This window comes from Micromonospora sp. NPDC047134, assembly GCF_040643455.1.
Taxonomy (GTDB): domain Bacteria; phylum Actinomycetota; class Actinomycetes; order Mycobacteriales; family Micromonosporaceae; genus Micromonospora.
Window position 1 is genome coordinate 115344 of the sequence record NZ_JBEYUI010000010.1, and the last position, 55929, is coordinate 171272.

A 55929-nucleotide genomic window follows, 5' to 3' on the forward strand; every position below is an offset into this window, starting at 1 on the left:
GGATGCCCCAGGGCGATGGCCCCGCCACGCGGGTTCAGCCGCTCCGGGTCCGCCTCGGTCTCCGCCAACCAGGCCAGCGGCACCGGGGCGAAGGCCTCGTTCACCTCGTACACCCCGATCTCCTCGATGCCCAGCCCCGCGCGGCGCAGCGCCTTGGCGGTGGCCGGGATCGGGGCGGTGAGCATGGCCACCGGATCGTCGGCGGCTACCACGGCGGTGTGGATGCGGGCCAGGGGTCGCAGGCCGTGCCGGGAGGCCCACTCACTGGTGGTGACGGCCAGGGCGGCGGCACCGTCGGAGATCTGCGAGGCCGAACCGGCCGTGACCACCCCGTCCGGGCGGAAGGGGGTGGGCAGCTCACCCAGCTTCTCCAGGGAGGTGTCCCGGCGTACCCCCTCGTCCGCGGCGAAGGTGCCCCCGTCGGCCAGGGTGACCGGGGCGATCTCGTCGGTGAAGGCTCCCGCGTCCTGGGCGGCGGCCGCCTTCTCGTGACTGGCCAGGGCGAACTCGTCGAGCTGGGCGCGGGAGAGCCGCCAACGCCGGGCGATCAGCTCCGCGCCGACGCCCTGGTTGAACGGCAGCGGCGCATCCTCGGCCACCCCCTCGACGCCCCGGTAGCGGGCCAGGATCCGCTCGCTGAACGGCTGGGCACCGGCCACGCTGGCGCCCATCGGCACCCGGGTCATCGACTCCACCCCACCGGCCACGACCAGATCGGCCTGACCGGAGAGCACCGTGGCGGCGGCGAAGTGCAGAGCCTGCTGGCTGGAGCCACACTGGCGGTCAAGGGTGGTGCCGGGCACCGACTCGGGCCAACCAGCGGCCAGTACGGCGTTGCGCGCCACGTTCCAGGACTGCTCGCCCACCTGGCTGACACAGCCCCAGATCACGTCGTCGACCTGGGCCGGGTCGATTCCGGTCCGCTCGGCCAGGGCCTGCAGCACATGCGCGGACAGATCCACCGGGTGCACCGTGGACAGGCTGCCCTTGCGTCGCCCGACCGGGGTACGCACCGCACCGACGATAACCGCGTCACTCATGTCTACTCCCCGGTAACTGGCTGTTCCGATCCTACGCCCATCTGCCGGTCACCCGCCCGCACTGGCATGCTGGTCGGATGCCTTCCGAGACGACCACGAGGCAGTGGCGGATCCGCCCGGCCCTACCGAGGCTCAAGCTCCTCGGGGCGGCCGGGATGTTCGCCCTGGGGATCCTGCTGGCCGAGGGTGACCTGCTCCGGCCGGTGTTCGGCGCCCTGGGCGCCGCGCTTCTCGTCGGCTGGGCCATCCGGGACCTGATGGCACCGGTACGGCTGGCGGTGGACCCCGAGGGGATCACCGTGCCGGCGGGCTGGACCGGTCGACGCCACCTGCCCTGGTCGGCGGTGGCGAACATCCGGGTGCTGCACCGACCCGGCCGCGGCTTCGGCGGGCCGGCCCTGGAGATTGACACCAGCGACTCGCTGCACCTGTTCAGCCGGATGGATCTCGGCGTCGACCCGGAGGAGGTAGCCGAAGCCCTGGCCGCCGCCCGCCCGGAACCACCCGACCCCGACCGGTCCGGACCGACCCTCAGGTGAGCAGGGCCACCGTGCGGATCACGGCCGCGCCGAGCAGCAACACCATGATCGCTGTTCCGCCGACCGCCTGCACCAGGGTCCGATGCGACCTGGGCGCGTAGGCCAGCACCAGGGCCATCAGCCCGCCGAACACCAGACCGCCCAGGTGACCGGCGATCGAGATCTGCGGCACGGTGAAGGTGAAGATCAGGTTGATCACCAGGATCGGCAGGATCGCCGAGGTGTCCCGGCCCAGTCGCCGCATGATCACGAAGATCGCCGCGAAGAGGCCGAAGATGGCCGTGGAGGCACCGGCCGACATCTGGTTCGGCGGGCTGAACAGGTAGACCGCCACATTGCCGCCGAAGCCGGCGATGAAGTAGAGGGCGGCGAACCGCAGCGGGCCGAGCACGGCCTCCAGGGACCGGCCCAGCACCCACAGCGCCCACATGTTGAGCAGCAGGTGCAGCACCCCGTAGTGCAGGAACATCGCGGTGACCAGGCGGTACCACTGACCCTCGGCGACCCCGCCGATGCTGCCGTCGAGGAACATCGCCCGACCCAGCACGGCACCCCACTCGGTCAGCGGGGTGCTGCCGCCCATCAGACCGCCGAAGCCGTTGCCACCGGCGGCGGCGTCCCCGCCCCGGTCGGAGGCGATCGACACCAGCATGACCAGCACGTTCAGGGCGATCAGAACCTTGGTCACGTAGCCGTGCCGGCCGGCGGCACCGCCACCGAAGGCGGTACGCGCCGGCCGTACGCTACGACGTCCCTGCGCCACACACTCCGGGCACTGGAAGCCGACAGATGCCTCGTTCATGCAGTCCGGGCAGATCGACCGGTCGCACCGGGTGCATCTGACGTAGGTCTCCCGCCCGGGGTGGCGGTAACAGGCCGGGGTGGTCGGCGCGGACTCACTCACCGCAGGCCCCAGGTGCCCGAGCGCTCAGTCATGCGAGCAAAGGTACCTTGATCCGCCGCAGCGACCGGTCACGCCGTACCCGGCCGGATCCTCCGCGCCCGCCACACCCAGGCCCGGGCGGCGGACACGGCAGGACGAGGTACGGGTCAGGCGCCCTGACGCTCGATCTCCACCCGCTCGATCACGACGTCCTGCAACGGCCGGTCGCTCGGGCCGGTGGGGGTGTTGGCGATCGAGTCGACGACCTTCGCGGACTGCTCGTCGGCCACCTGACCGAAGATGGTGTGCCGGTTGTTCAGGTGCGGGGTCGGGGCGACCGTGATGAAGAACTGCGAGCCGTTGGTGCCCGGCCCGGCGTTCGCCATCGCCAGCAGGTACGGCCGGTCGAAGCGCAGCTCGGGGTGGAACTCGTCGGCGAAGTTGTAGCCCGGGCCGCCGCGACCGGTGCCGGTCGGGTCACCCATCTGGACCATGAACCCGCTGATCACCCGGTGCGAGATGGTGCCGTCGTAGTACGGACCGCTGCCCGGCTGGCCGGTCCGCGGGTCGGTGTACTCGCGCGTGCCCTCGGCCAGCTCGACGAAGTTGCGGACGGTCTTCGGCGCGTGGTGGGGGAAAAGCTCCAGCCGGATCGGGCCGGCGTTGGTGTGCAAGGTGGCGTAGACAGCCTCGGCCACGGGTACTCCTCACTCGTTGGTCAGTTCCTTGCGGATCCTCCCATGTGCCCGATCTGGACATGCGGAGGCATCCGAAGGTGGAGGATGACAGAGGACAACTCCCAGGAGGTGGGAACGTGTTTGGAATCGCGCGGCGCAAGACCCAGGGGCAACTGGCCAGGGCCGAGCTGAACCGCGGCGTTGGTCACCTGCGGCAGGCCGCCACGCATGCCGCCAAGGGCGCCGGCGCCACGGTCGGTCCACGGGTCCAGGCGGCCCGCAGTGCCGTCACGCCGACCACCGTCATGATCCGGGATCGCGCGTCCAGCGGCCTGGCGACGACGGCCGCGGCACTCGCGCCCCTGACCCTGGCGCTGCGGCAGGCACAGGCCGAGGCAGCCGGAAAGACCGCTGCCGGAAAGAAGGCCGTCGCCACCAAGCAGGCGGCGGCCACCAGGAAGGTCAAGGCGAAGAACATGAAGGCGAAGAAGAAGTCCCGGCGCGGCACCATGATCGGCCTGCTGGCCGCCGGCACGGTGGCCGGACTGGCCGGTGCGATGGCCCTGCGGCGTTACCGGGAACAGCAGGTGTGGTCCGAGTACGACCCGGGCGCGGCACTTGAGCCGATGCAGGACGAGGTGGAGACCATCGAGGTGCGTACGGCCGGACCGGCCGGCGCGGGCAAGGCTTCGACCGGGGCGGGCAGCTCTGCGGTGGCCGGCGGCGACAGCGCCTCCACCACCCCCAGGACGACCAGTCCCACCCCGATCACCCCGACCGACAAGGTCCCCTCGGTCGCCGAGGGCGCCCGCACCACCTCCGGCCGCCCCGCCGACGACCTGACCAAGGCCGTAACCAACGCCCCCTCCACCTCCAACCCCCGCCCCTAACACCCACCCACCCTGCCCCGCCGCCCCACCCCGCCCGCCCCACCCCGCCCGCCCCAGCCTCGGCGATCTTGCACTTTTGGTCCGTGCATAGCGGGCATATGCCGCGAATCAGCGACCGAAAGTGCAAGATCGCGGGGGCGATAAGGGGGTGGGGGCGGGAGGGGGAGGGGAAGGGAGGGGTTAGAGCCAGTCGTTGCGGCGGAACCAGCGGTAGAGGGCTAGGGAGATGGTGAGCATCAGGGCCAGGACCACGGGGTAGCCGTAGGCCACCTTGAGTTCGGGCATGAACTCGAAGTTCATGCCGTAGATGCCGGCGATGGCGGTCCAGACCGCGGCGATGGCGGCCCAGGCCGCGATCTTGCGCATGTCGTTGTTCTGATCGACCGTCACCTGGGCCAGTCGGGCCTGAAGGATCGAGTTCAACAGATCGTCGTACGCGTTGACCTGCTCGACCGTACGACTCAGGTGGTCCTGCACGTCGCGGAAGTAGCGACGTACCTCCTTGGGGACCTCGCGGTTCATCTGGGTGGTCACCGCCAGCAGCGGACGCTGCAACGGCATCACCGCCCGCTTGAACTCCACCAGTTCCCGTTTGAGCTGGTAGATCCGCTGGATCCGGCCGGTGGCCTGACGGTCGAAAACCTCGATCTCCAACACGTCCATGTCGTCCTCGAGCTGGTCGGCGACCTCCAGGTAGAGGTCGACCACCCGGTCGGTGATCGCGTACGCGACCGCCCAGGGGCCGTGCAGGAGCAACTCCTGGCGGTCCTCCAACTGCTCGCGCACCGGGGCCAGGCGGCAGGCGTCCCCGTGCCGGACACTGATCAGGAAGTGCGGACCGATGAAGAGCATCACCTGCCCGGTCTCCACGACCTCGGAGTTCTCCGTCAGCTCGGTGTGCTCGCAGTAGCGGGCCGTACGCAACACCAGGAAGCTGACCTCGCCGAAGCGCTCCAGCTTGGGCCGCTGCTGGGCCTTGACCGCGTCCTCCACGGCCAACTCGTGCAGCCCGTAGCTGTCCGCGATCTCGGTCATCTCGGCCAGGTCCGGCTCGTGCAGGCCCAGCCACACGAAGCCGTTCTCCGCGCTGCGCGCTTCCGCCAGGGCCGCCGCGAAGTTCCAGTCGCCGGGCTGCCGCCGACCGTCGAGGTAGAGGGCGCAGTCCACCACCGCGCTGCGCGGGGAATCGGTCGGGGCCTCGGCGGCCGATGTGCCGTCCGGGCTGAGTCGGCGGGTCATCGCCCGTACCGGTGACCAGTTGCGCGGCCGCAGCGCCCGGCCGGCGGCCACCGATGCGGGGGTGGCGGCGGCCCGGTCTCGCTTGATCCGATCGGTCATCGCACCCCCTCCGCACGCCCCTGTCGCGGCTTGCAGGGTACGCCGCAGTAACGATCATGACGGCCTCGACGGGGGTCGAGGGGGTGGCGCCGGGCGAGCCGGGCCACCAGGGGGTGAGGCGCGGCCCGGCCCGCCCGGCGCCGTGGGGGCGGGGGTGGTGCTGCCGCGTCACCCAGGGGCGTGTCGGCGGCCGATTCGCGCCGGGCATGGTCCGCGATGGTCCAGCCCGGGAGGCCGCAGTACGCAGGTGAGTGACGCTCGCAGCATTGTGGGCCGCCGGCCGCCCCAGCGGGAGAGCTGGAGCGGCCGGGCGGGGCCTATTGTCGGGAATCCGACAGAAAATCAGCCGCGGACGGCTGCCATCGCCTCGGCCAGCCGCCGTACGCCCTCGTCCACCTGATCGGCGGTCACCGCCGAGTAGGCCAGACGCAGCGCGTGCCTACCCCCGTCGATGACGAAGTCGCTGCCCTTCACCACGGCGACGCCACGCTCGGCGGCAGCCGGAGCCAGCTTGTCGACATCGACGTCCTCCGGAAGCTCGACCCAGAGGAAGTAGCCGCCGTCCGGCTCCACGAACCGGGCCTCCGGGATGTGCCGGCGCAGTGACTCCGCCAACACCCGCGACCGCTCGCCCAGGGCCGCCCGGACGGTGTCGATGGACCGCTCGATGTCACCGGAGACGCAGAACTGGTGCACGATCGCCTGGGCCACCATGCCCGGGGAGATGTAGAGGCTGGTCGCCTTGCCGGCGATGTCGGCGATCAGGTCCGCCGGGCCGATCAGGTAGCCCACCCGGACCCCCGGGCAGACCGTCTTGGTGAAGCTGGAGGCGTGCACCACGACCCCCCGGGTGTCCATCGACAGCATCGACGGCAGGGGCTCGCCACGGAACCGGATGTCGGCGTACGGGTCGTCCTCGAAGATCGTGAAGCCGTACTCCGCAGCCAGCTCCAGCAGCTCCCGGCGCTTGTCCAGGGAGAGGGTCACCCCGGCCGGGTTCTGGTAGTTCGGGATGACGTGGGCCAACCGGGGCCGTACCCCGGACTCCAGCAGCTTGCGCAGCTCGGCGGTGTCCAGGCCGTCCGGCTGGATGGTGACCCCGTGCAGTTCGCTGCCCATCCGCTTGAGGTTGAGCAGGGTGCGGTCGTAGGTCGGGCGCTCCACCACCACGGCGTCGCCGGGGCGTACCAGGTGGTCGAAGAGGAAGGCGTCGGCCTGGAGGGAACCGTTGGTGATCAACACCTGGTCGGCCTCGACCCCGTGCTTTTCGGCCACCCACTTGCGCAGCGGGAGGTAGCCCACGGAGGTGCCGTAGGCGGTCACCCCGGCGGGATCGGCATCGAAGGCACGGACGGCGGCGGCCTTGAGCCCTTCGACATCGACGATGTCCAGCGAAGGCGCGCCACGGGCGAAGGAGATCAGCTGCTCGGCGGTCATGGCTGTTCAGCGTACGTGCGGTGACCTGGGATGCGCCGACGGCACGGCGATGTCCGCATCCTGAGCCACCGGGTCGGGTGAGCCGGGGCACCGATCCCACCCTCCGGGTCGCGCCACCTGAGGCCGAGGGGTCGAGCAGGTCAGGCCGCCGCGCCCGGCCACGCCGCATCGACGAGCACCGGCTCCCTCGCCGGAATCGGGGGTACGGCGGTCAGCTGCGCCTGCCGGGACAGGCCCGCCACCTGTAGTCCCAAGGAGGTGATCAGATGTCCCCAGTCGAAGTAGGACCGCCAGGTCGTGATCCGGCCGCGCCGCGCCCGGACCATGTCCACGACCTCCCAGGAGACCGTGCGCCCGGTCGGGGCCACCGTGCCGAAGGGGGTGTGCAGCACTCCGGTGTGGGTGCCGGTCAGGCGCTGCTCCACGGCCGCCCCGCCGGCCGTGCGTACCGCCGAGAGGGGGTCGACCCGCAGGTCGGGAAAGGCACCCGTCCAGGTACGCAGCAGGGCCGGCAACTCCGGGGGGCGTACGGTCACCCCGGGCATGGAGTAACTGCCGTCGGCCGCGTACAGCTCGGGCAGGCGGGCCACGTCCCGCCGCAGGAGCATCGCGTACTGCTGCTCGATCAACCGGTCCGCGCCGCGCATCCTGGCCTCCCTACCGGCGCGCTCGACCACGCCGCAGGCATTCCATACCCTCGCCCGGCCCCGCCACACCGGTCCGGCGACCCGGCCCCGCAAAGCGGCAACAGCGGAATCGGTGTCGGGCGGCTAGTGTTTGCCCGTGTCTACCGAGCCGCTGCGCTGCGCCGGAGCGCTGATCGTCGACCCGGAGGGGCGCCTCTTCTTCCAGCGCCGCTCGCCGGACCGCCGCCTCTTCCCCGACTGCTGGGACATCGTCGGCGGCCACCTGGAACCCGGCGAGACCGTGGAACAGGCCCTGCGCCGGGAGGTCACCGAGGAGACCGGCTGGCAGGTGACGGAGATCCTCGGCCAGGTCGGCGAGTTCCGCTACGTCGGTGACGACGGGATCGACCGGATCGAGTCCGACTGGCTGGTACGGGTCGAGGGCGACCTGGCCGCACCGACCCTGGAGGCCGGCAAGCACACCGAGTTCCGCTGGCTCGGCCCCGACGAGGTCGACCTGCTGGACGAGCACCGTCACATCAACGAGGGCCTGATCCGACAGCTGGCCGAGCGGGCATTCGCCCTGTTGAGGTCCACGCCTTCGTGAACGACAGCGTCGGGCTGGCCGCACACCGGTTCGCCGCGCTGATCGCGCCCGTCATCGACCGGGTCTTCCTCGCCGCCATGCAGGCCGCCCTGCGGTACCACCGGGCGGACGCGCACGCCGCCGCCGGACACACCTCGGCCAGCATCGTCGAGCTGCCCGACGGGGCCCAACGGCGGGCCATCGAGCTGGAGACCGACCGGCGGGCCGCCGGGCCGTACGCCACGCTGACCCCGCCGCAGCGGCTGGAGTTCCTCGCCGACCTGGCGGCGCTACCCGGCTGAGCCGACGGCAGCCCGACCGGCGGCGCTATCCTCCTCCGGTGAGCGCCGCTAAGACAGATACAGAGACCGGCATGGTCGGGATGGTGCTGGCAGCCGGTGCCGGTCGCCGGCTCCGCCCGTACACCGACACCCTGCCGAAGGCTCTGGTGCCGGTGGACGGCGAGATCACCATCCTCGACATCGCGCTTGGCAACCTGGCCGAGGTGGGACTCACCGAGGTCGTGGTCGTGGTCGGCTACGCCGCGGAGGCCGTCCGGGAGCGTCAGGCCGATCTGGAGCGCCGGTACGGCGTCACGATCACCCTCGTGCACAACGACAAGGCCGAGGAGTGGAACAACGCGTACTCCCTCTGGCTGGCCCGGGACTGGTTCTCCCGGGGGGTGCTGCTGGTCAACGGCGACACGGTGCATCCGGTGAGTGTGGAGAAGACCCTGCTGGCCGAGCGGGGCCCCGGGATCCTGCTGGCGATCGACACCCTCAAGCCGCTGGCCGAGGAGGAGATGAAGACCACCTTCGACGCCGCCGGTCAGCTCACCCGGATCACCAAGCTGATGGAGCCGGCCGAGGCGTACGGCGAGTACATCGGCGCCACGCTGATCGAGCCGCAGGTGGCCGAGGCCCTGGCGGACGCCCTGGAGGCTACCTGGCGGCGCGACCCGAACCTGTACTACGAGGACGGGTACCAGGAGTTCGCCGACCGAGGTGGTGAGGTGCGGGCCGCCCCGATCGGTGAGGTGTCCTGGGTCGAGGTCGACAACCACGCCGACCTGGCCCGGGCCCGGGAGATCGCGTGCCTCTACTAGCCCGTACGGTCACCACACCGCTGTCGATCGAGGTCCGTCGCGGTGCGGTGACGGACCTCGGGGCACTGCTGGCCGACCGGCGGATCTCCGCAGGCGGCGACGTGGCGTTGGTGGTCGGCCCCGGGCAGGGCGAGAAGATCGCCGACCTGTGCCGGCCCTCCCTGGGCTCGGCCGACATCTTCACCGTCAGCGGCGGCACGGTCGACTCGGCCAACGCGCTGGGCGACCAGTTGCGCCGCCGACACTACGACGCGGTCGTCGGGATCGGTGGCGGCAAGACCATCGACACCGCCAAGTACGCCGCCACCCGCTACGCCCTCCCGATGGTCACCGTGGCGACCAGCCTCGCCAACGACGGCATCGCCTCCCCGGTGGCCTCCCTGAGCCACGAGGGCGGCAAGGGGTCGTACGGCGTACACATCCCGATCGCCGTCCTGGTCGACCTGGACTTCGTGGAGAACGGCCCGGATCGGCAGACCCAGGCCGGCATCGGCGACGCGGTGAGCAACCTGAGCGCCTGCGCCGACTGGGAACTGGCCCACCAGGTACGCGACGAGCCGATCGACGGGCTGGCCCTGACCCTGGCCCGGACCGGGGCGGAGGCCCTGGTCAACCACCCCGGCAAGATCACCGACGACGCCTTCCTGACCACCCTGGCCGAGGCGCTGATCCTGGGCGGCATCTCGATGTCGGTCTGCGGTTCCAGCCGACCGGCCAGCGGCGGGGACCACGAGATCTCGCACGCCATCGATCACCTGTACCCGGGCACCGGCTCGCACGGGGAGCAGGTCGGCCTGGGCGCACTGTTCTGCACCTTCCTCCGGGGCGACCTGGAACGCTTCGGGCAGTTGGCCCGCTGCCTGCACCGGCACGGCCTCTCGACCCGGCCGAGCGAGCTGGGTCTCACCGACGAGCAGTTCGTCGAGGCGGTCGCCTACGCGCCGCGTACCCGGCCGGACCGCTACACCATCCTCGAACACCTCGCGTTGTCCGCTGACGACCTTCGTACCCGGCTGGGAGACTACGTTGACGCCCTCCGTGAGCACCTTGGCTGAGCCGTCCCGCCCCACGGTCGCCGACTTCCACCGGGTGAACCGGGGCGGTGGCCTGTTCAGCGAGTCGATCAGCCAGTGGATCGGTGCGGTCTTCGCACTGGTCGCCCAGCGACTCGGGCTGCGACCGACCGTACTGACCATCACCAATCTGGTGCTGGGGCTGGCCACCTCGGTCACCGTGGTCGCCCTAGCCGGTCCGGTCGCCGCCGGGGAGGTACCGGCCGTGCTGGTCGGGCTGCTGGCCCTGGTCGGCTGGCAGGTGGCGTACGCCCTGGACTGCGCCGACGGTCAACTGGCCCGGGTCACCGGGCAGGGCAGTGCGGCCGGCGCCCGGGTCGACATCCTCTGTGACGTGGCCGCCCAGATCGCCCTGGTGGCCGCCTTGGCGGCGACTGCGGTGGCGCAGCGCCCCTCGACCCCGGTCTGGTTGGTGGCCGCCTTCGCCGGCACCTGGATGGTCAACCTGGTCACCTCGGTGATGCAGTCCGGCCCGAACGCGGCCAGCATGGTCACCTCGACCTCCCTGCCCGTACGCCTGGTGAAACTGGTCCGCGACTACGGCGCGGTGATCTTCGCTGCCGCGGTGGTGCTGGCCTTCGCCCCGGCGCTCGCCTTCTGGGTGCTCGTGGCCTTCACGGTCGTCAACGGCGGCTTCCTGCTCGCCAGCATCGCCTTCTCCGCCCGCGCCTCGCTGTGAGGAAGGGCCCCTGTCAACGCTCAGGGGCAGTTCTGATCGACAATCGTTGACACCTCAATCAATGCCATGAAAGGCTCCCATAGACGGGGATCACTTCATTTGAAGCTGACGCCACCCGTCCCCACGCCACCCCACCCCCTTGGGAGACCTCATGCGCAAAACCGCCAAGCGGATTGCCTCCGTTCTCGCCGCCGCAGCCCTGACCACCACCCTCGCCGCCGCGCCCGCCTCCGCCGCCACGCCAGAACGGGAGCCGTTCAAGGTGCCCGATCAGGGCTTGGTCCTGTACACCGCGAACAGCGCCTACGTGGTCGCCCGCCACACCGCAGTCGACAACCTCTGCCACCCCATGCAGGACGCGGTCACCCTGCTCGCCTGGAGCGGCGGCGTGTACGCCGTCGCCTACGCGAGTGACGACTGCACCGGCCACGGGTTGGGTCTCAGCGCCTGGCAGGGCTGGAGCCCTGGGGTATTCCTCTCCTACAAGCTCACCTCGTACTAAACCCACCCCACCCGCCCACCTCGCCCCGTTGATCATGAGGTTGTCGGCAGCCAAGGAGATCAACTTCGCCGTCAACCTCATGGTCAACCACTTGGCCTAGCGGGTGATCGACTCCGTTACGCCGTAGTGGCGGTATCCCACCCGTCCGGATCCCGCCGTTTCGGCGTAACGGAGTGGATCATGGGCGGGCGAGGCCCGCGTACACGGCTAGGAGTTGCTTGGTGACCACGTCGGGGTGGAAGACCCGCTCGTAGCGGGCTCGGGCGGGGGCGGCCAGTGCGGCGGCGCCCGCGGCGGCCAGCGGTAGGGCGGCGGCGAGGGCGGCCGGCTCCGGCGGGACCACCCAGCCGGCCTCACCGACCAGAACCCCGGCCGGCAGGGCGGACGCCACTCCGGACGCACTACCCGGACCGGCCAGGCCACCGACACGACCGGGGCCGCCGGGGCTGGGTGGGGCGGGGGCCGAGGCGGATTCGGCGGGGCCGGTGCCGGCGGGTTCGCGGGGGGTGTCCGCGCCGACCAGGTACGGGATGCCGCCCAACGCGGTGCCGAGGACCGGGCGGCCACTGGCCAGTGCCTCGATGATCACGGTGGGCAGTACGTCGTGCCAGGTGGAGGTGGCCAGCACCACGGCGCTGGCGGCCAGGGCCGAGCGGACCCCGGCCCGGTCCAGGGGGCCCAGGAAGGTCACGTCCGCGCGTTCGGCGGCCGCCGCCTCGACCATCGGACGCAGCTCACCGTCACCGGCGACCCGCAGCGGCCCCAGGGCCCCGTCCGGGTGCCGCCGCCACGCCTCCAGCAGCAGGCCGAGCCCCTTCTCCGGGGAGAGCCGACCGAGGAAGAGGAAGCCCTGGCCGAGGGGGGCGGGGGTGCCCGGGTCGGGAATGCCGTTCGGCTTCACGACGATCCGGGAGTCCGGGATGCCGTAGTCGCGCAGGTGGTCGGCGACCGCGCTGGTCAGGGCTATGAACCGGTCCACCGACTTCCAGGTGCCCCGGTGCACGGCCAGGGTGGTGGCCATCAGGGCGCTCTGCGCCCGGGACCCCCGGTAGCAGCGGTGCACCACGGCCGGCACCCCCAGGGTCCGGCCCCGGCAGTCCTGACAGATCACCCCGTCACGGAAGTACAGCCCGGAGGAGCAGACCTGGCGGTAGTTGTGCACCGTCTGCACCACCGGCACCCCGTGCTTGTGCGCGGTCCGCACCACCCAGGGCGAGAGCAGGGGGTACGGGTTGTGCAGGTGCAGCACGTCCGGCCGGTGCTCGGTGAGCAGCCGGGACAGGTCGGCCTGCGCCTTCGGGGCGTACATCGGAGAGATCGGCAGCAGGGCCTTAGCCGCCTTGGACATCGACGGGATCTCGTCCGAGCTGCGCAGGAAGGGCAGCACCTGCACACCGGCGGCGGTGAGCTGGGCGATCTCCGCGTCGACGATGGTGTTCTCACCGGAGGGCTGAGCTTCCCGGTACCGGTTGTGCGCCACCACAATCTTCACGGGAAAGAAGGCTACCGTTGGACGATGCCCGAACTACCGGAGGTGGAGGCGCTCGCGGGTTACCTGCGACAGCGCGCGGTGGGCCGCCGCGTCGAGCGGCTGGAGGCCGTCGCGATCAGCGCCCTGAAGACGTACGATCCGGCGCTGACCGCGGTCACCGGCCGGTCGGTGACCGACGCCCGCCGGCACGGCAAGTTCCTCGATGTCGATTTCGAGGGTGACCTGCACCTGGTGGTGCACCTGGCTCGGGCCGGTTGGCTGCACTACCGGGAGGCCTTCGCCTCGACCGTCCCGCTGCGTCCGGGCAAAGGCCCGATCGCCCTTCGGGTACGTCTGGACGACGGTTCCGGTTTCGACCTGACCGAGGCCGGTACGCAGAAGAAGCTGGCCGTCTACCTGGTGACCGATCCGCAGGCGGTGCCCGGGGTGGCCAAGCTGGGGCCGGACGCCCTCGCGGCCGACCTGGCCACCTTCGCCGAGGCGGTACGCAGTCGACGGGGCCAGATCAAGGGGGTGCTCACCGATCAGGGGGTGCTGGCCGGGGTGGGCAACGCGTACTCGGATGAGATCCTGCACGCGGCGAAGCTGTCGCCGTTCGCCCTGACCGACCGACTCACCGATGAGCAGATGGCGACCCTGCACACGGCCACCCGCCGGGTGCTCGGCGACGCGGTCACCCGCTCTCTGGGGCAGCGGGCTGCGGAGTTGAAGGGTGAGAAGCGGTCCGGGCTGAAGGTGCACGCCCGCACCGGGCTGCCCTGCCCGGTCTGCGGCGACACCGTACGTGAGGTCTCCTTCGCCGATTCCAGCCTCCAGTACTGCCCCACCTGTCAGACCGGCGGCAAGCCGCTTGCTGACCGAAGGTTGTCCCGACTCGTACGGTGAGTGACGAGACTCTCGACTACGGAGCGGAATCGGACGTGGGGTGCGCAACCACGGTCCGGCACTCTTCCGGGGCCGCCATCCATCGGTATAGTGGCCCGGTCCCCGGCTTCCAGATGGCGTGGAGCCGGCCAGATCGCAGGCGAACACGAGTCCGTCACGCAATGTCCCTCGGGTCGGCGTGATGACGGCATCCGCGTGGGAAACTGAAATGGTGGGCCACTCGGGCCCTTACGGCGAGTAAGCGGTGCGGGTCATGCGGGAGGACATGGGTGAGGTGACGACTAGCCTCCAGCGCCCGGTAACCAACGAAGGCCGGAGCAGACTCGTGCGGCACGTCGACAGCTTCGAGATCCAGCCGCCGACCCCGTCGTCGCACAACGGGGTACCCCGTTCGGCATGGGCGCGGGCCCGGCGACGGGTCTCCCGTTGGCACCGGCCGTACACCGCGATCCTGCTGCTGTTGGACTTCGCGGCGGCGGCCTTCGCCAGCTTCACCGCGATCCGCACCTTCGACCAGGCCACGGCCGGTTTCCACGAGGCGCAGAACGACCCCACCTGGTTCCACACGGTGGCCTTCCTGCTGCTGCCGCTGGGCTGGTTGACCATTCTGTGGTTCAGCGGGGCCTATGACCGGCGTTGTCTGGGTCTGGGGCCGGACGAGTTCAAACGGGTGATCCGGGCCGGGGTGGCGGTCTGCGCGGCGGTGTCCTTCCTGGCCTTCGCCACCAAGACGGACCTGTCCCGGTTCACGGTCGGCACCGCCCTGCTGCTGGCCCTGCTGTTGATCCTGCTGGGCCGGATCCTTACCCGGTTCGTGCTGCATGTGATGCGCCGCAACACCCAGCAGGCGGCCCACCGGATGGTGCTGGTCGGCACCCTGCCGGAGTGCCTGGAGGTCTACACCGCGGTCACCCGCAACCCCGCCGCCGGGCTGGTCCCGGTGGCCATCCACATCACGGACGGTTACGCCGCCGCCAAGGGGGTGCAGACCCCCGTCCCGGTGTACGCCGGCCGCGACGTGCTGGCCCTGGTACGCGAGGTGGGCGGCGACACGATCGCGGTCTGCGGCTCGGCCAGCGCCGAGCCGGGCGAGCTGCGCCGGCTGGCCTGGCAGTTGGAGGGCTCCGGGGTCGACCTGGTGGTGGCCCCGCAGCTGACCGACATCGCCGGCCCCCGGGTGCACATCCGCCCGATCGAGGGCCTGCCGCTGCTGCACGTCGAGGAACCCACCCTGTCCGGGCCGGCACTGCTGGCCAAGAACATGATGGATCGGGTCGCCGCTGGGCTGGGCCTGCTGGCGTTGATCCCGGTCTTCATCGTCATCGCCGTCGCCATCCGGATCTCCGATCCCGGTCCGGTCTTCTTCCGCCAGCCCCGGGTGGGGCACGAGGGACGCACCTTCCGGGTGTGGAAGTTCCGCACCATGTACGTCGACGCGGAGGATCGGCTGGCCAGCCTGGTCGACCAGAACGAGACCGACGGCATGTTGTTCAAGATGAAGCAGGATCCCCGGGTCTTCCCGGTGGGCCGCTTCCTGCGCGCCTCCTCGCTGGACGAGCTGCCGCAGCTGATCAACGTACTCATGGGCGAGATGTCCCTGGTCGGGCCGCGCCCTCTGCCCGCCGACGACGGCGACTTCCTCGGCGATGTGCGCCGTCGGCTGCTGGTCCGTCCGGGGATGACCGGGCTGTGGCAGGTGTCCGGCCGCTCCGACCTGTCCTGGGACGAGGCCGTCCGACTGGACCTCTACTACGTCGACAACTGGTCCCTGGCGTACGACCTGAGCATCCTGTGGCGCACGGTGGGCGTGGTGCTGGCCCGCAAGGGCGCCTACTGACCCTGGCCGATCGGCAGTCACCCCTTCCGCCGGAGCGCGGATGGCAGCAGGATCATCGGCGTGGGCGGCAACCTCTCTGCGATCGTCGGAGTCTTATCGCTGGTCGCCGTACTGGCTGCGGCGCTGTTCGGGGTGGCCCGATCACGTGCCCGCCGCGCCATCGCCACCCCCGGTCAGCGGGCCACCTACGAGGTGCTGCACACCGCCGGGCTGGCCGCCGAACCACTGCGCGCCGGGCTGAACCCGGCCAACGCCGCGAAGGCCGCCCGTCACCTGCGCAGCCTGGTCGGCGCGGAAGGGCTGGCCCTGACCGACACCGAGGACCTGCTGGCCCTGGACGGCCTGGGCACGCACCACGGCCGACAACTGTGGGCGGCGGCGCAGCGGGTGATCGCCGCAGAGCGTTCCACCGTGCTCGGCGAGGCCGAACTGTTCTGCGACCGGCTCGACTGCCCGGTACGCGGGGCGGTGGTGGCGCCCCTGGTCGGCGCCGAGGGGCGGGTGGTCGGCGCGCTGGTCGCGGTCACCGACGGGGTACCCGCGCCCGGTCTGGTGCAGGCCAGCCTGGAGACCGCACACTGGGCCGGCAGCCAGCTGGCCCTGGCCGAGCTGGACTCCTCCCGCGAACGGTTGGCCCGCGCGGAGGTCCGGGCGCTGCGGGCGCAGATCAGCCCGCACTTCATCTACAACGCGCTGACCGCGATCGGCTCCTTCGTCCGCACCGACCCGGAGCGGGCCCGGGAGCTGATCCTGGAATTCGCCGAGTTCACCCGATACTCCTTTCGGGCGCACGGTGAGTTCACCACGTTGGCCGAGGAGTTGCGCTCGATCGATCGCTACCTGACCATCGAACGGGCCCGGTTCGGTGACCGACTTCAGGTGCGCCTCCAGATCGCCCCGGAGGTGCTGCCGGTGACCCTGCCGTTCCTGTGCCTGCAACCGCTGGTGGAGAACGCCGTCCGGCACGGATTGTCCCGCAAACCCGGCATGGGCATGGTCAGCATCGAGGCGCAGGACGCGGGCGCCGAATGCCACATCACCGTGGAGGACGACGGAGTGGGGATGGACCCGGGCACCCTGACCGCGGGAATCGCCGAGTTGGCCGGGAGCGGCGGCGACCCGGGAGACGACCCGGGCCAGCACGTCGGGCTGTCGAATGTCGACGAGCGACTCCGGTCGGTCTTCGGAGACGGCTTCGGCCTGGTCGTGGAGACGGACCTGGGAACGGGTACGAAGGTGAGTATGCGAGTGCCGAAGTTCCACCCCGGCGTACGGGCCAACGCGTGAGCGGCAACGGCGGGGTCGCCGGTTTCCTGCGGGTACTCGCGGTGGACGACGAGCCCCCGGCGCTGGACGAGTTGGCGTACCACCTGCGGGCCGACCCCCGGGTGGCCCGGCTGCGCACGGCCGGGGACGCCACCGAGGCGCTGCGGGTGCTCCGCGACGACGAGGTGGACGTGATCTTCCTGGACATCCGGATGCCCGGCCTGGACGGCATGGAGCTGGCCCGGGTGCTGCGCCAGTTCGCCCGGCCACCGGCGATCGTCTTCGTCACCGCGTACGACGACGGCGCGGCGGACGCCTTCGACCTGGGCGCCACCGACTACGTCCGCAAGCCGGTACGCGCCGAACGGCTGGCCGAGGCGCTGCGCCGGGTGGTCGGCTCCCGGGTGGTGCCGTCGCATCCGGCCGCGTTGGCCCGTACCGAGGAGGATCCGACCATCCCGGTGGAGCTGGCCGGCAGCACCCGGATGCTGCCCCGCTCGGCGGTGCGCTGGGTGGAGGCGCAGGGCGACTACGCCCGGTTGCACACCGCCGAGGGCTCACACCTGGTCCGAGTGTCGCTCGCCACCCTCGCCGACCGCTGGGCCGACGGCGGCTTCGTCCGGATCCACCGCTCGTACCTGGTCCAACTACGCCTGATCGCCGAACTCCGCTTGGTCAACTCCGGCTACGTAGTGGTAATCGACGACACCGAACTCCCAGTAAGCCGCCGCCACACCCGAGAACTGAAGGACAAACTAGTCCGAGCCGCCAAACAAGCCTGGACCCGCTAACCCCACCCCCACCCCACCCCCACCCCCCAACCCCCACCCCCACCTCGCCCTGACCCTCGCCCCGTTGATCATGAGGTTGACGGCGAAGTTGATCTCCCTGACGCCGCTAACCTCATGATCAACGGGGTCAGGGTGGGTTGCGGGGCTGCCTGGGTGGGAGTTTTCCACGGGGTTTTCCACAGGGTTGGAGGGTTATCCACAGGTTGCCCACAGGGCTCTTGACAATCTCGGTGAGCGGACCAGACTCCCGTGAATGGCCGCCGAGGATCCCGTGCCGGCACCCCGCCGAACCGAGCCGGACCGGCGGGCACCTGAGCAGCGCCCGGCCGGCGGGGAGCAAGGGTCGGCTGAACAGCCGGCATCCTCGCCGCCGAGGCGTACGCGGGTGGTGTTGGCCGAGGTGTCCCGGCGGCGGCAGCGCAGCGGGGGTGCCCGTACCGAGTTGACCCAGCAGACCCGGGTCGGCGAGGCGCTGATCCACGGTCTGGTCCGCGCCCAGTTGGCCCTGGCGCTGCAACTGTCGGCGGTGGTCATGGTGGGGCTGGGCGGGTTGCCGCTGCTCTTCGCCGTCGCCCCCTCGGTCGGCGGGACGACCGTGCTGGGGATCAACCTGCCGTGGCTGCTGCTCGGGGTGCTCTCCTTCCCCTTCCTGGTGGCGGTCGGCTGGACCTATGTGCGGTTGGCCGAACGCAACGAGCAGGACTTCGCCGACCTGGTCCAGCGGCCGGAGCGCTGAGGTGGGCAACGGACTCGTCGTACCGGCGATCGTGGCGGTCACCCTGGTCACCGTCGGGATCGGCTTCTACGGGTTGCGGTTGGCCCGCACCACCTCCGACTTCCTGGTCGCCTCCCGGGTGGTCAGCCCTACCTGGAACGCGGCGGCCATCGGCGGGGAGTACCTGTCGGCGGCCAGCTTCCTCGGGGTGGCCGGGCTGATCCTCAAGTACGGCGTGGACGTGCTCTGGTACCCGGTCGGCTTCGCGGCCGGCTATCTGGCCCTGCTGCTGTTCGTCGCCGCCCCCCTGCGCCGCTCCGGCGCCTTCACCCTGCCCGACTTCTGCGAACTGCGGCTGGGCTCCCGCCGGCTGCGCACCCTGGCCACCGTATTCGTGATCTTCATCGGCTGGCTCTATCTGGTGCCCCAGTTGCAGGGGGCCGGGCTGACGTTGGCCACCCTGGCCGGTTCCCCGTACCCGGTGGGGGCTCTGGTGGTCGCCCTGGTGGTGACCGCCAATGTCGCGCTCGGCGGGATGCGGGCGATCACCTTCGTGCAGGCGTTCCAGTACTGGCTGAAGCTGACCGCGCTGGCCGTACCCGCGATCTTCCTGGCGTTGCAGTGGCAGGCCGACGGGCGGCCGGCGGTGACCCCACCCGACGGGCCGACCTTCCGGACCGCGACCACCGTCGTGGTCGAGCACCGCGCGGTGCTCACCCTGCCGGACGGGCAGACCCGGGAGGTACGCCCCGGCGACGAGTTGACCTTCGCGGCGGGCGAGCCGGTGCCGGAGGTCTCCGGGGTGGCCACCAGCGCGACCGACTGGTTGCTGCCCAGCACGGCCGGTTCGGACGACCGGGGACTGTTCGCCACGTACTCCCTGATCCTGGCCACCTTCCTGGGCACCATGGGGCTGCCGCACGTACTGGTCCGCTTCTACACCAACCCGGACGGCGCCGCGGCCCGCCGGACGACCCTCGTGGTGCTGGCCCTGGTCGGGGTCTTCTATCTGCTGCCCACCATCTACGGGGTGCTGGGTCGGATCTACACCCCACAACTGCTGGTCAGCGGTCAGACCGACGCGGTGGTGGTGCTGCTGCCCGAGGCGGCCCTCGGCGCCGGGACCACCGGTCGGCTGCTGGCCGCCCTGGTCGCCGCCGGGGCCTTCGCGGCCTTCCTGTCCACCTCTTCCGGGCTGCTGACCAGCGTCGCCGGAGTGATCTCCACGGATGTGCTCGGTCGGGGTTCGGTGCGTGGCTTCCGGCTGGCCACCCTGATCGCCGGCGGGGTGCCCCTGATCCTCGCCCTGAACGTCTCCGGGCTGGACGTCTCCCAGGTGGTCGGGCTGGCCTTCGCCGTCGCCGCCTCCAGTTTCTGCCCGCTGCTGGTGCTCGGCATCTGGTGGCGCGGGCTCACCGACGCGGGGGCCGCCGCCGGGATCCTGGTCGGTGGCGGTGCTGCGGTGTCGGCGGTGCTGATCACCGTGCTCGGGCCGCCGTTGAGCGGCTGGCCGGCCACCCTGACCGGGCAGCCGGCCGCCTGGACGGTGCCGCTGGCCTTCACGGTGATGGTCGCGGTCTCCCTGGCCACCCGTGGCCGTACCCCCACCGACGTCGGCCGCACCATGCTCCGCCTACACGCCCCGGACAGCCTCCGGCTGTAAGGAGGGGCACCTTGTTAACGCCTCGTGTAGAGCAAGGTGCCCTTATTAACGCTCGCAGCGGATGACGCCTACGACTGTGGGATGAGTCAAGCTCAGCCTGGTGGCTCAGGGAGCGCTGGCCGCCACCGGATACGGTCTGTCACATGACTGGCGAGTACCCTGCGTTGGCGCTCCGTGGCCTGGCCAAACAGTTCGACGGCAAGGTCGCCGTGGCCGGGGTGAATCTGGACGTACCGGCCGGTTCGTTCTACGGGCTGCTCGGCCCCAACGGCGCGGGAAAGACCACCACTCTGTCGATGGCCGTCGGGCTGCTGCGGCCGGACCACGGCAGCGCCTGGGTGCTCGGGCGCGACGTGTGGGCCGATCCGGTCGAGGCGAAACGGCTGTTCGGTGTGATGCCCGACGGCGTACGGCTGTTCGACCGGCTCAGCGGCGCCGAACTGCTGGCGTACCACGGGTTGCTGCGGGGGATGGACCCGGCGGTGGTCGACCAGCGCGCCGCAGAGCTGCTCGACGTGCTCGCCCTGGCCGACGCCGGCCGCACCCTGGTGGTGGACTACTCGGCCGGCATGAAGAAGAAGATCGGCCTGGCCTGCGCCCTGTTGCACGGGCCCCGGCTGCTGGTGCTGGACGAGCCCTTCGAGGCGGTCGATCCGGTCTCCGCGGCGCTGATCCGCGACATCCTCCAGCGGTACGTCACCGGGGGCGGGACGGTGATCTTCTCCAGTCATGTCATGGAGGTCGTGGAGCGCCTCTGTTCGCACGTGGCGATCCTCGCCGAGGGCACCATCAAGCGGGTAGGGACCCTGGAGGAGGTACGCGGACAGCGCTCGCTGGAGGAGGTCTTCGTCGAGGTGGTCGGCGGGCGTACGGCGACCGGTGAGGAGCTGTCGTGGCTGTCCCGGTGACCGAACCGGCCAGCCGGGCACGCCCGATCAAGGCGCGGCACTTCGTCCGGCTCAAGCTGCGGGTGATGGCCAACAACTTCCGGGGCCAAGCCTGGCGGGCCGTGCTGTTCGTGATCGGTGCCCTGGTCGGGTTCTGGATCGCGGTCGGCGCCTTCTTCGGTCTGGCGACACCCGCGTTCGCCGGTGACGACCGGTACGCCCTGCTGGTCGCCGCCTTCGCCGGTGGCCTGACGGTGCTCGGCTGGCTGCTGCTGCCCTTGGTCTTCTTCGGTGTCGACGAGACCCTGGACCCGGCCCGGTTCGCGTTGTTGCCGCTGCCCAGACGGACCCTGGTCACCGGCTTGTTCACGGCGGCCCTGGTGAGCGTGCCCACCATCGCCGTACTGCTGGCCCTCAGTGCTCTGGTGGTCAACGCCGGGGTGTTCGGTGGCTGGTCCGCCGCCGTGGTGGCCGCCCTGGGAGTGATCCTGGGGATGCTGCTCTGTGTGGCCGCCGCCCGGGCGGTGACGAGTGCCTTCGCCACCATGCTGCGCTCCCGCCGGGTACGCGACCTGGCCGCGGTCCTGCTCGCGGTGGCCGCCGCCCTGCTCGGTCCGTTGCAGCTCGCCGGGCTGGCCGCGCTCCGGGACGCCGACTGGGATCGACTCGCCGGTGTGGCGACCGTGGTCGGCTGGACCCCCTTCGGCGCACCCTGGACGGTCGGCATCGATGTCGCCCAGGGCCGGGTCTGGGCGGCCCCGGTGAAGCTCCTGATCACCGCCGTGACCATCGCCGCGCTGCTGGTCTGGTGGTCGCGGTCGTTGGAGTCGGCGATGGTGGGGGCGGCGAGCAGCGGCCCGGCCCGAAGCAAGCCGGAGGTCAGCGGCGGCGCGGTGGCAGCACTGTTCCCCCGGATCGCCGACTGGCTGCCCCGGGACCGCTTCGGCGCACTGGTCGCCCGGGAGGCCCGCTACTGGTGGCGCGATGCCCGGCGACGGGCCAACCTGATCACCATCGCGGTGGTCGGCCTCTTCGTGCCGTTGATGGTCAACGTGGGTGGGCAGGGCTTCACCATCGACAGTGAGCAGGGCTTCGACTTCACCACCGACACCTCACCGGTGCTGGTCAGCCTCTCCATGCTCTTCGTCGGGCTGCTGGCCGCGATGACCCTGGCCAACCAGTTCGGCTTCGACGGCAGCGCGTACGCGGCCAATGTGATCGCCGGCATCCCCGGCCGCCTGGAGTTGCGGGCCCGGATGGCCGCCTTCTCGCTCTACGTGCTGCCCATGCTGGCGTTCGTGGCCGTGGTGATGGCGTTGGTCCTGGGCGAGCCGACCTGGATGGGGTTCATGGCCGGCACCCTGTTCGCCACCTTCGGCGCCGGGTTGGCGGTCAACTCGTTCGTCTCCGTGCTCGCCGCCTACTCGCTGCCGGAGACGAGCAACCCCTTCGCGATGAACAGCGGCGCCGGGGTGACCAAGAGTCTGCTGGCTCTGCTGGCCATGGTCGCCACCGCCGCGACCGGCGTACCCACGGTGATCGCCGCCGCCCTGCTCGGCGACGCCTGGCTCTGGCTGGGCCTGCCGCTGGGCATCCTCTACGGCGTCGGCGCGGCCCTGCTCGGCTCCTACCTGGCCGGCGACGCTCTCGACCGCCGCCTGCCCGAACTGCTGTCGGCAGTCACCCCACGCCGCTGACGATCCGCAGCCGGTCGCGGGCGCGGGGCTCGGGCGCAGGGCGCAGGGCTCGGGCGCGGGGCGGGGGGCGCGGTCGCGGGTCAGGGGGCGGGTTGCTCGGGGAGGCGGGACGTACCCGGGCGGTGGCCCCGGGAGCGCAGGGCGGCCCGTACCTCGGCGAGGAAGCCGTAGAAGTCCTCACGGAGGCGCTTCGCCGTCAGGTGCACGACGATCCAGTCGCTGCCGACCAGCCGGTTTAGCCTGCGGCGATCCGCGTCGAACTGCCCTGGGTCGTCATGCCAGCGGCCGTCGTACTCGACCGCCACCCGATACTCCGGCCAGGCGAGATCTAGACGGGCGAGGAACCGCCCGTGGACCGACACCACCCATTGGGTACGCGGTCGCGGCAACCCGGCCAGCACGAGCCGTACCCGGGTGCGGGACTCCTGCGGCGATTCGGCACCGGCATCCGCCAGGTCGACCGCCCGCAGCATCGCCCGCCAGCCCCGGCGGCCCACCCGAGCGAGCGCGTACCCCCGCAGGGTCGACACCTCGGTGAGCCCGCTGGCCAGCAGAGCGTCGATGACCACCACCGCCTCCACCAGGTCCAGCCAGCTGGCCACATCCCAGCAGGTGCGCTCGGGGGAGGTGACCGGGGTGCCCGCCCGATCGACTATGTCCCCGTCGTCGACCGGCCCGCGATGCACCCGCAGCCCAGCGGCGGGACCAGCGGACCTGCCCCGTGGGACGAGGACCTCGACGGTGTCGTCGAAGGTGGTGTGGGCGCACCCGTGGAGCACCGCGGCGGATCGACCGGCGATCGCGGCACCCGCCGGGATGAGCCACCTGCCTGCGGCGGTGCACCGGATGCGGTGGGTGACCGCCAACTGGGCATCGGCGTAGACGTCGCGGAAGAGGGGCCGCCAGGCGGAACTACGAAGATCGTTGCGAGTGAGCAGGCCACGCGAGATCGCGTGTGAACCACGGAAGACACGCCCCCGCAACTGCGGCGGCCGACGAGGCGATCGGGACATGACCAGACGGTGACAGCTCAACCACCCCCCGCGCTGCCCCTGTGGATAACCCCCAATGTTGCGCTCACGCCCCTGCGAGGTCGCCCCCACTCGAAGGCCCGCACCTGCTCGAACCTGCTCGTTCGTGCGCATTCATGCCCATCGTGCCCGCTTGTGCTCGCACAGGACCGTAACCCCGCCGCAAGATCACGCTCGATGTGGGATCGAGTGGCTTTCGGCTAAGACGAGACCACTCGATCCCACATCGAGCGTGATCTTGCGAGTGACAGACGCCGCACTGGAGCAGCAGACCGCGCTGAGCGGCAGACGCCGCGCTGAGCGGGAGGCGCTGCCTGACTCGGCGGGGCGGGAGCAATGTCCTCGCGAGTCAGGAGCTGGGGGTCAGCGGTGTTTCGCGGGCCAGGGTGAGGAATGAGCGCCAGGCGGTCGGGGTGAAGGTCAACGCCGGCCCGGGTCGGTCCTTGCTGTCCCGCACCAGCACCATCCCCGGAAGGTTGTCCGCCACTTCCACGCAGTTGCCACCGGTGTCGCCCGAACGGGTTGCCGTGCGCCAGCGGGGTTCGGCAGCAGTCATGACGTCACCTTCAGCTTTCGGAGCAGGTCAAGCGAGGCGTTTGTGGACAGTGCTTCGCCGAGCAGGCTATCCCACTTCCGGCCGATCAGACGGATCACCTCCGGGTCGTTCATGACGTGTCCCCGGGCGGCATTCTCCAGGTAGATCGCCTCCTCACCGTCGGAGAGTTCGACCAGCACGAACCCACCGGTGAGTCCGACGTGCGAGCCGACGCTGAGGGGGACGACATGCAGCCGGACGTACGGCAGTTCGGTGACCTCCAGCAGGCGGCCGAGTTGGGCGTCGAGCACCTCGGGCCCACCGACCGGTCGGCGTACCGCGGTCTCGTCGACCAGGAACACACACTGGGGTGGATCAGCCCGGTGCAGCAGATGTTGGCGTTCCATTCGGACGGCCACCAACTCCTCGACCATGGCGGGCTGGTGCAGCCCACCGGCCGAGATCACGGCTCGGGCGTACTCCTCGGTTTGCAGCAGTCCGGGCACCAGGCAGGGTTCGAAGGCGCGCAACCGGGTCGCCTCCTGCTCGTAGCCGCGCCAGGCGGCGAACCAGGAAGGTCCGCGTTCCCGGTCGGCCTCCTTGAGGAGTTCGGCGAGGAGACCGTCGGTGTGCAGGGCCTGGTCGGAGGCGACCGCGAACTCCATGGTCGGTCGACGGCGACCGGTCTCGATGGCGGCGATCAGCGATGGGCTCCACTTGATCAGGGCCGCCAGCCCTTCCTGGGAGACGCCGGCAGCGGCCCGCGCCGCCTTCAACGCTTTGATCCACATCTCGAAGTTCATGCTCACCCATTCGGTAAGTACGCGAATGCGCTGGGTAGTAACCGCTGGCATCCTCCCCTGAACCGGACGGGGAGTCCAGGGTGGAAACACGCGGCCCGGCTGGTGGAGGCGACGATCCCGGCGGCCGGTCCTGCGTCGGGCCGCCTCGGTCACTCCCCCCGACCGGGGCGGCCCTCGAAGCTAAGGAGGCACCAGTGCGATCCAACCCACTCAGCGGCCACGCCACCTCGCGGACGGGTCGGCCCGCCGTCTCCCGCCCGGGTGGGCCCGGCGGCCACACCGTCTCCCGCGCGGGTCGGCGCGGGGTGCCGCAACGTCCTCGCGGCACCGTCGGGCGGTACGGCTGCTGCTCGGCGGCCACCAGGTGACCCGGCGGGTGTCGCATCTGCCGATGCGTCCGCTCTGGCGCTGTCAGGGGTGTGGGGCCCTCTGGCCCTGCCAGCCGGCCCGGCTGCGGCTGCTGATCGAGTATCGCGAGGACCGCACCTCGCTGCTGGTGTACCTCGGCTCCCTCATGGTGGAGGCCGCTGACCAGCTGGCCCAGCTTGGCGGTCAGGGCCGCCGACCCGAGCTGTACGAGCGGTTCGTGGGCTGGGCACGGGCTCGCGGAGCAGCCGAGCGGGTCACAATGTTTCACGTGAATCCAGAGCCGGGTGCCCAGATCCACCACACCGACCCCTTCGCCGTGCCGGCCGGCCAGCGTTCTCCCGTACGCCAGTTGCGGGGTCGGCTGCCCGCGCCGGTGACGCTGTGGACGGCGCCCGGACCGGCCGGTCTGACGGTCTCCTCGACGCTGGTGGCCGACGGTGAGCCGGGCCGGTTACTCGGCCTGATCGACGCGGAGTCGGACCTCTGGGCGGCGGTCGAGGAGGCCGGGCGGTTCGCGGTGGCGCCGCTTCGGCCGACCCACCGGCAGTTGGCCGACCGGTTCGCGGGCCTGTTCCCGTCCCCCGGCGGCCTGTTCGCCCTCGACTCCTGGACGGATACGCCGTACGGGCCGGTGCCCGTCGGCGGCGGCTGGGCCGGGTGCCGGCTGGACGACGCCCGGGAGTACGGCTGGAGCCTGCTGGTCGAGGCGACCATCGAACGGGTGGAGCTGACCGAGGATGGCGGCGAGCCGCTGCTGCACCACCGAGGCCGCTATCGCGAGCTGAGCTAAGCTGCCCGCCGGGCCGATCGGCAGCGCCGAGCCGCTACCGGTCAGCGGAGTGACCCCGGTCACTGGGCGCAGCAGTGGAGCCGTTCGGCGCAGTCGTCGACCGGTACGCATATCGCCCCTTTTCGAGCGGGGAGTGCGCTTTCTAGCGTGCGCGAAACTCCTGACGCCTGTGAAGGTGGTGATCAAATGTCCACGGACACACCCGCTACCGCGCCGACCGAGTCGGATCCGCAGCGATACCTCGCGGTCCAACGGTCGGACGAATTCGCCGGGTTACGCCGTGCCCTGCGGGGCTTCGTCTTCCCGATGACGATCGCGTTCTTCCTGTGGTACGCGCTCTACGTGATCCTCTCCGCGTACGCGCGAGACTTCATGGGCACGCGACTGTTCGGCAGCAACATCAACGTGGCGCTGGTCTTCGGCCTGCTCCAGTTCGTCTCCACCTTCCTCATCGCCTGGCTCTACTCCCGGTACGCCGACCGGAAGATCGACCCGGTGGCCGACAAGATCCGCGACGAAATCACCGGGGGTGACTCGTGACGACGACGATCCTCGCGGCCGAGGCGGGCAGCACGACCGCCCGCAACCTGACCATCGTGCTGTTCCTGGCCTTCGTGGCCGCCACCCTGGCCATCACGATCTGGGCCAGCCGGCAGACCAAGACCGCCACCGACTTCTACGCCGGCGGCCGGTCCTTCTCCGGTTTCCAGAACGGCATGGCGATCGGCGGCGACTACATGTCCGCCGCGTCCTTCCTGGGCATCGCCGGCATCATCGCCCTGTACGGGTACGACGGTTTCCTCTACTCCATCGGCTTCCTGGTGGCCTGGCTGGTGGCCCTGCTGCTGGTAGCGGAGCTGCTGCGCAACTCCGGCCGGTACACGATGGCCGATGTGCTGGCCTTCCGGATGCGGCAGCGTCCGGTGCGTACGGCCGCGGCGGTCTCCACCATCACCGTGTCGATCTTCTACCTGCTGGCCCAGATGGTCGGCGCGGGGGCCCTGGTGGCGCTGCTGCTCGGCATCCGGCCGGGCACCACCTTCCTGGGCATGGACGCGGACACCGCCAAGGTGGCGACCATCATCATGGTCGGCGCCCTCATGATCATTTATGTCACGGTGGGTGGCATGAAGGGCACCACCTACGTGCAGATCGTCAAGGCGTTCCTGCTCATGGGTGGCGCCCTGTTGATGACCCTGCTGGTGCTGGCGAAGTACAAGTTCAACCTCTCCTCGCTGCTCGGTGACGCGGCGGCGAGTTCCGGGCAGGGCACCGCCTTCCTGGAACCCGGTCTGCGGTACGGGGTCGAGGTCGCCGGCAACGCCACCCAGACCTTCTACAACAAGGTCGACCTGCTCTCCCTAGGTATCGCCCTGGTGCTCGGCACCGCCGGCCTGCCGCACATCCTGATCCGCTTCTACACCGTCCCGACGGCCAAGGCGGCCCGCAAGAGCGTGCTCTGGGCGATCGGCATCATCGGCTCGTTCTACCTGCTCACCCTGGCCCTGGGCTTCGGGGCGGCGGCGCTGGTCGGTGGGGAGGCCATCCGGGAACAGGACCGGGCCGGCAACACCGCCGCACCACAGTTGGCCGAGGCCCTGGGGATCGACTTCTTCGGCGGCGACCTGGGCGGTGCGGCACTGCTGGCGATCATCGCGGCGGTCGCCTTCGCCACCATCCTGGCCGTGGTAGCGGGTCTGACCCTGGCCTCCTCCTCCAGCCTGGCGCACGACTTCTACGCCAATGTCGTCAAGCGGGGGACCGCCTCGGAGCGGCAGGAGGTACGGGTCGCCCGGATCTCCGCCCTGGTGATCGGCGCGGTCTCCATCGCCCTGTCGATCTACGCGCAGAACCTGAACGTGGCCTTCCTGGTGGCGCTGGCCTTCGCGGTGGCCGCCTCCGGCAACCTGCCGGCGATCCTTTACAGCCTGTTCTGGAAGCGGTTCAACACCTCCGGAGCGGTCTGGGCGATCTACGGTGGTCTGCTGGCGGCCGTGGTGCTGGTGTTCTTCTCGCCGGTGGTCTCCGGTGCCCCCACGGCGATGTTCCCGGACCACGACTGGCAGTGGTTCCCGCTGTCCAACCCGGGCATCCTGTCGATCCCGTTCGGCTTTCTCTGCGGCTGGATCGGCACGGTGATCTCGAAGGAGAGCGACGAGGAGAAGTACGCCGAACTGGAGGTGCGCTCCCTGACCGGAGCCGGTGCACACTGACCTGCACCTGTTAAAAGGGGCCCCCTGTACCACGCGAGGCGTTAACAGGGGGCCCCTCCTTTAGGCTCTTGGTATGAAGGTTGAGCAGCGTTTCGGTCCCGGTCACCGGGTTTTGGTCACCGGCGGTGCCGGCTTCGTGCCCTCGCATCTGGTGGACGCGTTGGTCGCTCGGGGCTGCACGGTGGTCGCGGTGGACAACTTCGTCACCGGCTCCAAGGACAACGTGGCCCATCTGCTCGACACGCCGACCTTCACCCTGGTCGAGGCGGACGTCTCCGACGGGTTGCCGGATCATCCCGCGCTGGCGGAGCGGTTCGACGCGATCCTGCACATGGCCTCACCGGCCAGCCCTACCGACTTCGAGAAGCTGCCGGTGGAGATCCTGCGGGTGGGCTCGGTGGCCACCCTGCACCTGCTGGACCGGGCGGTGGCCGACGGCGCCCGGTTCCTGCTGGCCTCCACCTCCGAGGCGTACGGCGACCCCAAGGAGCACCCGCAGCGGGAGACCTACTGGGGCAACGTCAACCCGATCGGCATCCGCAGCGTGTACGACGAGGCCAAACGCTTCTCCGAGGCCGCCACCTCGGCGTACCGGCGCAGCCGTGGGCTGGACACCGCGATCGTACGGATCTTCAACACCTACGGTCCGCGGATGCGGCCGGACGACGGGCGGGCCATCCCGACCTTCATCTCGCAGGCGCTGCGGAATGAGCCGATCACGGTGCACGGCACCGGCAACCAGACCCGCTCCATCTGCTACGTGGCGGATCTGGTCCGGGGCATCCTGCTGTTGCTCGACTCGACCGAGAGCGGGCCGGTGAACTGCGGCACCGAGCACGAGATGAGCATGCGGGAGCTGGCCGAGACGATCGTGTCGCTCTGTGACAGCAGGTCCGAGGTGACCTACGTCACCCGCAGCTCGGACGATCCGGAGATGCGCAGACCCGATCTCACCCTCGCCCGGGAGCTGCTCGGCTACGAGCCGACCATCACCCCGGAGGTGGGTCTGCGCCGCACGATTGACCACTTCCGGCAGCAGTTGGGCTGATCGCGCCGACCCGACGCGAGGTTCGACGCAGGGCGACAGTGGCTAGGGCTGCGTACCCTGAGTTACATGTCAGCGACCAGCCTCGCCGTTCTCCGGCTCCCGTACCTGCACCGCAGCGCCGGGCGCGCGGCGGTGCCCGGCCCTGGTCGAGGTGGGCGTACCGCCCGGGTGGCCGACACCACCAGGTGGCGCCCCGGCTACGACGAGGAGCCGGTGTTGTCGGGCGGTCCGGGAGGCCCAGGTGGGCCCGGTGGGCCCGGTGGGCCGAACGGACCGGGCGGACCGGGCGGACCGGGGGGTGGTCGGCCCCGCAGGCGCCGGCCGCACTGGCGGCGCATCGCCCTGGTGGCCGGCATCGCCGTGCTGGTGCTGGCCCTGATCGGTGGCACCGGGGCCTGGTTCTACGCCCGCAGCCTGGACAACAACATGGCCCGGACCGACCCCTTCTCGGAGCTCACCGCCGGTCGGCCGGCGAAGGCCGTGGACGGTGCGCTGAACATCCTGATGGTGGGCACGGACTCGCGGGATCCGGACGCCCCGATGGATCAGGCCGGTGAGTGGCGGGCCGACACCGTCATTGTCATGCACATCCCCTCCGACCATCAGAAGGCGTACCTGGTCTCCATCCCCCGGGACCTGTACGTGCCGATTCCGGAGAGCGCCGGGGCGGACTGCGGCACCGGCCAGCGCCGCAAGATCAATGCCGCCTTCGCCTTCGGCGGGTTGCCGTTGGCGGTACGCACGGTCGAGTGCTTCACCGACGTGCACATCGATCACGTCATGGCGATCGACTTCGGTGGCTTCAAGCAGGTCACCGACGCCCTGGGCGGAGTGGAGCTGGAGGTGGAGCAGACCATCACCTCGATCCACAAGCCGTACCGGAAGTTCACCAAGGGCACCAACCACATGAACGGCTCCGAGGCCCTGGACTGGATCCGTCAGCGCAAGCAGTTCCCGGACGGCGACTTCGCCCGGATGCGCCACCAGCAGGAGTTCCTGCGCGCCCTGATGGACAAGGCCGCTAGCACGGGCACCTTGACCAACCCGAAGAAGCTCAACGCCTTCCTCCGGTCGGTGACCGACGCGGTGACGGTCGACAACGGCTTCTCCCTGACCGACATGGCCCTTCAGTTCCGTAACCTGCGGGGAGAGAACCTCACCTTCGTCACCAGCCCGCACCTGGGCAGCCAGAACATCAACGGTGAGTCCGTGGTGGTCTCCGACCGGGAGAAGGCCCTGACCATGTACCGTGCGATGTCCGCCGACACGATGGCCGACTGGATGCGGGCCAACAAGCCGTCGACCAGCGGCAACGGCTGACGTGATCACTGAGCACTTCCTGAGAGCCAACCGCTGATCGTCCATTTGAATCTGGCCGTTCGGCCATTTCGCGAGGATGACGCGGCGGAGAACGGTAACTGGCCGTCACAAGGACTCGCATCGGCGGGTATGCGTACGTAAAGTGTCTCCGCCCCCTTTGCTACACAAAAGCTGGAGCGTGCATGTCGGTTCACGGTTCCGCCTTGCTCGAACCACCTCATGCGGCTGCCACCCCACGGCCGCCGTCCGGGGGTAAGAAGAGCCGGTCAGGTAAGGCCGGGAAGAAGGGGCGTCCACGGCGCAAGGATCCCCTCTGGGCCCGACTGACCGTGGTGGCCGGAGCCGCGTTGATGATGACCAGCGGTGTCGCCATCGTCGGCAGCAAGGCGATGATCAGCCAGGCCACCGGCAACATCACCCAGCGCAACCTGGTCGGCGGCGCGGGGAAGACCCTGGCGGAGGGCGGGTCCGACCTCAAGGGCCCGATCGACATGCTCCTGCTCGGCGTGGACGCCCGGGAGCGCTGGGCCGCCGACGACGTGCGGGCGGACAGCATCATCGTGCTGCACATCCCGGCCACCCATGACCAGGCGTACCTGATCTCCATTCCCCGGGACACCGAGGCGCGGATCCCCGCCTTTGCCAAGACCGGCTACCCGGGTGGGGTCGGCAAGATCAACGGGGCGTTCCAGGCCGGTGCCAGCAACGGTGGCGGCTGGGAGGGCGGCGCCCAGTTGATGGCCCAGACGATCAAGAACATGACCGGCGTCAGTTTCGACGGGGCGGCGATCATCAACTTCGGCGGCTTCAAGAACATCATCGATGCCCTGGGCTCGGTGCGGATCTGCCCCAAGCAGGACATCGAGTCCATCCACATGTCGTACGTCGACGGCAAGCCGATGTGGAACGCGGACGCCAAGAAGACCGGTAAGCCGCGTACTCCGGTGGTGCACAAGAAGGGCTGCCAGGAGATGGAGGGCTGGGCCGCGCTGGACTTCTCCCGGCAGCGCTACGGCCTGGCCAACAGCGACTACGACCGCCAGCAGAACCAGCAGCAGCTGATCAAGGCGATGGCCAAGAAGGCCAGCCAGAACGGCACCCTGACGAACCCGATCAAGCTGAACGAGCTGATCAAGGCGGCGGGCAAGGCCTTCATCCTCGACACCGGCGGTGTCTCCGTGGAGGACTTCGTCTTCACCATGCGGGGGGTCACCGGCAACGAGCTGATCATGCTGAAGACCAACGGCGGCACCTACAACGCCACGGGCAGCGGCAACGAGACCCTGGACGAGCAGACCCTGGACATGTTCCGGGCGATCCGGCAGGACAAGCTGGCCGAGTTCGTGTTCTACAACCCCGAGGTGATCTCCAACCGGAAGTGACCGGTCGGCGGCGGATGAGCGAAAACCCCGGTCACCCTGCGTGATTCTCTCCTAGCCTGACATGAGAAGGGTTCATGTTGAGCTGAGGGGAGGGGCGTCACGGCCAGTCGGACGGGTGGCGGCGGGAGGCGGTCGCCGGGGCAGGGTTCCCGGCACCCGCGGTGGGCCCGCGTACTGCTCGGTATCGGGCTGGTGGCGGTGCTGGTGGCGGCGGTCGCCGTGGTCGGCCTGCGGGTGCTCACCGACCGGTACACCCGCACCATCGCCCACGAGCAGTTGCTGGACCCCTCCGCCCGCACCGACCGCACCGACCTGGACGGGCCCCTGAACTACCTGCTGGTCGGATCGGACCGGCGGCCCGGGGACACCGGCCCGGAGCAACGCACGGACACCATCCTGATCGTGCACATCCCCGCCGGGCTGCGGGAGGGCTACCTCGTCTCCGTGCCGCGCGATCTGCTGGTCACCATCCCGCCCGGCACCGGCTGGCCGGGGGGCGAAGACAAGATCAACAGCGCTTACGAGTACGGCGGAGGCGGGACCTCCGGGGCCCGACTGCTCTCCACCACCCTGAACCGGCTCACCGGCATCCGCTTCGACGGTGCCGCCGTGGTCGACTTCGCCGGGCTGCGCCGCGTCATCGACCTGCTGGACGGGGTGGAGATGTGCGTACGCACCGAGGTGCGCTCGATCCACACCGACCGGGTCTTCTCGCCCGGCTGCCAGCGGATGGACGGCGCCCAGGCCCTCGACTACGTACGCCAGCGCTACGACCTTCCCGGTGGCGACTACGACCGGCAGACCCACCAGCAGCAACTCCTGGGGGCGATGCTGGAACGGGCCGGGCAGACCCGGATCCGCAGCAACCCCCTCCAGGTGCACCAGCTCATCCAGGCGGTCGGGGAGTCGTTGACGGTGGACACCAACGGGGTTCCGGTGGAGGATCTGCTGCTCGCGCTGCGCGGGCTGTCCACCGACGGGCTGCGCGGGGTGCAGGTGCCCTCGTACCCGCAGACCATCGACCAGGTCTCCTACGTCACGCTCGACAACGGGGGCGAAGGGCTGTTCGAGGCGGTACGCGGCACCCGGATGCCACAGTGGGCCGGCGACCATCCGCGCTGGGTGACCACCCTCTGAGGACCGTTCGGCGGCGTCCGGTCCGCCGGGGATCTACCCTTGGTACCCGTGTTCGGATCCCAGATACCCACAGTGACCGTTTCCGAGATCACCGACGACACCTACCTGCTCGACGTACGCGAGGACGACGAGTGGGCCGCCGGCCACGCGCCGCAGGCGCATCACCTGCCGATGATGGAGTTGCCGGCCCGCATCGCCGAGGTGCCGACCGACCGCGAGGTGGCGGTCATCTGCCGCTCCGGCGGACGTTCCGCCCAGGTAGTGACCTACCTGATGCGCAACGGGTGGGACCAGGTGCGCAACGTGGCCGGTGGAATGGGCGACTGGGCCGGCGCCGGGCGGCCGGTGGTGGCCAGCGATGGACAGCCGGGCCGGGTCCTGTAGGCGGAACCCCGATGGGCGCACCCCTCGTATTCGCGCACCGCGGCGCCTCCTACGACCTGCCGGAGCACACCCTCGCCGCCTACCTGCGGGCGCTCGAGGAGGGCGCCGACGGGCTGGAGTGCGATGTCCGGCTGACCCGCGACGGGCACCTGGTCTGCGTACACGACCGCCGGTTGGACCGGACCAGCAACGGCCGGGGACCGGTCAGCACCCGTACCCTCGCCGAGTTGGAGGCGTTGGACTTCGGCTCCTGGCACCCGGGCTGCGTACCGCCGGACGGCGCCGAGATGCTCGACGCCTCGCACACCCGGCTGCTCACCCTGGAACGGCTGCTGGAGGCGGTCCTCGCCGCCGGTCGACCGGTACGGCTGCTGGTGGAGACCAAGCACCCCTCCCGCCACGGCGGGGAGGTCGAACGTCGACTGGTCGACCTACTGCGCCGGTACGGCCTGGCCGAACCGCGCCCGCACACCCCGGTACAGGTGACGGTGATGTCCTTCTCCCCGCTGGCCGTACGCCGGATCCGGGCGCTGGCCCCCGCCCTGCCGACCGTGCTGCTGCTGGACGTGCTGCCGCGCTGGCTGCGGCTGGGTCGCCTGCCCTTCGGCGCCGGCATCGCCGGTCCGGGCATCGGGCTGGTGCGGGCCCGCCCGATGCTGGTGCCGGCCCTGCGGGCGGCCGGCAACCAGGTCTACGTCTGGACGGTCAACGAGCCGGACGATCTCGACCTGGTGCTGGCGGCCGGGGTGGACGGGGTGATCACCGATCGTCCGGCCCACACCCTGGCCCGACTGACCCGGTGAGCCACTCGGGGGTGCCCAGGAGGGCTGGGGGCGGTGCACACTCGGGGTCATGCCGGACTCCACCGACTACTCCGCCCTCATCGCCGGACACACCGCCATCATCGAAATGATCAACTCCGGTGACGCCGGCCTGCCGGTTCTGACCCGCCTGCTGCGGATGGCCGAGCCGACACTCGGGGCCGCAGGCATGGCGTTCGTGGAGTTCGCGCCGAACGGCGGGCGGGTGATCGCCGCCACCGGCGCCGCCGAGTGGACCCTGGGCTGGCCCCTGCCGGCCAACGACCCGGCCACCGCCTGCCTGCTGGCCGGGCCCCGGGTGCGGTGCGTACGCACCGACCATCTGACCAACGATCTGGCCCGGCAACTGGCCGACCGGGGCCTGCGGCGGATGGTGGTGTCCCGGGCGGAGCTCGGCGGGCACACCGTCGGCAGCCTGCACGCCCTCTACCAGGCCGGTCGCGAGGAGCCCAGCACGGAACAACGGGGGGTCATCGCCTATCTCGGCAGCTGCATCGCCCACCTGTACGGCGACCAGAACGGCCTGCCGGTGCACGGTGACGCCCCGGCGGTCACGGACGGCCCCGCCGTCGATGATCCCGACGACCAGGAGGACCCCGAGAAGGAACGTGACCTCTTCGTCGCGGTCACCAGTCACGAGCTGCGTACCCCGGTCACCGTCATCAAGGGGTACGCCGACACCCTCAGCGACCACTGGGACTCGCTGAGCGAGGCCGACCGGCGCCAGGCCGCCCGGGTCATCCGGCAGCGGGCCAACGAGCTGGCCCGACTGCTGGACCGGCTGCTCTCCTCCGCCGCGGAGGTGTGGCCGGGGGACGGCCCGCCGACGCCCTTCGACTTCGGCGAGACCCTCCGGGCGGCGATCGCCGACCTGCCCACCGACCTGCGCCGCCGCGCCAGCGTGGAGGTGCCGACCGAGCTGCCCCGGGCGGTCGGGCACCGGCAGAGCCTGGCCACCGTGCTCACCGAACTGGTCACCAACGCCGGAAAGTACTCACCCCCCGGCTCGCCGATCGAAATCAGCGCCTCGGCCGACGCCCGTACGGTCAATCTCCGGGTCAGCGACCGGGGCATCGGCGTACGCCCTGAGCACGTCGAACGCGCCTTCGACCGGTTCTGGCAGGGCGACTCCGGGGACCGGCGCCGCTATCCCGGCACCGGTCTGGGGCTCTATCTCGTCCGCCGGATCGTTGAACAACAGAATGGCTGGGTATTCCTTCAACCGAGAACAGGTGGGGGTACGGTCGCGGAAGTGCGACTGCCCCGCAGGTGAACGGCGGGATTCAGGGCTCGGAAGAGGGGCAGAGGTGTCGACGGCAGCGGTCGAACGAGCATGGTGTGTGGTGGTGCCCCACCACGCCACCGGGGCACGGATCGCCCGGCAACGACTCGCCACCGAGTTGGCCGAGGTGGTGACTCCGGCGGTCCTGGCCGACCTGGTGGCGGTCCTGGCCGAGTTGGTGGGCAACGCCGTCCGACATGCCGACCCCCTGCCCGGCGGGGTGGTCCGGGTGTCCTGGCGGCTGCGCGGCACGACCGAGGGGAACCAGGTCCGGCTTCAGGTCACCGACGGCGGGGCCGCCTGCGGTCCGCAGCTCCGCCCCGCCGACCTGGGCGCGGCCGACGGTCGTGGGCTGCACATCGTCTCCGGACTGTCCAGCCGGTGGGGGGTGGAACGGGACGGCCTGGGGCAGAGCGTCTGGGCCGACTTCGATCCCGCGCCGGCGCGTACCCCTCTGGTCGCCGCCGGCTGAGGGGCCCGCCGGGGTGGCGGGGTGGGTCCGGCCCACGCCGGGCCGCTCGGGCCTCTAGGCTGTCTCGCCGTGAGCAAGCGTCGAAAGAACCAGCGGGCAGCCACTCCGAGCGTCAAGCGGGAGCGGGTACGCGACGTCTTCGTCCCCCGTCCCTTCGAGGGGCTGACCGACGAGCCGGAGTGGATCGCCCTGCGCGAGCTGGTGCCCGCGGCCTCCGCGCCGCTGCGCCTCACTCCGGAGGTGGCCGAGGAGTACGGCGATCGTCCGGTCACCCTGGCCACCGTGCTGCCGATGGCCGCACCGGCGATGAGCCGGCAGGACGGGCGGGTCTTCATCGGGCTCCAGCGGCACCAGCAGTCCGGTGACGTGTCCCGGGATCTCGCCGAGTCGCTGCTCTGCGCGCTGCGGACGGAACCGGGTGCCCCGGTCACCGTGCCGCCCCTGCCCGGTCCCGGGCCCCGCCTGCAGGACATCCTGGTCGACGGCCCGCTGGAGATCACCCTGCACGAGGGTTTCGAGTTCTGGCTGGTTCCGGAGGCCGTCGACGACCCGACCGTGCAGGCCTCGCTGGAGCGGGCCAACGCGGCGATCTACCCGACCGTACGCCTGGCCGCCGCGCCGGCCGCGTACTGGTGCCGGGTGCCGGAGAAGGCGCATGTGCGCTGGGTGCTGCCGGAGGACGAGGAGGCCGCCCTGGACGCTCTGGCGCGGCTGAGTGCGGCCGGCTCGCTGACCCTGGGTGAGTCGACCAAGTTCGCGGGCATGTTCCGGGCGCACGGGCGACTCGTACCGGTCTGGGACCTGCCCGACACTGCCCCGGCCGAGGAGTGGGAGGAGCCGGTCGCCGAGTTCGCCAAGCGGTACGCTGCGGCGCTCGCCGAGGCCGGGCCCCTGGACGCGGCGGCCCGCCGGTCCCGGCAGGGACTGCTCGGGCGTCAGCTCACCCTGCGCTGAGGTGTTGCGCGGGGCCCCTGCGGCCCCGCTCACCCCCGCAGCAGGGGGCAGGACATGCAGCGGGGGCCACCCCGGCCGGAGCCCAGTTCGGAGCCGGCGATCGGAATCAACTCGATGCCGGCCCGTTCCAACTGCGCGTTCGTCTCGATGTTGCGTTCGTAGCCGACGCAGAGCCGGGGGGCCAGGGCCAGGGTGTTGTTGCCGTCGTCCCACTGTTCCCGCTCGGCGGTGACCGGGTCCAGACCGGTGTCGATCACCCGAAGTTGGTCCAGGTCCATCGCGTCGGCCGCCGCCCGCAGGAAGGGCGCCGGGCCGTCGACCCGCGGGGGGTCGCCGTCGGCGCCGGCGATCACGGTGTACGCCGACAGCGAGGCGGCGACGTTCGGGTACATCAGCACCGCGTCCACGTCGACCATCGTGCAGATGGTGTCCAGATGCATGGTCGCCCGTTCCTGAGTGATCGGGACGACGAGGATGGTGTGGGCCAGGTCGGCGGCGAAGACCTGTCGGGCCAGCCGTTCGGCACCCGCCGGGGTGGTCCGCTCGCCGACCCCGACGGCCAGCACCCCGGGGGCCAGCAGCAGGACGTCGCCGCCCTCCAGATGCTCCAGATCGGGCCGGTAGACGAACTCCGTGTTGGCGAACCGGGGATGGTGTCGGTAGATCGCGTCCGTCAGGGTGGTCTCCCGCCGCCGGGCCGGCATGGCCAGGCTGGTCACCCCTACCCGGTCGCGGATCCACAGCGAGGAGTCCCGGGTGAACAGCAGGTTGGGCAGCGGATCGATGACGAAGTCGTGCCGGTCCATCAGGGTGTAGACCAGCCCGCCCGGACGGTCCCGGCCGATCTTCAACTCCTCGTGGGCCAGCCCGGCCACGAGGACCCCGGCCAGGGCGGCCGGATCGAGGTAGGACAGGTGGGCGGCGACGCGGGCCCGCAGGGTGTCACCGAGCCGGGGCGAGGCGAGCACCTGTTCGGTGAGTTCGTCCCGGGCGTCCGCCACCGCCAAGGTCTCGGTTAGCAGATCGGTGAGATAGAGCACCTCCACGCCGCGCAGGCGCAGGGCGTCGGCGAAGGCGTCGTGCTCCTCCTGGGCCCGCCCCACCCACGGAATCGCGTCGAACAACAGGGAGTCGTTGTTGCGCGGGGTCAGCCGGGCGAGTTCCGGCCCCGGACGGTGCAACAGCACCGTGCTCAGTCGACCGACCTCACTGTCCACGTAGTGGGTCACAATCGCAGCGTAGGACAGGGTTTGGCGGCATCCGGGAAAAAGGCTGTGAGTGAATACGGCATTCATCCGCAGTCATTCCGGCGCTCCGGCTTGCCGACCACCCGGACCGGCAACGTAGGGTAGTGAGAACGTAACTTCGAGGGACCTTTTGCCGGAGGTCGCGATGACTGTGTTTCCCGCTCGTCGAGCCGTACCCTCCCCCCGGGCACTGCCGCCCGTGGCGGTACCGCATCCCCGGACGGAACCGTCAGGGGTGACCGCGGCCCCCCGTCCGTCCCCCTTGGAGTGGGCCCGGCGTCGCCGGGCCGAGCGGGGAGCCCGACGGCTGGAAGCCGCCGGTGCCCGCGCGTTGGGCCAACTGGGCCACCTCGGGCCGGCCTGGCACGTCGTCGACTGGCCAAGGGTGGATCCCACCGATGTCCTGCTGGACGGCAGTGACGACAACCGGGCCGGGTTCCTCGCCATCGGGCCCAGCGGCCTCTTCGCGGTCACCATCGCCGACCACGGCCGGGCCCGGGTACTGGTCGCCGGTGACGTGGTGCAGATCAACGGCAAGCGTCCGCCGTACGTGACCGAGGCCCGCCGGGACGCCCGCCGGGCCAGCAAGGCCCTAACCTCGGCGGTCGGGCATCCGATCCCGGTCACCCCGGTACTCACCTTCGTGGGTTCCGGGGTGATCAGTGTCTACGGCCTGCCGAAGGACTGCCTGATGGCCACCCACCGGGAACTCGACCGGCTGCTCGTCGCCGGCGGCAACCGGATCAGCCCGGCCACTGCGGAGAAGCTGTCCCGGGTAGCCCAGCATCCCAGCACCTGGACCACCGGTGGTCATCAACCGGTGGCGGACTACCGGTGGTATGAGGACGGCCGAACGGCCGCTGACAAGGCGGCCACCCACCGGTAACGTCTGCGGCGACGCCACGCGGCCGGGTCGTCCCGGTTCGGTACTCCACCAGGCCCGCGCCGTTGCCGCCCGGGGCACCGATCCCATCGACGATCCGATGCGCGACGCAACGGTCAGCGGCCACTGCGGCGACCGGCTAGCGTGGACGTACCGTCGGTGTACATAGGAGGCGCGGTGGCCCACGTCGAACTCTCGCTCTCGGAAGTGTTCGCGCCCACGACGGGGACACCGACAGAGCTGGAGTACGACAACATCGGTCGCTGGTCAGCCACGGTGTCCAGTGCAGATGAGCCGTGTCTGCTGATCGACGCCCAGACCCGGGTGGTGGCCGTTTCCGCCGCCGGCTGCGACCTGCTCTGCCTGGGCGCCCCGGAGGACCTGATCGGCCTGCCCCTGCTCGACGGTGGGTTGCGGCTGCTGGACTTCACCGCCAACCGGGGTGAGCTGACCGAGCCGGAGATCGACAAGATCCCACCGCTGCTGGCGCTCACCTCGGGTCGCCTGGCCCGAGGGTTGCTGCGCATCGAGTACGCCGCCGGTGGGTCCGACGCCACGGTCGACGCGGTCTCCACACCGGTACTGGCCGCCGGGGCCGTGGCCGGCTCGCTGACCTTCTTCTCCGAGGTCTGAGCCAACCCGCACCGACCGGCGGGCCGGCCGCTGCCCTTCCGCCCCGGCAGCGGCTGCTCCTACGATGGGCTCGGCCCCCGGCCACCCCAGCACACCCCGCCTGCCGCAAGGACCCCTCCTGTGCCGCCCAGCCCTCTCCGTCGCGCCGCCGTAGGCCGGCGCCCGTATCGGCTCACCGGGCGGTTCTGCGGTGCCCTGGCGCTGGCCGGTCTCCTGCTGGCCGGCTGCGGCGAGCCTCCGGAGTTGCGCGACGGCGGCACCTCCCGGCTGCCGACCGGCGCGCCGAGTCCGACCATGGGTGGGCCCAGCACCCCGCCACCCTCGGTCGCCGTACCACCGGTCGTGGGCACGGTCACGCCCTCGACGGACACCGGTCGGGTGGCGGTGGCCTGTCGGGGCGAACCCTCCGCGCAGCAGGTCATCAACCTGGTCCGTGGCCGCCAGGGCCTGCTGCCCCGCAACGCGAAGGTCAAGGTCAGCAGTGGCCCGTCCTGTGCCGCGGACTGGCACTTCACCGCCCTGGAGGTGACCGGGTACGAGCCGTTGCACGTGGTCACCCGCCGGCAGGCGGGCAATCTGCGCCTGGTCACCGCCGGCACGGACGTGTGCGCGGTCGAGGTACGGGTCACCGCACCCCCCGGCATCCGTACCCTGGCCTGCGGTGACGACTCCGGGGTCACGGCCCCCCTGCCGACGACACCCGCTGCGACGCCTTCGGTCTCTGCGTCCACCCCGGGTGCGTAGGCTGGAGACCATGCCGGGAACACCGCCGACACGCTTCGCCTTCCTCGGTCCCGAGGGCACCTTCGCGGAACAGGCCCTGCGCACTCTGCCCGCAGCCGAGCGGGGCACCCGGACACCGGCCCGCAGCGTCGGTGAGGCGCTGGACGCGGTACGCGCCGGGGAGGTCGACGCCGCCCTGGTCCCCCTGGAGAACTCGATCGGCGGCGCCGTCGGGGTGACCCTCGACGAGTTCGCCGAGGGGGAACCGCTGGTGATCACCCGCGAGGTGATCCTGCCGGTGGAGTTCGTCCTGGGTGCGCGTCCGGGCACCCTGCTGTCGACGGTTCGCAGCGTCGCCGCTCATCCCCAGGCCTCCACCCAGTGCCGCGACTGGCTGCGGGCCTACCTGCCGGACGCGACCGTGATCGACGTACTCTCCAACGGAGCGGCGGCGGCCGGAGCGGCCACGGGCGAGTTCGACGCGGCGATCTGCGCTCCGATCGGCGCCACCCGGCACCGGCTGGCCGTACTCGCTGACAAGATCGCCGATCATCCGGACGCGGTGACCCGGTTCGCCCTGGTGGCCCGGCCCGGTCCACCTCCCCCGCCCACCGGCGACGATGTGACCTCGCTGGCGGTGTACATCGCACACGACCGGGTCGGTGCCCTGCTGTCCGTTCTGATGGAGCTGGCGGTCCGAGGGGTGAACCTCAGCCGGATCGAGTCCCGGCCCACCGGCAAGGCCCTCGGCGAGTACGTCTTCTTCCTCGACTGCACCGGTCACGTCGCCGACGTCCGGCTGGGTGAGGCACTTCAGGGCCTCCGCCGGGTCTGCTCGGACGTACGCTTCCTCGGCTCCTATCCGCGGCACCGGTGGAGCGGGAGCACGGGGGGACACCCGGTCCCCGCCCCCGCCGGTCTCTCGGACGCCGACTACGCCGACGCCGCCGCCTGGCTCGCCCGACTCAGAGCCGGCGAACTGAGCTGACTGCCCGGGCCTGGGCTCGGCGGCCTGGGCGTGGGTGGTCGTAGCGCTGGGCCAGGGCTCGGCTCAGCGGAACAGGCCGCCGAGCACCCCACCCTGATCCTGCTGGCCGCTGCCCATGATCGGCGGCTCCTCGGACGGCTGGACGACGACGAAGCCCTGCCCCGCGAAGCTCATCGTGTACGCCTCGCCGGTGGTACGGCCCAGCAGGGTGCCGAGTCCCAGTTGGTCGGCCCGGTGGTAGCCGGTCTGCAACCCGGCCGACCAGCAGACCGCCGCCTGCGGATCCACATAGGTGGGCGCGTCGACCGCCAGCACCACCGGGGTGCCCCGGGTGGTCACCGCGATCCGGCCCTGGCCGGTGAAGACGCAGTTGAACAGGCCGGTAGAGGCCATCCCGGCCCCGCCGACCATCTTGATGTCGTACTGGAGACCGGGGTCGAAGGCCAGGACGCTGGAACCGTTGATCGACAGGGCGTCGCCCGGTTCGAGGTCGATGATGTGTACGTCCTTGGCGAAGTCGGCCAGGAAGACGTCACCCCGGCCGGTGAGCTTCATCAGCGGGACGCCTTCTCCGGTGAGCTTCTGCTTGAGGAAGTTGCCCAGCCCGCCGGAGCCCAGCGCCTGGAACTGCACCTGCCCCTGGTACGCGACCATCGAGCCGACCCGGGCCAACATCTCACCATTGAGCTCGATCTTGAGCATCTTGGCGTTCTGGAGCCGCATGCCGGGTTGCGCGGACTCCCGCTCCAGGTTCGCCGCTGAGAACAGTTCGCTGCGCATCTCTTCCTCCCTACTCGCCGTGCCTGGTCGAGACGGTAGGGCAGCGACGCAACCGTCAGCCCCAGCCGAGGTCGTGCAGGCGCTCGTCGTCGATGCCGAAGTGATGCGCGATCTCGTGCACCACGGTCACCGCCACCTCCTCGACGACATCGTCCTCGGTCTCACAGATCCGCAGGATCGGGTTGCGGTAGATCAGGATGCGGTCCGGCAGCACCCCCGCGTAGTCCCACCCTCGGTCGGTCAACGCGTGTCCCTCATAGAGGCCGAGCAGATCCTCCCCCGGCGGGGGGTCGTCCTCCACGAGAATCACCACGTTGCTCATCAACGTCAGCAGTTCCTCGGGAACCTCATCGAGGGCCTCCCCCACGAGTTCCTCGAACCGCTCCCGATCCATCTCCACCGCCACCCGCCCATTCTCACCCACCCCCACCCCACCCCCACACCGCGATCTTGCACTTTCGGTCGCCGATACGCGTCTTTCACACCGTTATGCGTCGACCAAAAGTGCAAGATCGGCGGGGATGGGGGGTGGGTTCGGGGTCAGGAGGTCAGGCGGGTGGTGAGGGTGATGGTGGCGGCGGGGGAGAGTAGGCGGGAGATGGGGCAGTTCTGCTTGGCGGTCTCCGCCAGCTCGGCGAAGCGTGCCTCGTCGATGCCGGGTACGACACCGACGGTCTCCAGCTCGATACGGGTCACCGTGAAGCCCGCCTCGGTCTTGTCCAGGTGCACCTTCGCGGTGGTCTCCACCGAGGTCGGCGTCGCGCCGGCGTCGGCCAGGGCCTTGGAGAAGGCCATCGAGAAGCAGCCGGCGTGCGCGGCCCCGATCAGCTCCTCGGGGTTGGTGCCCTCACCCTCCTCGAAGCGGGACTTGAAGGAGTAGTTGCCCTCCAGCCCACCCTTGCCGGTGCGGATGGTGCCGGACCCTTCGGGAAGGTTGCCCTGCCAGCGTGCGGAAGCGGTACGAATAGGCATGGAGCTGACGCTAGCCGAATCCGCGCCCGTCGGCCGACCGACCGGGCAGCTGCCTGCACCTTCCATGACGTAGCTGGCCTACTGTGCCATGATGCGGGGCAGACCTCGCCCTGGGCACTCGGTCCGGCCACAAGGAGGCGCAGCGGTGACCCACGACCTCCCCATCCCCCGGCAGGACGACCGCTCCGACGGCGCCAGCGTCCTCGAGTGGGGAACGCAGGACGAGGAGCCGACCGGCACCAACCGGTGGCGTGGTGCTCTGGGCGGCCTCGGCCGCGACCACCGGCTGCCCCTGCTGCTCGCCGGGCTCGGTGCCGCCGCCACCCTGGCCTCCCTGCTCGGCGAGTGGGCCAAGGTCACCTTTCCCAGCGGCGGGGGTGAGGGGGACGAGCCGGTCGAGTTGCTGAGCAGCGTCTCCGAGGTCGGCAATCTGGGGGTCGGCTACCTGGTCGGGATGCTCATCCTGGGGGTCACGGCCGCACTGACGCTGCGCGGCACCCTCGCCGTACGGGCCAATGCCCGGGTCGCCGGCCTGGCCCTGGCCCTGGGTCTGGTCGCCGTGCTGGTGGCCACGGCGGCCTCGCTGGACGACGACCGTCGGCGGGCGATGGGCTACACGGTCGAGGACGGCTTCCGCATCGAGTACGGGCGAGGGCTGATCATGGCCTTCCTGGCTGTCCTGCTGTTCGCCGCAGCCCTGGCCCGCGCCACCGCCGTACCGGACGGCACGGCCGGTGAGCCGGGTCGACGACAGCCGCGTCCCCGCCGCCCGGCCGACTTCGCCGAGGAGCCCGAGGGCCGGGGACCGATCGACATCACGGTCACCCCCACGGTGCCCTTCGCCCGCGAGGCCCGATCCGACTGATCGGCCACCGGAGCCACCCCTGCGGTACACCAGACCTCAAGAAGGCTCCCTTCCTCGCGTCACACCCGATTCGTCGGGAAGCCATGGTTGCGACCCGTTCCGCGAGGTAAGGTGGCTGCCCGCCGCTCGCCGGATCCTCGACCAACGACCGGAACGGCTGGCTGTGACGGCGGTGGGCGAAGGAGGAAAGATGACCCGTCCGGGCCTGCCCAAGCTGATCGCCACCGACCTAGACGGCACTCTCGTCCGCAGCGACGACACCGTGTCGGCGTACACCCATCAGGTTCTGGACCGGGTTCGTGCGGCCGGGATTCCGGTGGTGGGCGCCACCGGCCGGGGCCCCCGGCTGACCGAACTGACCCGCAACGACATCCGCGCGGCGGACTTCCTGGTGATGGCCGGCGGTGGCCGGGTGGTCGACCAGAGCGACCCGGCCGGGCCGGTGGTGCTGCGCGACGAGCGGCTCTCCAGCGAGGTCCTGGCCACCCTGCTGGCCGACCTGGAGGCCGTGGTCGGCCCGCTGACCGTGATGGTCGAGGCCTCCGACGAGCACGACGCGCCCCTGTGGGGGGACTACCACCCCGCCTGGCCCTACCAGGACCGGTTCGAGGTACGCAGCCGCGACGAGTGCCTGGCAGGCGATGTGATCAAGGCTTTCGCGCGTACCGCCGATCATCATGTCGACGAGTTGCTGGCGGTCGCCAGGGAGATCATCCCGCCGCACCTGGCCGCCCTCACCCAGGCCGGGCTGGGCTTCATCGAGATCAGCCCCTCCGGGGTGGACAAGGCCACCGGGCTCAGTGTGGTGGCGCAGAGCCTGGGGGTCGATCCGGCCGAGGTGCTGGTCTTCGGCGACATGCCCAATGACCTGCCGATGTTCGAGTGGGCCGGCTGGGGGCGGGTGGCGGTGGCCAACGCCCACCCGCAACTGCGGGCCATCGCCGACAACGTCACCCTGCGCAACGACGACGACGGGGTGGCCGTGTATCTGGACCGGCTACTGTCCGGGTGATGGAGGCAGTTCCCCGCCTGGTCGCCAGCGACATCGACGGCACCCTGCTGCGCGACGACCGCACCCTCAGCCCGCACACCGCCGAGGTGCTGGCCCGGATCTCCGCCCGGGGCACTCCGGTCGTGCTGGTCACCGGGCGACCGATCCGCTGGCTGCGACTGGTGTACGAGCAGTTGGCCGAGCCGCTGCCGGCGGTCTGCGCCAACGGTGCGGTGGTCTACGACCCGGTCGGCGACGAGGTGCTGCGGGCCGACCCGCTGGCCCCCGAACTGCTCGCGGAGGTGGCCCGCCGACTACGGGCCGAGGTGCCCGGGGTGAGTCTCGCGGTGGAGATCGCCGATGGTCGGCAGATGCGCCACGACGCGCACTACCCGATGCGCTGGGACGCCGACGAGACCGCGATCCGGGCCGTACTGCATCCGGAGGAGCTGCATTCGCTGCCGGCGGTGAAGCTGCTGGCCCGGGCCGACGGGGAACGGGATCCGGACCGGTTCACCCAGGTGGTCGCCGAGGCGCTGGCCGGTCTGGCCGAGGCCACCCATTCCTCACGGTCGGGGCTGGTGGAGATCTCGGCGGCCGGGGTGACCAAGGCGGCCGGGCTGGCCTGGTACTGCCACCGGCTCGGCATCACCGCCGAGGAGGTGCTGGCCTTCGGTGACATGCCCAATGACGTACCCCTGCTGACCTGGGCCGGCCGGGCGGTGGCGGTGGCCAACGCGCACCCGGCCGTGCTGGCGATCGCCGACGAGGTCACCTCGGCGAACTCGGTCGACGGGGTGGCGGCGTACCTGGAGAAGGTCTTCGGGGTGGACTGACGGGGTGCGGCAGGCGCCGCACCCCGGCGTCGTCAGAGGTACTGACCGGTGCTGTGGCCCTCGCCGCCCGGTCCCTGACCCAGGCCGGGCATCCCCGGCAGGGCCACCCCGCCCGGCCCGCTGGGCAGCGCCTGCCGCCCGGTGCGCATCTGCTCCAGTTGCACCCGGGCCGCCATCTGCTGGGCCACCAGGGCGGCCTGGATGCCGTGGAACAGCCCCTCCAACCAGCCGACCAGCTGAGCGTGGGCGATCCGCAGCTCACCCTCCGTCGGTGCCTGGTCCTCGGTGAACGGCAAGGAGAGCCGTTCCAGTTCCTCGCGCAGCTCGGGCGCCAGCCCTTCCTTCAGCTCGACGATCGAGCGCTCGTGGATCTCCCGCATCCGGTGCCGGCTGGCGTCGTCCAGCGGCGCGGACTTGACCTCCTCCAGCAGCTGCTTGATCATGCTGCCGATCCGCATCACCTTCGCCGGCTGCTCGACCAGGCGGGCGGGATCCTCACCTGGCCCGTCGTCGGTCTGCAGGGTGCCGACCGGTCGGCCATCGGGCCCGACCACCACCACGGTGCCCGAGTGCCCGGTGCCGTCGCGGCCAGGCTCGTCGTTCTGTCCAGCGGTATGCGCTTCGGTCATGGCATCCATCTTTACTCAGTCACCCCCGTCGGCGCCCGCCGCCCCGGCCGACGATGCGGCGTACGACCCGGGGCCTCGGATGGCGGCGAGTCGCGCTACCGTCGGCCGATGTCGCTCGACCCCCGCGCCGTACTCACCCGACCCGCACCGGAGCCGGACCTCACGGTCTCCTACGGCGAGCACCCCGACCAGATCGCCGATCTGCGCCGCCCGCTCGGCGAGGGCCCGCCCCGGCCACTGGTGATCGTCGTGCACGGCGGTTTCTGGCGGGTGGAGTACGACCGGCGGCACACCGACGCACTGGCTGACGCACTGGCCCGGCTCGGCTTCCCGGTGGCCCAGTTGGAGTACCGCCGGACCGGGCAGCCCGGTGGCGGCTGGCCCGGCACCCTGATGGACGCACGGGCCGGGGTGGCGGCTCTGCCGGAGTTGGCCGCCGAGGCCCTGCCCGGTCGGGTGGCACCGGTGCCGCCGATCCTGGTCGGGCACTCGGCCGGTGGTCATCTAGCCCTGCACACCGCCATCCGGTCACCGCAGACCGTCGGCGGGGTGCTCGCCCTGGCCCCGGTCACGGATCTGGCCGAGGCCTACCGGCTGGACCTGGACTCGGGCGCGGTGGCCGCGCTGCTGGGCGGCGGACCGGCCGATTTCCCCGAGCGGTACGAGGTCGCCGACCCCCGCATCACGGCTCCGCTGCCAATACGGACGGTAGTGATTCATGGCACTCTGGATCAGCAGGTACCGGTGGAGATGAGCAGGAAATATGTCGCCGCAGCGCAGGCGCTAGGTGCGGAAATGCACCTTGTAGAGCTTCCGGAATGCGAACACTTCGGGCTTATCGATCCCCTCTCTCCGGCCTGGCCGCAGGTAACCGCCGCGTTCCGTTCTCTTCACACCGATCATTAACCATTGACCCAGCGTCGCTAAGCAGGTAGAACGCCGGAGGGGCGGAGACTCCCAGCAGGCCATCCGAAGGGAACCCGGTGTCGCAGATGAACCGTAGGCGGGCACTTCAACTGCTCGCCGCGCTCGGTGCGGGTGGATTAACAGCCGGGTGCGCCTCGGACCCCGAGGAGCCGGCCGAACCGAAGAGCACGGTCAAGGTCGGGCTCATCGCGCCGCAGTCCGGCCCCGGCAAGGCCGTCGGTGACGAGTTGCGCAACGGCTTCGAGCTCTACCTGGACCTCAACGAGAGAGTCCTCGGCGGCCATCCGGTGAACCTGCTCGTGGCCGACGAGGGAGACAGCGTCAAGTCCGGTCAGGCCGCGGTGGACGGCCTGCTCAAGCAGGGTGTTCTGGCGTTGACCGGGGTCTCCTCCGCAGCGGTGATGTCCGGCATCCGGGACGTCATCGAGCAGGCCCGGGTGCCCCTGATCGGCTCCAACGCCTCACCCACCAGCCTCCAGAGCGTCGTCTACATCTGGCGTACCTCGTACGTGCTCGACGAGGCGGGCCGGGCCCTCGGTCGCCATCTGCGCGACGCCCTGGGTCCCGACGACCGGGTGGCGATGATCATGCCGGAGTCGGCCCTCGGCGGCGACGACGTGCTGCGCGGCTTCCGGCAGGAGTTCGGCGAATCCGACCCCCGCATCGCGGATCCGGTCGTCTTCACCTCCAACAACGCCAACCCCGGCAAGGGCGCCTTCGTCCGGGACATCGACCGCGCACTGAGCCGCAACCCCTCGGTGGTCTTCTGCTTCTTCGCCGGCCCGGCGGCGGCGGAGTTCGTCATGCAGCTACGCGACGCCGGCTTCCAGGGCGCCATCTACGCACCCGGCTTCCTCACCGAGGGCACCGTGCTGGAGAGCATCAAGCCGGCCGACGACGCCCTGGGCATCCGCACCGCCCTGAACTACTCCGCCGACCTGAACAACGCCGCCAACCGCCGGTTCGCCTCGGCGTACCGCAAGAAGCACAGCGCCTCGCCGACCACCTACGCGATGGCCTCGTACGACGCGGCCAAGGTGCTCGACCAGGCGATCCGCCTGGCCGGCTCGGACCCCACCCCGCAGGAGCTCAACCTGGCGCTGGGCCGGATCGGTCAGATCGACAGCCCGCGCGGGGCCTGGCAGTTCAACCAGCCGCGCACCCCCCAGCAGAAGTGGTACCTGCGGGAGGTGCAGCACGACGGGCAGGTGCTGTCCAATGTCCTGCTCAGCGAGCTGGCCACCCTGGGCTGAGGGTTCAGTGCCGTAGTTCGGCGATGCAGCACTTCACGCTGCCTCCGCCCTTCTTCAGCTCGGCCAACTCCACCGGCACCGGGGTGTAGCCGGCCGCCCTCAGCCGACCCGCCAGCCGGGTCGCCTCGCTGTTCAGCACCACGTTCGCGCCGTCACTGACCAGGTTGAGCCCGAAGGCGAGAACGTCCTCGTCCTCGGCCAGCACCGCGTCGGGAAACAGCTGGGCCAGCACCTTCTGGCTGGCCGCGGAGAAGGCTCCCGGGTAGTAGACGATGTTGCCGTCGTCGATCGAGGCCAGCGCCACGTCCAGGTGGTAGAAGCGCGGATCGATCAGCCGCAGCGAGACCACCGGCCTACCCAGCGCCTCCTGCGCCTCCGCGTGCGCGGGCAGTTCGGTACGGAACCCGTACCCGGCGAGGATCAGCCCGCCGTGCGCCTGTGGCAGGTACGCGAAGTCCCCCTCACCCTCGTTCGTCTCGTTCGGGGCGATGAACCGCCAGCCCTGCGCCTCGTAGAAGGCGCGGTGCGCCGCCGCCTCGGCCGTGCGCTGGTGGTGTTTGAACCGGGCACCGTAGACCGTGCCGTCGACCATGAAGGCGCCGTTGGCGGCGTAGACCATGTCCGGCAGGCCGGGCTCGGGGGCGAGCAGGTGCACCTCGTGTCCCAGGCCGACCAGAGTCTCCCGCAGGCGATCCCACTGCTTGACGGCCAGCTCCGGGTCGACCGGGGTGGTCACGTCCATCCAGGGGTTGATCGCGTACTCGACCGCGAAATGCTCCGGCGAGCACATGAGGTACGTGCGCTTTCGGGGCACTCGCTGAGGGTTCATGGTCACCAAGAGTAGGTAGGCTGAGAGTTTCGGAACAGCCATGACCATTGCTTCTCAGGAGCAGAATCTTGCAGATAGACGGCGTGGACCAGCGAATCATTGCGTTGCTGGTCGCCGATGCCCGTGCCTCGTACGCGGACATCGGAACCCGAGTCTCACTCTCCGCTCCGGCCGTCAAGCGGCGGGTGGACCGGCTGCGGGCCGCCGGGGTCATCCGGGGATTCACCGCCGTCGTCGACCCGGCCTCGGTCGGCTGGACCACGGAGGCCTTCGTCGAGCTGTTCTGCGCCGGCCGCACCACCCCGGCCCAGATCGGTGCCGCCGTACGCCGCCACCCCGAGGTGGTCGGGGCGTACACGGTGTCCGGGGAGGCCGACGCCCTCGTACACCTGCGGGCCGCCGACATCTCCCACCTGGAGGAGGCGTTGGAGCGGCTGCGCGCGGAGAGCTTCGTGACCTCCAGCCGCAGCACCATCGTGCTCTCCAGGCTGGTGGAGTCCCCCGGGGTCGGGCCCTCCATCTGATCGCACCGGGCGGTGCAGACCGGCGCATCGGTGCGGAACCGGACGGCGACCGGCGGCGTCGAAGCAGTCATGACGCGGGCAGGCAAGGTGATCGTCGCCGGGAGCATCCTGACCACCCTCACCCTGCTGGCCGGAAGCACCTCGGCTCCGGCCCCCGGCCGACCGACCGCCCCGGTGATGGTGCCGGTGGCCGGGCTGGTCTCCTTCGACTCCTGTGCGGACGCCCTGACCGAACTGCGGGCCGCCGCCCGCGAGGCGGTCGGCCCGTACGGCTTCGAGGGCGGCACCCTGTTGTCCACCCGGGCGGCCGCCGAGGGCAGGGCCCTGGCGAAGGGTGCGCTCGGCGGCAGCGCCCCGCCGGACCACTCGACGACCAACAACCATGAGGCCGGCGCGGACGAGCCGGACGTGGTGAAGACCGACGGGCGCCGCATCGTCACCGTCACCGGGGGCGGGCTGCGGGTGATCGACCCGGTCAGCCGCCGGATCACCGGCCGACTCGATCTGCCCGGTGGGAAGGCGGGCGCCTACTGGGGCTCGTACCGGCTGCTGCTGCTCGGTAACCGGGCCCTGGTGCTCGCCGAGGGGACGCCGTTCGTCGCGGTGGACCGGTCCCGGCCAGGGCCGTCGACCGAAGCGGCCCGCCTGTTCCTGGTCGACCTGACCGGTGCGCCCGCGCTGATCGGCACGTACCGGATCGAAGGCGGTCTGCTCGACGGTCGACTGACCGGCACCACCGCCCGGGTGGTGATCCGCTCGACGCCGCGCCTCGAGTTTCCGTACGTCCCTGAGGGCAGCGACCGGGCCCGGACCCGGCAGAACCGGGCGGTGATCGACAGCGCCGGGATCGAGTCCTGGTTGCCGGAGTACGAGTGGACGGCCGGGAACGAGCGGCACACCGGGCGGGTCGACTGCGATCGGCTGAGCCGACCGGAACGGATGACCGGCACCTCGGTACTCACCGTGCTCAGCTTCGACCTCGGCGCCGACCGGCTGGGCGACGGTGACCCGGTCAGCGTCGCCGCCGACGCCAACACGGTCTACGGCACCCCGAACAGCCTCTACCTGGCCGGGCAGCAGCCGCCCCGGAAACCGGGGCTGCTGCGCTGGCGGCCCGGTCTCCGGGACCAGGTGACCGAGATCTTCCAGTTCGACACCGCCGGGTCGGGCCGCCCTCGCTATCTGGCCTCCGGTGCCGTACCCGGGTGGCTGATCAACCAGTACGCACTGTCCGAATGGGACGGACACCTGCGGGTGGCCACCACCCTCGGCGAGGTGTGGGGCGATGAAGGCGAATCCGAATCCACCGTACGGGTGCTGCGTCGGGATGGCGGGTTCCTGGTGTCGGTCGGAGCGGTCGGCGGGCTCGGGCGCGGCGAACGCATCTACTCCGTGCGGTACCTGGGGCCGGTGGCGTACGTGGTCACCTTCCGGCAGACCGACCCGCTCTACTCGCTGGACCTGAGCGACCCGGCCGCCCCGAGGATGACCGGGGAGCTGAAGATCACCGGCTACTCCGCGTACCTGCATCCCCTGCCGGACGGGCGGCTGCTCGGGGTGGGTCAGGAGGCCGACGGACAGGGCCGTACGGAGGGGGTGCAGGTGTCCCTCTTCGACGTGCGGGACCCGAGCCGGCCGACCCGCCTGGACCAGTGGCACCTGCCTCGCGGCTGGTCCACCGCCGAGTACGACCCGCACGCCTTCCTGCACTGGCCGGCCACCGGGCTGGTGGTGCTGCCGGTGGACGCCGGGGTACGCCTGTTGCGGGTCGACGCCGACAAGATCAGCGAGATCGGCCAGGTCACCCACCCGGTCACGACCACGGACCGAGCCCGGCTACGCCCGGCCGTACACCGCGCACTGATGATCGGGGACCTTCTCTGGACGGTCTCCGATGCGGGCCTGCGCGCCAGCGATCCGGTCACCGCGCGAAGCCTCGACTGGATCCCGACGACCTGACTCTCCCTCCCCCTCAAGGGGTGGGGCCCGGTTTCTCGGGAACTCCGGGCCTCACCCCTTGAGCCACCAGCTCACAGGTACATGCCGGTGCGGTGCTCGCCCCGCCCCGGCTTGTCCCCCTCACTGAAGAAGCGCTTGCCGCCGAACTCGCCGTGCAGCCGGTCGTCCAACTCGTCCGCCAGGCCGGTCATCACCTGCACGGCAAGCATCAGATGGGTGGGTTGGAAGTTGCGGCCGAAGACCGGGATAGAGGCCCAGACGGTGTCGTCGGCACAGTAGAGCCGGCCGATCGGCATCCGGTTGGTCAACTCGGAGAGCTTGACGTAGAGCCGCTCGGTCGGCTCCACCTCGGTGAGCACCGGGGAGAAGACGTCGACCAGCGGCGGATTGTCCCGCACCCGGACGAAGACCATCGCCGAACCGGCCCGGATGTTGATGTCGCCGTCGGAGTCGACCTGGACCCGGTCGGAGTCGGACCGGAGCATGGTGGAGACCACCGTCCGGACCCGCTCGGCCAACTCCAGCACCTCACTGTCCGCACCGGAATCCTCCGTGGCGGCCAGCGCCTGGGCCAGGTCGTCCTCGATCTCCTGCCCGGTGCCGACTTCACTGCGGGCGGTGCCCAACGGCTCGCCCGGCACCGGCTCACCCTCGGCGTCGACGATCACGTAGACCAGGAAGGCCGGGTGCGGCGCGCCGTAGACGTCGCGCAGCGTACGCGAGAGCAGGGCGGCCAGCCGGGTGCTCTCCGAGACCCCGCAGTGCAGGCCGAACTGGTCACCGGAGCCCTCCAGCACCCCCGGCGGAGACCAACCCAGGGCGACCATGTCTGCCACGGCCGCCCGGTCCAGCCGGTAGCCCTGGGGCAGGGCCGCGTTGCCCACCGCCCGCGCGGTCAACCCGCCGTCCTCGCCGACATCGACACTGACGGAGTAGACGGCCTCCTCGATGCCGGAGGCGGTCGGGTCGAGGGTCAACTCCACGTGGGCACCGTGCGGCAGGCCGGCCAGCCGGTCGGCCAACGCGCGGGCGAACTCCCGCCACGCATGGGTCACCTTGGCCCGCAGGTCCGCGGTGCTCGGCTCGTCGAGCAGGATCGACTCGTGGTGTGCCGGCGTACCGGGCGGTGCTGAGGGGTGCTCTGCCGTCATGATCGCCTCCGTCCGTTCCGGCCACCCTATCGAGCCGGTCGGGAAGAGGCGTCAACCCGGACAGTGATCGGACACGCCTGGCGGTCAGCCGTGGTCACCTGACTCGGTCGGCCAGGTGCCGGCCAGCTCGGTCAGCCGGGTGGCTGCCACGGCCGGATCGGCCCCCCGGCCGACAGCCAGCCCGAGCAGGTACGCGGTGACCGGGGCCCCCGGCCGCACCACCTGGTGGGCGACATCCCGGGCCAGATCGAGCACGGACTGCACCGGCACCTCGGCCGGATCCACCCCCAGCTCCGCACAGGCCGCCGCGAGCCAGTCGTCCAGCACCCTCATCGCGACCACTCCTCCGCCCGCCGCAGGTCCCGCTCAGTGTCGCAGTCGAACCAGGGCGGCGGGCCGTCGCCGGTCCACCGCAGCTCGCGTACGGCGAGCCCGGTGAACAGGTCCCGCAGGGACGCTCCGGCCAACTCGCCCCGCCGTACCCGCACCCGGTCCAGGGCCGCGCGCAGCGCCGCCGGGCGCCACACCCCACACAGCGACTGCCGCCGCCCGGACTGGTCCAGGTAACAGACCCCGTCGACCGGTGGTCGGCTGGTCGAGGCGTCGTCGAGGTGGTGCAGCAGCTCACCGACGGCGGCCCGGGTCAACAGCGGCAGATCGGCCGCCAGCAGGGCCACGGCCGACACCTCGGGGTCGAGCAGGGCCAGCCCGGCCGCGAGGGCGGGCACCGGCCCGCCGCCCGGTGGCGACTCGCGGGTCAGTCGTACGCCCGCCGGGGCCGGTCCCGGCCCGACGAGGATCCGAGGCGCGGCGTCCGCGACCGCCGCCAGGACCCGCTCCCGCATCGGCACCCCGCCGACCGGCAGCGCCGGCTTGTCCAGTCCACCCATCCGCCGGGCCGCACCTCCGGCGAGCACCACCGCGGCGTACGCCTTCACCGGCCCACCGTAGCCCTAGCCCTGGTGCCCTCTCTGGCTGGTGGCCGGGGTGGAGGGTGGTCGGGCGGGGCTGAGGACCGGGCGGTGCTGGTCGCCGGGCGGTGCTGAGGGCCGGGGCGGTCGGGCTGCCCGGGTCGGCGGGTGGCGGGGTGGGCGGGTGGCGGGGTGGGGGTCGGGGCAGGATGGTGGGGTGGGACGGGCTACTGACCGCCGCGTGGTGCTCCGCGTGGATCTCGACGCCGCAGCCGACCGGGGTGTGCTGACCCGTCGGCCGGACACCCTGGCCGCCGAGGAGCCGCTGGAGATCCGGGTAGGTGCGGCCGGGCCGGGACGCCGCCGCCCACTGTCGGTCACCATGCGTACTCCCGGCGCGGACCTGGACCTGGCACTGGGTTTCCTGTTCGCCGAGGGACTGATCCGGTCGGCGGAGGATGTGTCGACCGCGCAGTTGTGTGCCGGCGCGGAGACCCCGAACACGTACAACGTGGTCGATGTGACGCTGGCACCCGGGGTGCCGGAGCCGACTGTCGAGGCCAACCGGCAGTTCCTGACCACCAGCGCCTGCGGGGTCTGCGGCAAGGAGAGCATCGAGGCGGTGCGTACCCGGTCGATGTTCGAGGTGGCCGACGACCCGCTGACCGTGCCGGCGGAACTGTTGGCCGAGTTGCCGCAGCGGCTGCGGGCCGGGCAGCGTGGCTTCGATCGGACCGGCGGGCTGCACGCCGCCGGTCTGTTCACCGCCGAGGGTGACCTGGTGGTGCTCCGCGAGGACGTGGGCCGACACAACGCGGTGGACAAGGTGATCGGCTGGGCGGTACGCGAGCGTCGGCTACCCCTGGTCGGGCACGTTCTGCTCGTCTCCGGACGGGCCAGTTTCGAGCTGACCCAGAAGGCGTGGATGGCCGGTGTGCCGCTGCTCGCGGCGGTCTCGGCGCCGAGCACCCTGGCGGTGGACCTGGCCACCGAGGCCGGACTGACCCTCGTCGGTTTCCTCCGTGGCCGCACCATGAACGTCTACACCAGCCCACATCGGATCAGCGCCTGAACTTCAGCGGTTAGCGAGCATTTCGAACAGGCCCAGCCGCATCGCGGCGTCCCGGGCGATCAAAAAGCCGGCGATGCCCAGGACCCAGCCGAGCATGCTCCCGGAGGATCTGAGGATCCAGGCGTTGAGCCGGACGAGCACCGGCTCGATCAGCCTCGGCCAGGCCAGCCGCACCCCCAGCAACACCATCGCCGGCAGCACCATGACCAGGCAGTACCCACCGAGCAGGGCAACCACCGCCGCCAGGTCCAGGCCGGAGGTGCCCAACAGGCCCAGGGCACCGAGGTACGGCAGCATGGTCGCCACCTCGGCCAACGCGGCGAACAAGGCCAGCCCGATCAGCCACCGCCCCGACGAGTCACCGGTGGTCACCCGATCCCGCCAGCGCAGCACCCGACCCGTTCCGCTGCCGCGCTTACCGTCGAACCGGAAGCTCACCACCAGCAGGCCGACCCCGAACACCAACTGCGCCCAGATGACCGGGCGATTGTCCAGGGCGCCGCCCAGCACCCCTGCCAGGGTGCTGCCCCCGACATAGAGGGCCAGCCCCACCACGAAGTAGAACCCGGCGATGGTGCCCAGGTAGGTCAGGATCCGGCGACCGCTG

60 protein-coding genes and 1 pseudogene (2 of these 61 running past the window's edge) are annotated in these 55929 nt (G+C 70.9%); 40 read left to right on the forward strand and 21 right to left on the reverse strand.

The window, feature by feature from the left end; genetic code table 11:
• Window positions 1-1040 carry the 5' portion of an acetyl-CoA C-acyltransferase gene (locus ABZ795_RS14795; protein ID WP_357530704.1) on the reverse strand. 133 nt of this gene lie to the left of the window's left edge, so only the first 1040 of its 1173 coding nucleotides appear in the window; it begins with the start codon at window positions 1038-1040; its stop codon lies beyond the left edge, outside the window.
• Between the two features lie 77 nt (window positions 1041-1117).
• Here ABZ795_RS14795 and ABZ795_RS14800 point away from each other — a divergent pair, with 77 nt between their 5' ends.
• The gene (locus ABZ795_RS14800; protein ID WP_357530705.1) at window positions 1118-1579 is read left to right on the forward strand and encodes a PH domain-containing protein; all 462 of its coding nucleotides are present in this window, start codon (window positions 1118-1120) and stop codon (window positions 1577-1579) included.
• Here the strand turns inward: ABZ795_RS14800 and ABZ795_RS14805 are convergent.
• Complete coding sequence (locus ABZ795_RS14805; protein ID WP_357530706.1) at window positions 1572-2483, reverse strand: rhomboid family intramembrane serine protease; 912 nt, start codon at window positions 2481-2483, stop codon at window positions 1572-1574. The genes ABZ795_RS14800 and ABZ795_RS14805 overlap by 8 nt on opposite strands.
• Window positions 2484-2629: 146 nt before the next feature.
• Complete coding sequence (locus ABZ795_RS14810) at window positions 2630-3160, reverse strand: peptidylprolyl isomerase (RefSeq protein ID WP_327023608.1); 531 nt, start codon at window positions 3158-3160, stop codon at window positions 2630-2632.
• Window positions 3161-3219: 59 nt separating this feature from the next.
• On the opposite strand from ABZ795_RS14810, the gene ABZ795_RS14815 reads away from it, so the two are divergent.
• Window positions 3220-4029: a hypothetical protein gene (locus ABZ795_RS14815; protein ID WP_357530707.1), complete on the forward strand. Its 810-nt coding sequence runs from the start codon at window positions 3220-3222 to the stop codon at window positions 4027-4029.
• 180 nt (window positions 4030-4209) lie between these two features.
• Here ABZ795_RS14815 and corA read toward each other — a convergent pair whose 3' ends face one another.
• The 3 genes from corA to ABZ795_RS14830 form a co-directional block, all read right to left on the reverse strand.
• On the reverse strand, window positions 4210-5367 hold the full coding sequence (gene corA, locus ABZ795_RS14820) for a magnesium/cobalt transporter CorA (protein ID WP_357530708.1): 1158 nt from the start codon (window positions 5365-5367) through the stop codon (window positions 4210-4212).
• A gap of 342 nt (window positions 5368-5709) precedes the next feature.
• The gene (locus ABZ795_RS14825) at window positions 5710-6804 is read right to left on the reverse strand and encodes a PLP-dependent aminotransferase family protein (RefSeq protein WP_357530709.1); all 1095 of its coding nucleotides are present in this window, start codon (window positions 6802-6804) and stop codon (window positions 5710-5712) included.
• Between the two features lie 140 nt (window positions 6805-6944).
• Complete coding sequence (locus ABZ795_RS14830; protein ID WP_357530710.1) at window positions 6945-7451, reverse strand: ester cyclase; 507 nt, start codon at window positions 7449-7451, stop codon at window positions 6945-6947.
• 136 nt (window positions 7452-7587) lie between these two features.
• Here ABZ795_RS14830 and ABZ795_RS14835 point away from each other — a divergent pair, with 136 nt between their 5' ends.
• The 6 genes from ABZ795_RS14835 (at window position 7588) to ABZ795_RS14860 (ending at window position 11375) form a co-directional block, all read left to right on the forward strand.
• Window positions 7588-8037, forward strand: coding sequence for an NUDIX domain-containing protein (locus ABZ795_RS14835; protein ID WP_357530711.1), 450 nt, complete (start codon window positions 7588-7590; stop codon window positions 8035-8037).
• On the forward strand, window positions 8034-8318 hold the full coding sequence (locus ABZ795_RS14840; protein WP_357530712.1) for a hypothetical protein: 285 nt from the start codon (window positions 8034-8036) through the stop codon (window positions 8316-8318). Before ABZ795_RS14835 ends, ABZ795_RS14840 begins: the two co-directional genes overlap by 4 nt.
• Before the next feature lie 71 nt (window positions 8319-8389).
• The gene (locus ABZ795_RS14845) at window positions 8390-9121 is read left to right on the forward strand and encodes a phosphocholine cytidylyltransferase family protein (RefSeq protein ID WP_357530759.1); all 732 of its coding nucleotides are present in this window, start codon (window positions 8390-8392) and stop codon (window positions 9119-9121) included.
• Window positions 9109-10176, forward strand: a complete 1068-nt coding sequence (locus ABZ795_RS14850; protein ID WP_357530713.1) for an iron-containing alcohol dehydrogenase family protein — start codon at window positions 9109-9111, stop codon at window positions 10174-10176. Before ABZ795_RS14845 ends, ABZ795_RS14850 begins: the two co-directional genes overlap by 13 nt.
• Window positions 10160-10873: a CDP-alcohol phosphatidyltransferase family protein gene (locus tag ABZ795_RS14855; protein WP_357530714.1), complete on the forward strand. Its 714-nt coding sequence runs from the start codon at window positions 10160-10162 to the stop codon at window positions 10871-10873. Before ABZ795_RS14850 ends, ABZ795_RS14855 begins: the two co-directional genes overlap by 17 nt.
• A 151-nt stretch (window positions 10874-11024) precedes the next feature.
• The gene (locus ABZ795_RS14860) at window positions 11025-11375 is read left to right on the forward strand and encodes a hypothetical protein (RefSeq protein WP_327023600.1); all 351 of its coding nucleotides are present in this window, start codon (window positions 11025-11027) and stop codon (window positions 11373-11375) included.
• Between the two features lie 178 nt (window positions 11376-11553).
• Here ABZ795_RS14860 and ABZ795_RS14865 read toward each other — a convergent pair whose 3' ends face one another.
• Complete coding sequence (locus ABZ795_RS14865) at window positions 11554-12867, reverse strand: glycosyltransferase (RefSeq protein WP_357530715.1); 1314 nt, start codon at window positions 12865-12867, stop codon at window positions 11554-11556.
• A 24-nt stretch (window positions 12868-12891) separates the two neighbouring features.
• On the opposite strand from ABZ795_RS14865, the gene ABZ795_RS14870 reads away from it, so the two are divergent.
• The 8 genes from ABZ795_RS14870 (at window position 12892) to ABZ795_RS14905 (ending at window position 22608) form a co-directional block, all read left to right on the forward strand.
• Entirely contained in the window at window positions 12892-13752 is an 861-nt protein-coding gene (locus ABZ795_RS14870) for a DNA-formamidopyrimidine glycosylase family protein (protein WP_327023598.1), read from the forward strand.
• A 265-nt stretch (window positions 13753-14017) separates the two neighbouring features.
• Window positions 14018-15589: a sugar transferase gene (locus ABZ795_RS14875; RefSeq protein ID WP_327027358.1), complete on the forward strand. Its 1572-nt coding sequence runs from the start codon at window positions 14018-14020 to the stop codon at window positions 15587-15589.
• Between the two features lie 60 nt (window positions 15590-15649).
• Window positions 15650-16876, forward strand: coding sequence for a histidine kinase (locus ABZ795_RS14880; protein ID WP_357530716.1), 1227 nt, complete (start codon window positions 15650-15652; stop codon window positions 16874-16876).
• Window positions 16873-17646: a LytTR family DNA-binding domain-containing protein gene (locus ABZ795_RS14885; RefSeq protein WP_327023596.1), complete on the forward strand. Its 774-nt coding sequence runs from the start codon at window positions 16873-16875 to the stop codon at window positions 17644-17646. The genes ABZ795_RS14880 and ABZ795_RS14885 overlap by 4 nt, the downstream gene beginning before the upstream one ends.
• 253 nt (window positions 17647-17899) lie before the next feature.
• Window positions 17900-18382 (forward strand): DUF485 domain-containing protein, encoded by a 483-nt coding sequence (locus ABZ795_RS14890; protein ID WP_357530717.1) that lies wholly within the window; start codon window positions 17900-17902, stop codon window positions 18380-18382.
• A gap of 1 nt (window position 18383) precedes the next feature.
• The gene (locus ABZ795_RS14895) at window positions 18384-20024 is read left to right on the forward strand and encodes a cation acetate symporter (RefSeq protein WP_357530718.1); all 1641 of its coding nucleotides are present in this window, start codon (window positions 18384-18386) and stop codon (window positions 20022-20024) included.
• A 143-nt stretch (window positions 20025-20167) separates the two neighbouring features.
• Entirely contained in the window at window positions 20168-20932 is a 765-nt protein-coding gene (locus ABZ795_RS14900; protein ID WP_357530719.1) for an ABC transporter ATP-binding protein, read from the forward strand.
• Window positions 20917-22608, forward strand: a complete 1692-nt coding sequence (locus tag ABZ795_RS14905) for an ABC transporter permease (RefSeq protein WP_357530720.1) — start codon at window positions 20917-20919, stop codon at window positions 22606-22608. The genes ABZ795_RS14900 and ABZ795_RS14905 overlap by 16 nt, the downstream gene beginning before the upstream one ends.
• 80 nt (window positions 22609-22688) lie before the next feature.
• Here ABZ795_RS14905 and ABZ795_RS14910 read toward each other — a convergent pair whose 3' ends face one another.
• From ABZ795_RS14910 to ABZ795_RS14920, 3 genes are all read right to left on the reverse strand, one after another.
• Window positions 22689-23621: a hypothetical protein gene (locus ABZ795_RS14910; RefSeq protein ID WP_357530721.1), complete on the reverse strand. Its 933-nt coding sequence runs from the start codon at window positions 23619-23621 to the stop codon at window positions 22689-22691.
• Window positions 23622-23988: 367 nt separating this feature from the next.
• Complete coding sequence (locus tag ABZ795_RS14915; protein WP_357530722.1) at window positions 23989-24195, reverse strand: DUF397 domain-containing protein; 207 nt, start codon at window positions 24193-24195, stop codon at window positions 23989-23991.
• Window positions 24192-24977, reverse strand: a complete 786-nt coding sequence (locus ABZ795_RS14920; RefSeq protein WP_327027357.1) for a helix-turn-helix transcriptional regulator — start codon at window positions 24975-24977, stop codon at window positions 24192-24194. Before ABZ795_RS14920 ends, ABZ795_RS14915 begins: the two co-directional genes overlap by 4 nt.
• Window positions 24978-25440: 463 nt before the next feature.
• Between ABZ795_RS14920 and ABZ795_RS14925 the strand changes: the two genes are divergently transcribed.
• The 12 genes from ABZ795_RS14925 to ABZ795_RS14980 all read left to right on the forward strand — a co-directional run bounded on the left by ABZ795_RS14925 (window position 25441) and on the right by ABZ795_RS14980 (window position 37149).
• Entirely contained in the window at window positions 25441-26136 is a 696-nt protein-coding gene (locus tag ABZ795_RS14925; RefSeq protein WP_357530760.1) for a flavin reductase family protein, read from the forward strand.
• Window positions 26137-26322: 186 nt separating this feature from the next.
• Window positions 26323-26676, forward strand: a complete 354-nt coding sequence (locus tag ABZ795_RS14930; protein WP_357530723.1) for a DUF485 domain-containing protein — start codon at window positions 26323-26325, stop codon at window positions 26674-26676.
• Window positions 26673-28349 (forward strand): cation acetate symporter, encoded by a 1677-nt coding sequence (locus ABZ795_RS14935; protein WP_357530724.1) that lies wholly within the window; start codon window positions 26673-26675, stop codon window positions 28347-28349. Before ABZ795_RS14930 ends, ABZ795_RS14935 begins: the two co-directional genes overlap by 4 nt.
• A 73-nt stretch (window positions 28350-28422) precedes the next feature.
• The gene (locus ABZ795_RS14940) at window positions 28423-29397 is read left to right on the forward strand and encodes an NAD-dependent epimerase/dehydratase family protein (protein WP_357530725.1); all 975 of its coding nucleotides are present in this window, start codon (window positions 28423-28425) and stop codon (window positions 29395-29397) included.
• A gap of 66 nt (window positions 29398-29463) precedes the next feature.
• On the forward strand, window positions 29464-30717 hold the full coding sequence (locus ABZ795_RS14945; protein ID WP_357530726.1) for an LCP family protein: 1254 nt from the start codon (window positions 29464-29466) through the stop codon (window positions 30715-30717).
• 203 nt (window positions 30718-30920) lie between these two features.
• The gene (locus ABZ795_RS14950; RefSeq protein ID WP_357530727.1) at window positions 30921-32099 is read left to right on the forward strand and encodes an LCP family protein; all 1179 of its coding nucleotides are present in this window, start codon (window positions 30921-30923) and stop codon (window positions 32097-32099) included.
• Between the two features lie 198 nt (window positions 32100-32297).
• Complete coding sequence (locus tag ABZ795_RS14955) at window positions 32298-33236, forward strand: LCP family protein (protein WP_357530761.1); 939 nt, start codon at window positions 32298-32300, stop codon at window positions 33234-33236.
• A gap of 48 nt (window positions 33237-33284) precedes the next feature.
• Window positions 33285-33620 (forward strand): rhodanese-like domain-containing protein, encoded by a 336-nt coding sequence (locus tag ABZ795_RS14960; RefSeq protein WP_357530728.1) that lies wholly within the window; start codon window positions 33285-33287, stop codon window positions 33618-33620.
• Between the two features lie 11 nt (window positions 33621-33631).
• Window positions 33632-34423, forward strand: a complete 792-nt coding sequence (locus ABZ795_RS14965) for a glycerophosphodiester phosphodiesterase family protein (RefSeq protein WP_357530729.1) — start codon at window positions 33632-33634, stop codon at window positions 34421-34423.
• A 49-nt stretch (window positions 34424-34472) separates the two neighbouring features.
• Entirely contained in the window at window positions 34473-35714 is a 1242-nt protein-coding gene (locus tag ABZ795_RS14970; RefSeq protein ID WP_357530730.1) for a HAMP domain-containing sensor histidine kinase, read from the forward strand.
• A gap of 67 nt (window positions 35715-35781) precedes the next feature.
• Window positions 35782-36195 (forward strand): ATP-binding protein, encoded by a 414-nt coding sequence (locus ABZ795_RS14975; protein ID WP_357530762.1) that lies wholly within the window; start codon window positions 35782-35784, stop codon window positions 36193-36195.
• Window positions 36196-36264: 69 nt separating this feature from the next.
• Complete coding sequence (locus ABZ795_RS14980; protein WP_327023578.1) at window positions 36265-37149, forward strand: DUF5926 family protein; 885 nt, start codon at window positions 36265-36267, stop codon at window positions 37147-37149.
• Between the two features lie 29 nt (window positions 37150-37178).
• On the opposite strand, the gene ABZ795_RS14985 is transcribed toward ABZ795_RS14980, so the two are convergent.
• Window positions 37179-38381: an arginine deiminase gene (locus tag ABZ795_RS14985; RefSeq protein WP_357530763.1), complete on the reverse strand. Its 1203-nt coding sequence runs from the start codon at window positions 38379-38381 to the stop codon at window positions 37179-37181.
• A gap of 160 nt (window positions 38382-38541) precedes the next feature.
• On the opposite strand from ABZ795_RS14985, the gene ABZ795_RS14990 reads away from it, so the two are divergent.
• From ABZ795_RS14990 to pheA, 4 genes are all read left to right on the forward strand, one after another.
• A complete protein-coding gene (locus ABZ795_RS14990; RefSeq protein WP_327023577.1) occupies window positions 38542-39282 on the forward strand; it encodes a hypothetical protein in 741 nt (246 codons plus the stop codon).
• Between the two features lie 174 nt (window positions 39283-39456).
• Window positions 39457-39912: a hypothetical protein gene (locus tag ABZ795_RS14995; RefSeq protein WP_327023576.1), complete on the forward strand. Its 456-nt coding sequence runs from the start codon at window positions 39457-39459 to the stop codon at window positions 39910-39912.
• A gap of 195 nt (window positions 39913-40107) precedes the next feature.
• Window positions 40108-40656: a hypothetical protein gene (locus ABZ795_RS15000; RefSeq protein ID WP_357530764.1), complete on the forward strand. Its 549-nt coding sequence runs from the start codon at window positions 40108-40110 to the stop codon at window positions 40654-40656.
• Window positions 40657-40666: 10 nt separating this feature from the next.
• The gene (pheA, locus tag ABZ795_RS15005; RefSeq protein ID WP_327023575.1) at window positions 40667-41623 is read left to right on the forward strand and encodes a prephenate dehydratase; all 957 of its coding nucleotides are present in this window, start codon (window positions 40667-40669) and stop codon (window positions 41621-41623) included.
• Window positions 41624-41686: 63 nt separating this feature from the next.
• Here the strand turns inward: pheA and ABZ795_RS15010 are convergent, their stop codons facing one another.
• The 4 genes and pseudogenes from ABZ795_RS15010 to ABZ795_RS15025 form a co-directional block, all read right to left on the reverse strand.
• Window positions 41687-42403 carry an AIM24 family protein gene (locus tag ABZ795_RS15010; RefSeq protein ID WP_357530731.1) on the reverse strand — a complete coding sequence of 239 codons (717 nt, stop codon included), beginning with the start codon at window positions 42401-42403 and terminating at the stop codon, window positions 41687-41689.
• A gap of 55 nt (window positions 42404-42458) precedes the next feature.
• Window positions 42459-42803, reverse strand: a complete 345-nt coding sequence (locus ABZ795_RS15015) for a metallopeptidase family protein (RefSeq protein WP_327027350.1) — start codon at window positions 42801-42803, stop codon at window positions 42459-42461.
• Window positions 42804-42882: 79 nt separating this feature from the next.
• Window positions 42883-42945: pseudogene (gene mgtL, locus ABZ795_RS15020) on the reverse strand (mgtA regulatory leader peptide MgtL); the annotation flags it as partial.
• Entirely contained in the window at window positions 42944-43375 is a 432-nt protein-coding gene (locus ABZ795_RS15025; RefSeq protein ID WP_327023573.1) for an OsmC family protein, read from the reverse strand. The pseudogene mgtL and the gene ABZ795_RS15025, both read right to left, overlap by 2 nt.
• Window positions 43376-43520: 145 nt before the next feature.
• Here ABZ795_RS15025 and ABZ795_RS15030 point away from each other — a divergent pair, with 145 nt between their 5' ends.
• The 3 genes from ABZ795_RS15030 (at window position 43521) to ABZ795_RS15040 (ending at window position 46067) form a co-directional block, all read left to right on the forward strand.
• Window positions 43521-44240: a hypothetical protein gene (locus ABZ795_RS15030; RefSeq protein WP_357530732.1), complete on the forward strand. Its 720-nt coding sequence runs from the start codon at window positions 43521-43523 to the stop codon at window positions 44238-44240.
• A 190-nt stretch (window positions 44241-44430) separates the two neighbouring features.
• Window positions 44431-45252: an HAD family hydrolase gene (locus ABZ795_RS15035; protein ID WP_327023571.1), complete on the forward strand. Its 822-nt coding sequence runs from the start codon at window positions 44431-44433 to the stop codon at window positions 45250-45252.
• On the forward strand, window positions 45252-46067 hold the full coding sequence (locus ABZ795_RS15040) for an HAD family hydrolase (protein WP_357530733.1): 816 nt from the start codon (window positions 45252-45254) through the stop codon (window positions 46065-46067). Before ABZ795_RS15035 ends, ABZ795_RS15040 begins: the two co-directional genes overlap by 1 nt.
• Window positions 46068-46099: 32 nt before the next feature.
• Here ABZ795_RS15040 and ABZ795_RS15045 read toward each other — a convergent pair whose 3' ends face one another.
• Window positions 46100-46705 carry a bacterial proteasome activator family protein gene (locus tag ABZ795_RS15045; protein ID WP_357530734.1) on the reverse strand — a complete coding sequence of 202 codons (606 nt, stop codon included), beginning with the start codon at window positions 46703-46705 and terminating at the stop codon, window positions 46100-46102.
• 99 nt (window positions 46706-46804) lie between these two features.
• Here ABZ795_RS15045 and ABZ795_RS15050 point away from each other — a divergent pair, with 99 nt between their 5' ends.
• Together ABZ795_RS15050 and ABZ795_RS15055 are read left to right on the forward strand one after the other, a co-directional pair.
• A complete protein-coding gene (locus ABZ795_RS15050) occupies window positions 46805-47602 on the forward strand; it encodes an alpha/beta hydrolase (RefSeq protein ID WP_357530735.1) in 798 nt (265 codons plus the stop codon).
• Window positions 47603-47679: 77 nt separating this feature from the next.
• Window positions 47680-48876 carry an ABC transporter substrate-binding protein gene (locus ABZ795_RS15055; protein WP_357530736.1) on the forward strand — a complete coding sequence of 399 codons (1197 nt, stop codon included), beginning with the start codon at window positions 47680-47682 and terminating at the stop codon, window positions 48874-48876.
• A 4-nt stretch (window positions 48877-48880) separates the two neighbouring features.
• On the opposite strand, the gene ddaH is transcribed toward ABZ795_RS15055, so the two are convergent.
• On the reverse strand, window positions 48881-49714 hold the full coding sequence (gene ddaH, locus ABZ795_RS15060; RefSeq protein WP_327023566.1) for a dimethylargininase: 834 nt from the start codon (window positions 49712-49714) through the stop codon (window positions 48881-48883).
• 59 nt (window positions 49715-49773) lie between these two features.
• On the opposite strand from ddaH, the gene ABZ795_RS15065 reads away from it, so the two are divergent.
• Window positions 49774-50229, forward strand: a complete 456-nt coding sequence (locus ABZ795_RS15065) for an Lrp/AsnC family transcriptional regulator (protein WP_357530737.1) — start codon at window positions 49774-49776, stop codon at window positions 50227-50229.
• A 69-nt stretch (window positions 50230-50298) separates the two neighbouring features.
• Window positions 50299-52188 carry a beta-propeller domain-containing protein gene (locus tag ABZ795_RS15070; protein ID WP_357530738.1) on the forward strand — a complete coding sequence of 630 codons (1890 nt, stop codon included), beginning with the start codon at window positions 50299-50301 and terminating at the stop codon, window positions 52186-52188.
• A gap of 71 nt (window positions 52189-52259) precedes the next feature.
• Here ABZ795_RS15070 and ABZ795_RS15075 read toward each other — a convergent pair whose 3' ends face one another.
• The 3 genes from ABZ795_RS15075 to ABZ795_RS15085 all read right to left on the reverse strand — a co-directional run bounded on the left by ABZ795_RS15075 (window position 52260) and on the right by ABZ795_RS15085 (window position 54277).
• The gene (locus ABZ795_RS15075; RefSeq protein WP_357530739.1) at window positions 52260-53339 is read right to left on the reverse strand and encodes a hypothetical protein; all 1080 of its coding nucleotides are present in this window, start codon (window positions 53337-53339) and stop codon (window positions 52260-52262) included.
• A gap of 84 nt (window positions 53340-53423) precedes the next feature.
• Window positions 53424-53672: a DUF6457 domain-containing protein gene (locus tag ABZ795_RS15080; protein ID WP_357530740.1), complete on the reverse strand. Its 249-nt coding sequence runs from the start codon at window positions 53670-53672 to the stop codon at window positions 53424-53426.
• Window positions 53669-54277 carry an NTP transferase domain-containing protein gene (locus tag ABZ795_RS15085; protein ID WP_357530741.1) on the reverse strand — a complete coding sequence of 203 codons (609 nt, stop codon included), beginning with the start codon at window positions 54275-54277 and terminating at the stop codon, window positions 53669-53671. Before ABZ795_RS15085 ends, ABZ795_RS15080 begins: the two co-directional genes overlap by 4 nt.
• 190 nt (window positions 54278-54467) lie before the next feature.
• Between ABZ795_RS15085 and fdhD the strand changes: the two genes are divergently transcribed.
• Window positions 54468-55322 (forward strand): formate dehydrogenase accessory sulfurtransferase FdhD, encoded by an 855-nt coding sequence (gene fdhD / locus ABZ795_RS15090; protein ID WP_357530742.1) that lies wholly within the window; start codon window positions 54468-54470, stop codon window positions 55320-55322.
• Window positions 55323-55325: 3 nt separating this feature from the next.
• Here the strand turns inward: fdhD and ABZ795_RS15095 are convergent, their stop codons facing one another.
• Window positions 55326-55929 carry the 3' portion of a GAP family protein gene (locus tag ABZ795_RS15095; RefSeq protein ID WP_327027349.1) on the reverse strand. 107 nt of this gene lie beyond the right edge of the window, so only the last 604 of its 711 coding nucleotides appear in the window; its start codon lies beyond the right edge, outside the window — the gene reads right to left on this strand; its stop codon occupies window positions 55326-55328.

Bases quoted from the DNA above. Each gene is read 5' to 3' on its own strand.
- ABZ795_RS14800 (WP_357530705.1), top strand. From the start codon at position 1,118: ATGCCTTCCGAGACGACCACGAGGCAGTGGCGGATCCGCCCGGCCCTA.
- ABZ795_RS14815 (WP_357530707.1), top strand. From the start codon at position 3,220: ATGCGGAGGCATCCGAAGGTGGAGGATGACAGAGGACAACTCCCAGGA.
- corA (WP_357530708.1), bottom strand. From the start codon at position 5,367: ATGACCGATCGGATCAAGCGAGACCGGGCCGCCGCCACCCCCGCATCG.
- ABZ795_RS14825 (WP_357530709.1), bottom strand. From the start codon at position 6,804: ATGACCGCCGAGCAGCTGATCTCCTTCGCCCGTGGCGCGCCTTCGCTG.
- ABZ795_RS14830 (WP_357530710.1), bottom strand. From the start codon at position 7,451: ATGCGCGGCGCGGACCGGTTGATCGAGCAGCAGTACGCGATGCTCCTG.
- ABZ795_RS14845 (WP_357530759.1), top strand. From the start codon at position 8,390: ATGGTCGGGATGGTGCTGGCAGCCGGTGCCGGTCGCCGGCTCCGCCCG.
- ABZ795_RS14860 (WP_327023600.1), top strand. From the start codon at position 11,025: ATGCGCAAAACCGCCAAGCGGATTGCCTCCGTTCTCGCCGCCGCAGCC.
- ABZ795_RS14870 (WP_327023598.1), top strand. From the start codon at position 12,892: ATGCCCGAACTACCGGAGGTGGAGGCGCTCGCGGGTTACCTGCGACAG.
- ABZ795_RS14875 (WP_327027358.1), top strand. From the start codon at position 14,018: ATGGGTGAGGTGACGACTAGCCTCCAGCGCCCGGTAACCAACGAAGGC.
- ABZ795_RS14890 (WP_357530717.1), top strand. From the start codon at position 17,900: ATGGCCGCCGAGGATCCCGTGCCGGCACCCCGCCGAACCGAGCCGGAC.
- ABZ795_RS14900 (WP_357530719.1), top strand. From the start codon at position 20,168: ATGACTGGCGAGTACCCTGCGTTGGCGCTCCGTGGCCTGGCCAAACAG.
- ABZ795_RS14910 (WP_357530721.1), bottom strand. From the start codon at position 23,621: ATGTCCCGATCGCCTCGTCGGCCGCCGCAGTTGCGGGGGCGTGTCTTC.
- ABZ795_RS14915 (WP_357530722.1), bottom strand. From the start codon at position 24,195: ATGACTGCTGCCGAACCCCGCTGGCGCACGGCAACCCGTTCGGGCGAC.
- ABZ795_RS14920 (WP_327027357.1), bottom strand. From the start codon at position 24,977: ATGAACTTCGAGATGTGGATCAAAGCGTTGAAGGCGGCGCGGGCCGCT.
- ABZ795_RS14930 (WP_357530723.1), top strand. From the start codon at position 26,323: ATGTCCACGGACACACCCGCTACCGCGCCGACCGAGTCGGATCCGCAG.
- ABZ795_RS14940 (WP_357530725.1), top strand. From the start codon at position 28,423: ATGAAGGTTGAGCAGCGTTTCGGTCCCGGTCACCGGGTTTTGGTCACC.
- ABZ795_RS14945 (WP_357530726.1), top strand. From the start codon at position 29,464: ATGTCAGCGACCAGCCTCGCCGTTCTCCGGCTCCCGTACCTGCACCGC.
- ABZ795_RS14965 (WP_357530729.1), top strand. From the start codon at position 33,632: ATGGGCGCACCCCTCGTATTCGCGCACCGCGGCGCCTCCTACGACCTG.
- ABZ795_RS14970 (WP_357530730.1), top strand. From the start codon at position 34,473: ATGCCGGACTCCACCGACTACTCCGCCCTCATCGCCGGACACACCGCC.
- ABZ795_RS14990 (WP_327023577.1), top strand. From the start codon at position 38,542: ATGACTGTGTTTCCCGCTCGTCGAGCCGTACCCTCCCCCCGGGCACTG.
- pheA (WP_327023575.1), top strand. From the start codon at position 40,667: ATGCCGGGAACACCGCCGACACGCTTCGCCTTCCTCGGTCCCGAGGGC.
- ABZ795_RS15010 (WP_357530731.1), bottom strand. From the start codon at position 42,403: ATGCGCAGCGAACTGTTCTCAGCGGCGAACCTGGAGCGGGAGTCCGCG.
- ABZ795_RS15025 (WP_327023573.1), bottom strand. From the start codon at position 43,375: ATGCCTATTCGTACCGCTTCCGCACGCTGGCAGGGCAACCTTCCCGAA.
- ABZ795_RS15035 (WP_327023571.1), top strand. From the start codon at position 44,431: ATGACCCGTCCGGGCCTGCCCAAGCTGATCGCCACCGACCTAGACGGC.
- ABZ795_RS15040 (WP_357530733.1), top strand. From the start codon at position 45,252: ATGGAGGCAGTTCCCCGCCTGGTCGCCAGCGACATCGACGGCACCCTG.
- ABZ795_RS15045 (WP_357530734.1), bottom strand. From the start codon at position 46,705: ATGGATGCCATGACCGAAGCGCATACCGCTGGACAGAACGACGAGCCT.
- ABZ795_RS15050 (WP_357530735.1), top strand. From the start codon at position 46,805: ATGTCGCTCGACCCCCGCGCCGTACTCACCCGACCCGCACCGGAGCCG.
- ABZ795_RS15070 (WP_357530738.1), top strand. From the start codon at position 50,299: ATGACGCGGGCAGGCAAGGTGATCGTCGCCGGGAGCATCCTGACCACC.
- ABZ795_RS15075 (WP_357530739.1), bottom strand. From the start codon at position 53,339: ATGACGGCAGAGCACCCCTCAGCACCGCCCGGTACGCCGGCACACCAC.
- ABZ795_RS15080 (WP_357530740.1), bottom strand. From the start codon at position 53,672: ATGAGGGTGCTGGACGACTGGCTCGCGGCGGCCTGTGCGGAGCTGGGG.